Below are 57,671 nucleotides of genomic sequence, written 5' to 3'. Positions count from 1 at the left end.
GCCAAGCGCTCATCCCCAAATTCGACCGGCTCAATCCAATGACCGGGCTCTCCCGCCTATACGGCAGCGAAAGCCTGGTCGAACTGCTCAAGTCGCTGCTGCGCATGGGCTTCGTCGGTGGTGCCGCGTTCTTGTCCATTTGGAAAGGCTTGGACGGCCTGCGCGGCCTGCTACAGCAGCCGCTCGAACAAGCCATCGGCCATGGCCTGGGCTTCACCCTGAGCTTGCTGCTGTACACCGCCGGGGCGCTGGCGCTCCTGGCTGCGATCGATGCTCCTTATCAAAAGTGGCATTTCATCAAAAAATTGAAGATGACCCGCGAGGAAGTCCGTCGAGAAATGAAGGAAAGCGACGGCAATCCCGAGGTCAAGGGGCGCATCCGCCAGATGCAGATGCAAATGTCGCAGCGGCGCATGATGGAAGCCGTGCCCAAGGCCGACGTGGTCGTGGTCAACCCGACCCACTACGCAGTGGCGCTGAAATACGAAAGCGGGCGCATGCGCGCACCCACCGTGCTCGCCAAGGGCGTGGACGAGATCGCCTTCCGCATCCGCGAAGTCGGCGAGCAGCACCGCATCGCAGTGGTGTCTGCGCCACCATTGGCACGCGCCTTGTATAGGGAAGGCCAACTCGGCAAGGAAATTCCCGTGAGACTGTATTCGGCGGTCGCCCAGATCCTCTCCTACGTCTACCAGTTGCGCGCCTGGCGCAGCGGCCCAATGCCGCCGATGCCGCCGTTGAACGTAGATGAGTTCGCCCCGGAGAACACGCCATGAGCCAGCCCGCCGCGCAGATGAACACGCGCAAGATGATGGACATGATCAAGCACGGGCTCGGTGCCCCGCTGATCGTGTTGGTGATGCTGGCGATGGTCGTGGTACCGCTGGCCGCCCCGGTGTTGGACGCGATGTTCACCTTCAACATCGCGATTTCGCTGATGGTGCTGCTGGCCGTGGTGTACGTGAAACGGCCTTTGGAATTCAGCATCTTTCCCATCGTGCTGCTGATGACCACGATGCTGCGCCTGGCACTGAACGTGGCCTCGACCCGCGTCATCCTGATCAACGGCCAGAACGGACACAGCGCCGCCGGCAAGGTGATCGAAGCCTTCGGCGAGTTCGTGATCGGTGGCAACTACGCGGTCGGCATCGTGGTGTTCGCGATCCTGACCATCATCAACTTCGTGGTCATCACCAAAGGCGCCGGGCGTGTGTCGGAAGTGACCGCGCGCTTCATCCTCGACGCTATGCCCGGTAAACAGATGGCCATCGACGCCGATCTCAATGCCGGCCTGCTCACCCGCGAAGAAGCCAAAGCACGACGCGAGGAAGTCCGCGAGGAAGCGGATTTCTACGGCTCGATGGACGGTGCCAGCAAATTCATCCGCGGCGACGCAATCGCCGGCATCTTGATCCTGTTCATCAACTTGATCGGCGGCATGGCGGTTGGCGTCCTCCAGCACGGCATGCCGGTGGGTCAGGCCGCCTCCACCTATACCTTGCTGTCGATCGGCGACGGCCTGGTCGCGCAGTTGCCCGCGCTATTGGTGTCCTCGGCGGTGGCCATGCTGGTCACCCGCGCATCTCGCTCGCAGGACATGGGCGCTTCGATGATGGGCCAGGTGTTCGGCCAACACAAAGCGTTGGCGGTGGCTGCGGCGATCATGGGCCTGGTCGGCCTGATCCCGGGCATGCCCAACGTCGCTTTTCTGACACTGGCGCTGATCCTGGGCCTGTTGGCCTGGAAAATGTGGAAACGCAGCCTGCAACCGTCACCAGCGGCAGCCGATGCGGCGCAGCCGGCTGCCGCTGCCACAGCACAAGCCAATGCCGAATTGGGCTGGGACGAACTACGGCCGATCGATCCGCTAGGCCTGGAAGTCGGCTACCGGCTGATCCCCCTGGTGGACAAGACCCAGGGCGGCGAATTAATGGCGCGCATCAAAGGCGTGCGGCGCAAGCTGACCCAGGACATCGGCTTTCTGGTGCCGCCCGTGCACATCCGCGACAACCTCGAATTGCAAGCCAATGCCTATCGCCTGCTGGTCCACGGTGTGCCGGTGGCCACCGCAGACATCCACCCGGACCGCGAACTGGCATTGGACCCAGGCGGTGCGCTCGGCAAGATCGAGGGCATCCCTGGCAAGGACCCGGCATTCGGCCTGGATGCGGTATGGATCCAGCCGCATCAGCGCGCACAGGCCGAAACCATGGGCTATACCGTGGTCGACCCGGCCACAGTGATCGCAACCCATCTCTCGCACCTGATCCGCGAGCACGCCCCGGAACTGCTTGGGCATGAAGAAGTCCAGCAATTGCTGGCCACCCTGGCCAAGAGCGCGCCCAAGCTGGTCGAGGACCTCACCCCCAAGGCGTTGCCGTTGTCGGTGGTGGTACGCGTATTGCAAAACCTGTTGATCGAAAAAATCCCGGTACGGCAGCTACGCAAAATCGTCGAGGCCCTGGTGGAAAACGCCCCACAAAGCCAGGAACCGGCAGTGCTCACCGCCGCGGTACGCAACGCCCTGGGCCGTTTCATCGTCCAGGAGATCGCCGGGATGGCATCGGAACTGCCGGTATTCACCCTGGCACCGCAATTGGAACGTGTCTTGCAAGACTCCAGTCAGGGCAACGGTGCAGCGCTGGAACCCGGACTGGCCGAACGCTTGCACCAAAGCCTGGCCGATTGCGTGAGCAAGCAAGAAGCACGCAATGAGCCAGCGGTGGTGCTGGTGCCGGCGCAGGTCCGCGCGGCACTGGCACGGTTGGTCCGCCACAGCGTCCCCTCGCTATCGGTGCTGTCCTACAGCGAAGTGCCGGAAGACAAGCGGTTGAAGTTGGTGGGAACGATCAGTTGAAAGACCCGATCCGGGGACTTCGGACTCGGAAAAGTGTAAAGGCATGAATCGGACAGGACATATGAATATCTGCACACCCGCATACCACCGCTCGGAACGACAACAGCGTCTGTGCCGATTTTTCAGTCCCGCGCTCCCCCTCACGCGTCACGGCGCCAAGGTGTCCCCATGAAAATCAAACGCTTCGTCGCTCCAGACATGCGTACCGCGTTCCGTATGGTGCGCGATGAGCAGGGTCCGGATGCGGTGATCCTGTCCAACCGGCGAACCGACGAAGGTATCGAGATCGTCGCCGCCAGCAACTACGACGAGACACTGGTACAACGCGCTCTGGACGCAGTGCGTCCAGAGGAAACGCCACGTCCGGCCACCACAGCGGCAACGCCACGGCCCACACGTCAAAAAGCGACAGGGCCAAACTCGGCGATGGCGATGATGGCCGCGATCAGCGAGCGCCGCAGCAATGCCAGCGCCGCCACGTCGGCACGGCCGCTTGGCAAGCTCGGCACTGCGACATCGACGCTCACGCCAGCGGCGGCCGTCCAGGAACCGGCCACTGCCCAGAGCAGCATCCCCGACGATGTGTTCCGCAACGCGCCGATCAACGTCTCGCTGCCGACACCATTTCCCGCTGCCAGTACAACCCTCGCCGCTGCGCCCACCGCCGCAGATACAGCCTGGCACGAAGACATCCCCGCCGTGGCACTGGCGCCAGCGAGCACCCCCAAGCTCGTCGCCGAGGCCCCGATCAAGAGCGCCGAAATTCCGGCGGCCACCACGCTCACCGCAGTTCCCAACTTCCCGGCGCCGCAGAACGACGAACAATTGACGCAACTGCGCGACGAACTGGCGTTGATGCGGCAGATGATCGAGCGTGAAATGAATCGGCTCACCGACGAGCGCCTGCGCGGCTCGCCGGTACGCGCCCAGGCCCTGGAATTGATGGACGACTACGGCTTCGACGGCGGCATCACCCGCGACGTTGTCATGCAAATTCCCGCCGACCTGGAACTGCACCGCGGCCGCGGCATGATGCTGGGCCTGTTGTCCAAACGCCTGCCGATCGCGGCGTTGGATCCGCTCGAGCAAGGCGGCGTGATCGCCCTGATCGGCCCCACCGGCGCCGGCAAGACCACGACCATCGCCAAGCTGGCCTCTCTCTTCCTAGAGCGCAACGCCGCACGCGACGTGGCCCTGGTCACCACTGACACCGTCCGCGTCGGTGGCCGCGAACAACTCCATAGTTATGGCCGACAGCTCGGGATCGCCGTCCACGAGGCCGACAGCGATGCCTCGCTACAGCAGCTTCTACAGCGTCTGGCCGACTACAAACTGGTGCTGATCGACACCGCCGGCATGGGCCAGCGCGACCGCGCCCTGGCCGCGCAACTGCACTGGCTGCGCGCCTCACGCGTCGTCCGCTCTTTGCTCGTGCTTCCCACCAACGCCCATTTTTCCGACCTGGACGAAGTGGTGCGCCGCTTCGCCAGCGCCGATCCACAGGGCGTCATCCTGACCAAGCTGGACGAAACCGGACGGTTTGGCAGTGCCTTATCGGTGGTCGTTGACCATCGCCTTCCCATCACCTGGGTGACCGATGGACAGCGTGTGCCGGACGACCTACACCGCGCCAACGCCGCCAGCCTGGTATTGCGCCTTGAAGATTTGCGGCGCGCTGCCGATAAGCCCTGTACTCCGGAGCAGAACCATGCCGTCGCGTGATTACGCCAATCTGACCAACGCGTTTCCCCTATCGGCGACGCGCAACGAACCGCTGGGTCCAGTGCGCACGATCGCTGTGACCGGTGGTAAGGGTGGCGTCGGCAAGACCAACATTTCGGTCAATCTGTCGATGGCGCTGGCCGACATGGGCAAGCGCACGCTGCTTCTGGACGCCGACCTCGGCCTGGCCAACGTCGATGTATTACTGGGGTTGACGCCTAGATTCACCGTGGCCGATCTGGTCGCTGGGCGTTGCACGCTGGAAGAAGCCCTGATCGACATGCCCAACGGGCTGATGGTGGTACCCGCCGCCTCCGGCCGCCGTTACATGGCCGAACTGCCTCCCGCTCAACACGTCGGCCTGGTCAATGTGTTCTCCGAGTTGCAGCGCGACCTGGACATCATGGTGATCGACACGGCCGCTGGTATCACCGACAGCGTACTGACCTTCTGCCAGGCCGCGCAGGACGCCGTGGTGGTGGTCTGCGACGAGCCTGCCTCGATCACCGACGCCTACGCCCTGATCAAAGTCCTTGCACGCGAGCGCGGCATGGACCGACTGCAGATCGTCGCCAACATGGTTCGCGACGCCAACGAAGGCCGCCTGCTATACGAAAAGCTCAGCCGTGTCTGCGAGAAGTTCCTCGGTGACGTGTCACTGAACTATCTGGGTTGCGTACCGCAGGACGACTGGCTGCGACTGTCAGTGCAACGCCAGCAACCAGTGGTCAAAGCCTACCCCTCCAGCCCCTCGGCCCAAGCGATCTCCGATATTGCACGGCGCGCTTCACGCTGGCAGGCACCGACCGTTCCGAGCGGCAACGTCGAGTTCTTCGTCGAACGCATCATCCAGCGTGGAGTCGCCGCATGAACGCCGCCGCCCACTATCGCGCCGTGCAGCGCAATAGTTCCAATGACTACATCGCGCAACACTCGGACCTGGTGCGACGCATCGCCCATCACCTGGCAGCCAGGCTGCCGGCCAGCGTCGAGATCGACGACCTGATCCAGGCCGGGATGATCGGCCTGATCGAGGCTTCGCGCAGCTACGATGCCGACCAGGGCGCCTCATTCGAGACCTACGCCTCGATCCGTATCCGCGGCTCGATGATCGACGAGATCCGCCGTGGCGATTGGGTGCCCCGCTCGGTGCACCGACGCGCGCGTGACGCCGCCTCGGCGATCCGCAAGATTGAACAAAATACCGGTCGCGCCGCTGCCGCCAATGAAGTGGCCGCAGCGATGGAAATGCCGCTGCCCGAATACATGCGGTTGATGGAAGATGCCGCACGCGGACAAGTACTGAGCCTGGAATCGCGTATCGAGGATCATGGCGAACTGGACACCATCGCCAAGGGCGGCCCCAATCCGCAGCAGATGCTCGAACGCAGCGAATTCGGCCGCGAACTTGGCAAAGCGATCGGGCAATTGCCCGAACGCGAACAATTAGTGCTGTCCCTGTACTACGAGCAGGAATTGAATCTTAAGGAAATCGGCGCGGTCCTCGGAGTCAGCGAGTCGCGCGTGTGCCAGATCCACGGTCAGGCCACGGTACGGTTGCGCGGACGCCTGAAGGCATTCGAAGCCGCCGACGCAGGCCTGGAAGACGAAGAATAAGAACCTAGGGAGTTAGTGGTGAATAAAAATATGAGGATTTTGATCGTGGACGATTTTTCGACGATGCGACGCATCGTCAAGAACCTGCTCGGCGATCTTGGCTTCACCAACACCGCTGAAGCCGAAGACGGCAACAGCGCGCTGGCCGCATTGCGCTCGGCCCCGTTCGAGTTCGTGGTCACCGACTGGAACATGCCCGGCATGACCGGCATCGATTTGCTGCGCAACATCCGCGGCGACGACAAGCTCAAGCATTTACCGGTACTGATGGTCACAGCCGAGGCCAAGCGCGAGCAAATCATCGAAGCCGCGCAGTGCGGCGTGAACGGCTACATCATCAAACCGTTCACCGCGCAAACACTGCAAGAAAAACTGGGCAAGATCTTCGAACGCCTTGGAGCAACGGCCTGATGGAAGTGACAGCTGAACGCACTGCCCTGATCGAACGCCTCCAAGGTGCGCTGGATGCCCTGGAGAGCGGTGACGAAGCCGGCTGGCGCAGAGAGATCGACACCCTCGCTGCTTGGCGCACACGCCCCATGATGCAGGGCCTGAGCCGACTTGCACGCGATCTGGGCCAAGCACTGGGCGAACTGCCAGTGGTGCCCAGCGACGCCGGCGAACTGGATGACGCCTGTTCCCGACTGGACCATGTGGTGGCAATGACCGAACAGGCCAGTCACCGCACCTTGGATCTAGCAGAGCAATGCCGTGCACTTGCCGATCAATTGCGTGCCGGCGGCTTGAGCGACGACCAGAGCGAGATCCTGGACAAGATCCGCCACAACCTCACCGAAATGGCCCTGGCGCAGAGCTTCCAGGACCTGACCGGGCAGATCATCCGCCGCGTCGCCGGAATCGTGCGCCGTGTGCACGAAGGGTTCGGCGCGCTGGGATTACCGCCAAAGGAAGAAAAAAAGGCCGATGGCAGCCTGGCTGGCCCGGCATTGCCCGGCTTGGATCGCCACGGCGTGTCGCAAAACGACGCCGACGACCTGTTGTCCGGATTGGGGTTGTAATCGTATGAGCGCCGTATCAGACGACATCGCTGCCGACTTCATCATCGAGGCCCAGGAAATCCTGGACCGCCTAGGCGAACAGTTGGTGTCGCTGGAACAGGCGCCTGATGACAGCAGCCAGCTCAACGCCGTATTCCGAGGCTTCCACACCCTCAAGGGCGGCGCCGGTTTCTTGTCGATCAACGCCATGGTCGAGTTGTGCCATGCCGCCGAAGAGACCCTGGGCATGGCCCGCGCTGGCCAGGCCACACTGGAAGCGCGTCACTTCGACGCCGCACAACAATCGCTGGACTACCTGCAATCGATGCTCGATGCGTTCGGTAGCGGCAACGAGCCACCACGCGCCCCGGCACAATTGATCGCGCAATTCGCCGCAGGTGACGAGGGAGCCGCAACGCCCCCCCCCGCTGCAACAGCCAGCAAGAGCAGTATGCCGGTTGGAGGAAATGGTGCCGATTCGGACCTGATCAGCGACGACGAATTCGAAGCCCTACTCGACAATCTACACGGCGGTGCCGCGCCTGCGGCCAAGCCACAACTTGCGCCAGCACCAACTCCCAAGTCCAACGCGCCAGCAGCGGCAGCCAAGCCGGGCGTTGCGGCAAAGGCGAGCGAACCCGAACAAACCGTGCGCGTGGACACCAAACGCCTTGACGCCATCGTCAACATGATCGGCGAGCTGGTGTTATCGCGCAATCGACTCAAGACACTGCGTGCGCGCTTGCGCGACGAAGAGCTGGATCGTGCAGTGAGCACGTTGGATATCGCCACCGCGCGGCTGCAATCGGCAGTCATGCGCACACGCATGCAACCGGTGGGCAAGGTGTTCTCGCGCTTTCCGAAGGTCGCGCGCGACGTTGCCCGTTCTTTGCAGAAAGAAGTGGAATTGGAACTGATCGGTGCCGACACCGAACTGGACCGTAATCTGGTCGAGGCATTGGCCGATCCGCTGGTCCATTTGGTGCGCAACGCGATCGACCATGGCATCGAGGCGCCCGCGCTACGCGAAGCCACCGGCAAGCCGCGTGGCGGCCATGTGCGCCTGTCTGCACAACAAGAAGGCGACTACGTCACCATCGAGGTGCAAGACGACGGTGCCGGCATCGATCCGGAGCGGTTGCGTACCAAGGCGCGCGAAAAGGGCTTGATCGATCCGGAAGCCGCTGCACGACTGAGTACCGAGGAGTGCCTGCATCTGGTGTTCCTGCCTGGCTTCTCGACCAAATCCGAGGTCACCGACATTTCCGGCCGTGGTGTCGGCATGGATGTGGTGCAGTCGCGCATCCGCGAACTCAGCGGACAAATCCAGATCCAATCCGAGTTGGGCCGCGGCAGCCGCTTCCTGATCCGCGTGCCACTGACCCTGGCGATCTTGCCAACCCTGCTGGTGCAGGCCGGCGATAGTGTCTATGCACTGCCCTTGGCGCGCGTGGTCGAAGTACTGCATGCGCCACGCCGCTCGCTGGGCTGGTTCGACGGCCGCGCCGTACTCGACCGGCAATCGCATACGCTGCCGTTGGTGGATCTGCGCCAGTGGCTCAACGTCGATGCCCCACAACTGCCACTACTGACCATCGTGGTGCTGCAAGCTGGTGAATCGCGTATGGGTCTGGTGGTGGACCAGGTTCGCGGTCGCGAGGAGGTGGTCATCAAACCGCTACCGCGCGCCCTGCGCGGCCTGCAAGGGTATGCCGGTGCCACCCTGATCGGCGATGGCCGCCTGGCATTGATCCTGGATGTGGATGGCCTGAAAAGCTAAGGGTTCGGGACGGCAACAGTGCCGCCCTTATCCAAACCATTGTCAAACGCGTTGATGAAACAAACCGCAACACGTTGAAGAAGCCATCGCAACGTCCTGCCAAGGATATTTGCACTTTTTACCTCGAATACTTGTATTTGTGTGCTGTCACATTTCGTTTCGCGCACGTCTCCAATCCCGGCTGCCCATTAAGTCCCCCGCTCCCTTGCCGATACCTCCTGCATGGACAAACTCAGTCTCATCGGCCTGCTGCTGGCGATCATTTCGCTGATCGGCGGCAGCATCCTCAAAGGCGCCGGGATTTCGGCGTTGTGGTCGCCGGCTGCGTTCGTCATCGTGATCGTGGGGACCTTTGCGGCAATTCTTGTGCAAACACCACCGGCGGTGTTCCAGCGCGCGTTCAAAATTGCGAAGTGGATCCTGCTGCCGCCACCGAGCGACCGTCAGGCGGTACTGCAACAGATCGTGGAGTGGAGCAATATTGCACGACGCCAGGGCTTGCTCGGCCTGGAGCAGGAACTGCCGCAGCAACAGGATCCATTCGTCCGCAAGGGACTACAGATGCTGGTGGACGGCGTCGAACCCGACGCCATCCGACACATGCTGGAGATCGACCTGGAAGGTCAGGCCCACCGCGATCTAGCCGCCGCCAAGGTGTTCGAGGGCATGGGCATCTACGCTCCGACTCTGGGCATCATCGGCGCCGTGCTGGGGCTGATCGCTGTCATGAAAAATCTCGCTGACCCGAGCAAGCTCGGCCTGGGTATCGCCGCTGCCTTCACCGCCACCATCTACGGTATTGCTTCGGCCAACCTGCTGTTCCTGCCGATGGCCAGCAAACTCAAGAGCGTGATCAAGCACAGCAGCGGCGAGCAGGAAATGCTCATCGAAGGATTGATCGCCATTGCCAAGGGCGAGAATCCGCGCAACATCGAATCGAAACTGGCCGGATTCCTGCATTGAGTCCGACATGGCCCGCAAACATTCCCACGACGAGCACACCAATCACGAGGCATGGGCCATCCCATACGCCGACCTGATGACGTTGCTGCTCGCTTTCTTCGTGGTGATGTACGCGTTGTCCACGGTCAACGCGGCCAAATATCGGGTCATGGCAAGCGCGATGAACGCAGCCTTCGGTGGCACCGAGCAGACCATGCATCCGGTGCAGGTGGGCGAGCAGCCGATGCAAGGCCAGGGCAACACGCGACCGACACCCATCCGATCCAGCCCGGCGCTGTCCATTGCCGATCCGAACCGGCTGCTAGCAACGTCGCTGCCACGCCCAGCCGATGCGCTACGTGACGAACAGCAACTGCGACGCGCGCAACAACAGCTCGACCGCATTGCCGAGCGCCTTGACGCCGCACTGTCACCACTGATCCAGAAAAAACTGATCAACGTACACCGCTCCGGGCTGTGGATCGAAGTGGAGATCAACAGCGACATCCTGTTCGGCTCCGGCTCTGCAACGTTGGATCAGAGCGCACATGCGACCTTGGCACAGCTAGCGCAGGTATTGGCGAGCGTCCCTAACGGCGTGCGCGTGGAGGGCTATACCGACAACACACCGATCGCCACCGCACAGTTCCCATCCAACTGGGAACTCTCGGCGGCGCGCGCGGCCAGTGTGGTGCATCTGCTCGCCGACCAGGGCCTGCAACCCTCTCGACTATCGATGATCGGCTATGGCCAATTCCGCCCGCATACCAGCAACGATACCGCAAGCGGACGCAACGCCAACCGACGCGTGGTGCTGGTCATTTTGGCCGATTCCGGTGATAGCACGAATAACGCGCCATCGACACTAGAGCGTTTCAGCGCCGGTGCAGCGCCGACCACCTCGACAACCCCCGCCACGGCAGCGCCGACAGCCCCCGGGCAGTCCCTGCTGACATTGAAGGAGTGAACTGATGCGTATCTGGGCGATTGCCAACCAAAAAGGTGGCGTGGGTAAAACGACAAGCACGCTGGCACTGGGCCGTGGCCTGTCCATGCTCGGCCATCGCGTGTTGATGCTCGATCTCGATCCGCACGCATCGCTGACCAGAGCGTTCGATGTGCCCCAGGAACCGCAACCGGCTGGCGTGGTGGATCTGTTTTCCACCCCATCCAGTGAACTCTCCACGCTTGCCCACACCACCGCGATCGAACGCCTGAGCTTCGTCTGCGGGCAGACCGCGCTGGCCACGCTGGAGCGACGCAGCGCCAACCAGCCGGGATTAGGTCTGGCGTTACAGCAGGCCATGGCCCGACATGCCGGACAGCACGATTACATTTTGCTCGACTGCCCTCCGACCCTGGGCCTATTGATGATCAACGCACTGGCCGCTGCCGATCGCGTGATCATTCCCACGCAAGCCGAGCCGCTCGCACTGCACGGCTTGGCCAGCATGGTCCGCACCGTGGACATGGTCGAGCGTTCGCGTCGCCGCCCCCTACCCGCATCGATCCTGCCGACGCTGTTCGACAAGCGCACCCGCGCCGGCAACGAAACCCTGCGACAGATGCAAGACAGCTATGGCGAACGGGTGTGGGAAGACGCGATTCCGGTAGACACCAAGATCTGTAACGTCAAGGCACTGACCATCGCGAGCGGTGGCGGCGACTATCCCGGTCGCGGCCTGGCCGCTTATCGGCGCGCGCTGGAATGGCTGCTGCTCAACGACGCGACGCTGATGGAACAAGCCGCATGAGTACTCCAAACATCATCGACGACTATCTGGAAGGTCTGTTGCACGACACGACCAGCGAAGCGCAGAACGTCACATCACCGCTCTCAGCGGCTACTGCTAATACGACAACGCCCATGCCAGCCGGTCCGACCCCCGAACAAATCGCTGCCGCAGTCCTGGCCGAAGCCGATTCAGACCCCGCATTGGCCGGCATCATGTCGCAGCAGGCGCCGACGCCAGCACCGACCGGCCCAACCCCGGAGCAAATCGCCGCCGCCGTCCTGGCCGAAGCCGATTCAGACCCCGCACTGGCCGGCATCATGTCGCAGCAGGCGCTAACGCCAGCACCGACAGGTCCAACCCCAGAGCAAATCGCTGCCGCCGTCCTGGCCGAAGCCGATTCAGACCCCGCACTGGCCGGCATCATGTCGCAGCAGGCACCGACGCCTGCGCCGACCGGCCCAACCCCGGAGCAAATCGCCGCCGCCGTCCTGGCCGAAGCCGATTCAGACCCCGCACTGGCCGGCATCATGTCGCAGCAGGCACCCAACGCCGACCGTCAGGCCGATCTAGAAGCAGTGGCAGCGATGGAACGACAACGTTCCACTGTTGCGCGCGATCTTGCCGCCGAGGACGATGCCGCCAGCACACGCGCCGTCAAGCGCCCAGCGATGGCGGTGCCACCGGAGCGTCGCGCCGAAGCCGAACGCGCAAAAGCCGGCGCAACGCGGCTGACGCCCAACCTACAAGCGTTCATGGCACCGTCCCTGCCACAGGGCTCGGCCACCGTCCCCGAGCGCGCGACCGAACGTAGCACGCGTTGGCTACGTCTACGCTGCGGCGAACAGGCCTACGCACTGGAGCTACTGAAAGTGCAAGAAGTCGTACTACCGGTGCCGCTACTGGCACTGCGTGGTACGGCACCATCGATGCTAGGCATCATGAACCTGCGCGGCCAGGTGGTGCCGGTCCTGGATCTGGGACTGCACCTGGGATCGGCACCAATCGAAATGGACATGCAGACGCGGGTCGTGGTGCTGGAAGAAAGTGGCGAAACTCTGGGCCTGCGCGTATCGGCTGTCGAGGACGTCGCCAGCTTGACCGATCATGAGATCGAACCACCGGACAATGCCCGTATCTGCCGTATTTCCAACCATCTTTTCCGCGGCGTCGCGCGACTGACGCAGCACCCGATGATCTTGCTCGACGCTGAACAACTGTTGCATTGAGCGAAAAAATAAATAGAAACTGCAGACTACACCGCACTTTCCATATGCCGCCTAAAGCTTTTCAAGCCACGGCCGTTACCTTCGATAGAACCATTCGTGCGGAGTAATGATGAGCACAGTCCCACTTGGCGAGGATCTGGGCATCGAGATCAGCGCAGACCTGAAACAACGCCTCACCACGTTCCTGACGTCGGACGAGGTGTTGCGGCTGGATGCCAGCCAAGTCCGCCGCATCCACACTGCTTCCGTGCAGGTTCTGTGCGCGTTCGTGGATGCACGCCGCAAAGAAGGCAAACGCACTGAATTCGAGGCCTGCACCGCGACCTTCAGCGACGCGGCACGCCTATTAGGGGTCAGCGAATCGCTGGGCCTTCCTGCCACCTCTGAAAATTTGAAATCTGTGGAGAACGCTGCATGAGCGCACGTATCTTGGTAGTGGACGATTCGGCGTCAATGCGCCAAATGGTCTCGTTTGCCCTCACCTCGGCCGGCTACGCTGTCGAAGAAGCAGAGGACGGCCAGGTCGCCTTGGGTCGCGCCAAGGGCCAGCGCTTCAACGCGGTGGTCACCGACGTCAACATGCCGAACATGGACGGTATCAGCTTGATCCGCGAACTGCGCCAGTTACCGGACTACAAGTTCACCCCAATGCTGATGCTGACCACCGAATCGGCGGCAGAAAAAAAATCCGAAGGCAAAGCCGCCGGCGCCACTGGCTGGCTGGTCAAGCCGTTCAACCCCGAACAACTGATCGCCACCGTTCAGAAAGTTCTGGGCTGATTTTCTCTCTCTTTTCCGGATCCCCTCCCTATGAGCATGGACCTGCAACGCTTCCACGCCACCTTCTTCGAGGAAAGCCGCGAAGGGCTGGACGCGATGGAGGCCGGATTGCTGTCGTTAGAAGAAGGCAACCGCGACCCCGAAACCATCAATTCGGTGTTTCGCGCCGCGCACTCGATCAAGGGTGGTGCCGCCACGTTCGGCTTCGAAGCAATGGCCGGACTCACCCACGTCCTAGAAACGCTGCTCGATGAGCTGCGCGCCGGCAAGCGCGAAGTCGAAGCGAACGCAATCGACGCCATCCTTGGATCGGTAGACGTACTGCGTGCGCTGCTACGCGAAGCCGAACACGGGGTTGCTGCCGACCCGGCTGCCGTCAAGGCTGTCCACGACCGCCTACAGCGCGCACTGAACGGCAAAGACGTCGCACCGACCACCGCGACGCCGGCCGCAAATCAGGCCGCCGAACCGGAAGCCTGGCAGATCGGCTTTACCCCGTCGCCGTCGCTGTTCATGAGCGGCAACGATCCGTTACGTATCATCCGCGAACTCGAACATCTCGGCCCGCTACAGGTTGCATGCCGTGAAGGCCGCCTGCCCAGCTTCGCCGATCTCGATCCGCTGGAAGCCTACATGGCATGGGATCTTGGCCTGGTCGGCAAAATCCCGCGCAGCGCGATCGAAAACACCTTTGCCTGGGTGATCGACGATTGCGAACTGGATATCCGCGCCGTGCCACCGCCGAGTCTGGCCACCGCACCGGCGCCTGTGCTGACTCCGGCACCGGCTGCGGCCACCGCAACACCGGCGGCCACGGTTGCCGCCAATGCGCCCGCCGGCAACGCCGCCGCCGCGCAGGAAGCGGAAAGCTCGATCCGCGTCAGCGTCGATAAGGTCGATGCGTTGATCAATTTGGTCGGTGAACTGGTTATCACCCAAGCCATGCTCAAGCAGGTTTCCAGTGGCTTGGATCCCGCCGCCGCCGAGCGCTTGTTTGCCGGCCTGGATCTGCTCGAACGTAATACCCGCGACCTGCAAGAAGCGGTCATCGGCGTGCGCATGCTGCCGGTGGATGCGGTATTCCGCCGTTTCCCGCGTCTGGTCCGCGACCTCTCCTCGCGCCTGGGCAAACAGGTACGCCTGCGCACCATCGGCGAAGGCACCGAGCTGGACAAGGGCCTGATCGAAAAAATCGCCGATCCGCTGGTGCACTTGGTGCGCAACTCGATCGACCACGGCCTGGAAATGCCGGAAGCCCGTCGGGCCGCTGGCAAGGACGAGACCGGCACCATCACCCTGGCGGCGTCTCATCAGGGTGGACATATCGTCATCGAAGTCAGCGACGACGGCGCCGGCCTCAACCGCAATCGCATCCTGGCCAAGGCCACCGAACGTGGCTTGACCGTGCCGGATAATCCGAGCGACGCGCAGGTCTGGGATCTGATTTTCGCTCCTGGTTTCTCCACCGCCGATGCGGTCACCGACCTGTCCGGACGTGGCGTGGGCATGGACGTGGTCCGGCGTAATATCCAGGGCCTGGGCGGCGAAGTGCAATTGGAAAGCGAATTCGGTCGCGGCACCCGCGTGCTGATCCGCTTGCCGCTGACATTGGCGATTCTGGACGGCATGACCGTCTCGGTCGCCGGCGAAACCCTGATCCTGCCACTTGCCTACGTCATCGAAGCGCTACAACCGCAGGCCGACGATATTCGCAGCATGGCAGGCGAAGGCCGGGTGCTTCGGGTCCGCGGCGAATACCTGCCGATCCTATCGCTCAGCGACTCCTATGGCTTTGGTGGAAACCCGCAGAGCGAGCCACTGGTGGTGGTCGTGGAAGCCGATGGACAGAAGTTGGCACTGGAAGTGGACGAACTGGTCGGTCAACAGCAGGTGGTTGTCAAGAATATCGAGAACAACTACCGCCGCATCAGCGGAATCTCCGGTGCGACGATTCTCGGCGACGGCCGCGTGGCGTTGATCGTGGATATCGGCGGTCTGGTCCGCTCGCTGCGAGTGCAACAAGCGGCCTGAGTCAACGCTTTCCCAGGCCCAATCGCCTCCCGAGCGCCCCATGCACCACACCACACCACACGCCCCGGCAAAACTGCCGGGGCTTTTGCTTATATGGCCCTCCATCACCACTAACACCACCCCATCGAAGCGGCCAAGGTGCTCGAACGAACGCGGCACCGCGCTAGCGGGCTGCGACGACAAGAGCAACACTCAAGATTTCGCCGGAGCCGCCGATATTCGGTTCGCAGCGAATTTGTCTACCAAATGAACCACGCCATCGGCGCTTCAGATGGGATCGGCCTGCACGACAAACGCTCCATTCGCTGAAGCAAAGCGCTGTATCCCATCACCTACGCACACGTGGCGAGGGCCACTCGAACACAGTACGCAACCTTGCAAGGTGTCGTTCGATTCATGCTGCATTGAACGACCAGCACCCAGCCAGACTCCTGGCGAGCACGTAGAAACCTACGTCATTCGCCATCTATTTTTTCAAGAAGGCATCCAATGAATTCGTTTCTACAACGCTACAACGTCGGCCACCGGCTCGGGGGAGCTTTCGGTGTGCTGATCCTGCTCTCGTGCTTGCTGGTCGTCGGAGGGGTATTTTCCATCTCCAATGCACGCAAGCAGTTGGATAGCATCGTCAAGGTGAATGTGGAGAAAACCCGGATCAGCAATGGCATGGTCGATGCCAATTCCGGCATCCTCATCTCCATGGGCACCTTGGCGATGGTGACAAGGCCAGAACTCAATCCGCTGGCATTGGCCGATATCAAGAAAAATCGCCAGCGCTATAACGATCTGCGCAAAGAGCTGGATAGTTTCCCCGCAGACAGCCAACGCGTGGTGAAGCTGCGCGCGGACATCGATGCGGCACAAGATGCTGCGCGTGAGATAGACGAGAAGGTCATCGCGCTTGGCATGGCAGACCGCAATATGGAAGCACAAACCCTGCTGAGCGAACGCGCACGCCCCGCCATCCTGGTATGGCAGGCGAAGATCCGCGAAATTGCACAATTGCAGGAAGCGCAGATGAAAGTCGCCTACGCCAACGCGGGTCAGGCGATGGCCAACGGTCGCAACATGCTCATCGCCGGTGGCGTGGCGGTACTGGTCATCAGCAGCCTGCTGGCCTGGGCGATCACCCGCAGCCTCACTGAGCCGCTCAGCCGCGCCACCCGCGCCGCCGAGGCCATCGCCAACGGCCGCTTGGACAACCACGTCGCCACCGACGCGCGCGATGAACCCGGCCGCCTGTTGGTCGCCATGGACGCCATGCAGCAACAATTGCAGCGCTTCTCCAGCGAAACCGCGCGCATGATCGAACTGCATGCCGACAAGGACATGACGCATCGCATGCCTATCGATTTCCCCGGCGTCTACGGCGAGCTGAGCAAGGGCATCAACACCATGATGTTCGAGCATCTCGATGCCATCGTCGATGCCATCGCCGTGCTCAACGAATATGCCAACGGCGACCTGCGCCGCGACGCACGTCGCCTGCCCGGCAGCCGGGCCGTCCTGCACCAATCCATGGATGCAGCCAAGGCCAGCCTGCTGGCGATCAACACCGAAATCAAGCGACTGGCCGCCGCCGCCGCCGCTGGCGACTTCAGTGCACGTGGCAACGCCGAGCAGTTCCAGCACGATTTCCGGCTGATGGTGCAGGACCTCAATGCCATGATGCAGGTCAGTGACAGTAACCTGGGCAAACTCTCGGCACTGCTGCAGTCCATCGCCGCTGGCGATCTCACCGCACGCATGCACGGCGACTTCCAGGGCGTATTCGCTCAGATGCGCGACGACGCCAATACCACCGCCGACCAATTGACCAATATCGTCGGCCGCATCCAGACCGCCGCCACGAGTATCAATGCCGCCTCCAGCGAAATCGCCACCGGCAACGACGACCTATCGCGCCGCACCGAGCAGCAGGCCGCCAGCCTGGAGGAAACCGCTGCCTCGATGGAAGAACTGACCTCCACCGTCAAGCAGAATGCCGAAAACGCGCGTCAGGCCAACCAACTTGCCATCGGTGCCGCCTCGGTTGCCTCGCAAGGCGGTGCCGTGGTCGGTCAAGTGGTTCAGACCATGAACGGCATCGAGACCTCCTCGAAGAAAATCGCCGACATCATCAGCGTCATCGACGGCATCGCGTTCCAGACCAATATCCTGGCCTTGAATGCAGCCGTAGAAGCGGCCCGTGCCGGCGAACAAGGGCGCGGTTTCGCCGTGGTCGCCAGCGAAGTACGTACCCTCGCCCAGCGTTCGGCCAGTGCCGCCAAGGAGATCAAGGACCTGATCGACGACTCGGTCGGCCGCGTCGCCGAAGGCTCGGCGCTTGTCGATCAGGCCGGCAAGACCATGGAGGAGATCGTCGCCTCGGTGAAGCGCGTGACCGACATCATGAGCGAAATCTCCGCTGCCTCGCAGGAACAATCCGCTGGCATCGAGCAGGTCAACCAGACCGTGAACCAGATGGACGAAGCCACCCAGCAGAACGCCGCACTGGTCGAGGAAGCCACCGCCGCCGCACGCTCGATGGAAGAACAGGCAGGAGAACTCACCAATACCGTGGCCCTGTTCAAGATCGACAGCACCGGGTCGGCGACTGCCCCACGCCGACCGAGCAGCATCGCGTCCAAGGCGATAACGCAGGCAGCCAAGCCCCCGTACAAGACGCCTGCCCGTGTCGCACATCGGCCCACCAAGCAGGTTGCACCCGCAGGTGACGACAAGCAGTGGCAGGAGTTCTGATCCAGTTGGTCGTCATGCCGACGACGGCATGACGACCAACCCTGGCAATGCGGCGATTACGACAACAGCATCCTTCCACCAGGACAATCACCACAGTACCTCCCCGTACTGTGCTGGATGACACCAGCATCACATGTCGGTAGAACGTCGGTTTTACGCAACGCAGTAGCATCTCTGGGCTAGAAACTGCGGCGATGGGATTCTCGGCACTGTTAAACCACGCAAGGGCGCTTGCTCGCGCCGCCATACTTCCGAGCAACCATACGCCCTCGCATGCTCTGGCGACACATCCGTCGCCTACCGCGCGCATGCGCATCGACTGCGACAGGCCATCCCTAACGCGGAATAACTCCACCGCCGTCACAGGTTCAGAATTTGCCCAGTTTGCCGTTAGGGAAACTGCGGATAACGCTGACTGCGGCTGGAATGCCCTCGTAACCTGCTTGGATATGCCGATGAACCGGCCCCAGTCCTTGTCCGGTGCTTGTGATCTGAGGCTTATCGCATGTGTTTTTTCGTAAAAGCCAAGAGATCTCTTGCAATGACGACGTCACGCCTCACCACTAGTACGACATTGATCGCCTCGGACCGCAATCCGCTATTACGGACCTGGCAAGACCTTCCTATCGCCCGCAAACTGAGTCTGGTCGGCATTCTGGCGCTGATCGGCCTGGCGATTCCTTTGGTTCTCTACACCAGCACTCTCAACGAGAACGTACAGGTCAGCCGCGATGAACTGCGCAGCTATGCTCCGCTGCGGCAGATGCTGGGGTTGCTGGATGCACTACAAACCGAGCAGGCAAAGAACGGTGCCGATGCGAGCAAAGCCGCGCAAAGCACGGATGGATCCTTGCGCGAACTGCAGCATACCCTGACAGAGATGGAAGGATTCGAGCAAACGAGCAAGGAGCTGAAGCTGCTGGAGCAAACGTTGCAGACGCGACGCAACGATACCGTCGCGGAGTCTAAACAAGCAGCCGATGCATTGGATGCCCTGCGCGACGAAAGCAAATTGGTCTATACACCTTATGTGGAAAGCTATCACTTGGTGGTCGCCAGCTTGATCGATGCGCCCAACACCAGCGAGACACTCACACGCCTGGAGGCGCTAGAAGATCCTTCCAAGGCAAGCGGCGACGCCCCCTTGCTAAAGGCACAAATCGGCGAACTCGAGCACGACCACGCAAGGTTCCAACATGAACTGAAGAAAGCGATCGGCCTACTCGAACAGCCAAATCCGGCGCTAGCGCAGGCTGAGGCGAAAGAAGCGCAAGTGGCCGAGCAGGCCTTACCCAAACTCGAAGAAGCGCTCAACAGCAAGACAGCCGATGCCGACCAGCAGTGGAACCAAGCATTGCATGGGTGGGACGAAGCCCTGCGTGAATTAAGCATCACCTCCTTGCAAGCCTTACAAGAACAGTCGCAACGGCATCTGGATGCATCGCGTCAAGCGATGTGGGGGGCGATTGCCGGTTTGGGCCTGCTGACCCTGCTGATTGCAGCGGTGTGGATAAAAACCTTGAGTGCGCTAACGCGGAATGTACGACGTGCCGCAACTGTCGCCGCCGATATCGCCGAAGGTCGCATGGACGCCGAAATCACGGTTCCTAGCCGAGACGAAAGCGGACAACTGCTCGCCTACATGCAACGTATGCAACAGCAGTTGCGTGATGTTCTTGCCGCACAGGCAGAAATGGCCAAGCGCCACGATGCGGGGCAGATCAGCTACCGCATGGACGCACATGCCTTCCCAGGCGATTACGGCCGCATGGTCCACGACAGCAACATGCTGGTGGGCGCGCATGTCATGGTCAAAATGCGCATGGCGCAAATCATGGGCCGCTACGCTATCGGCGATCTGTCAGAAGACATGGACCGCCTCCCAGGTGAAAAAGCGGTACTCACCGATACCATGGATAAGGTCAAGCAGAACCTGACCGCCATGAATCATGAGATCAAGCATCTGGCTGGCGCCGCAGCCGCCGGCGATTTCAGCGTGCGTGGCGAAACAGAACGCTTCCAGTACGACTTCCGCGCCATGGTCGAGAGCCTCAACCAGTTGATGGGCACCGCCGACGGCAACCTACAGGCGCTGTCGAGATTACTAAAAGCAATCGCAGCCGGCGATCTCACCGCACGCATGCACGGCGATTTCAAGGGTGTGTTCGCCGCCATGCGCGACGATGCCAATGCCACCACCGCACAGTTGGCGGCCATGGTCGGCCGCATTCAGAACGCGGCGCTCAGCATCAACGCTGCCTCCACCGAAATCGCCACCGGTAACGATGACCTTTCCCACCGCACCGAGCAGCAGGCTGCAAGCCTGGAGGAAACCGCCGCTTCGATGGAAGAACTGACTTCCACCGTCAAACAGAACGCGGAAAACGCGCGGCAAGCCAATCAGTTGGCAGTCGGCGCCACCTCGGTCGCCTCGCAAGGTGGTGCGGTGGTCAGCAAGGTGGTACAGACCATGAGCGGTATCGAAGCCTCGTCCAAGAAAATCGCCGACATCATCAGTGTCATCGACGGCATCGCCTTCCAGACCAATATCCTGGCCTTGAATGCGGCGGTGGAAGCCGCGCGTGCCGGCGAACAAGGCCGCGGTTTCGCCGTTGTGGCCAGCGAAGTGCGTACCTTGGCCCAGCGCTCGGCCAATGCCGCCAAGGAGATCAAGGGATTGATCGACGACTCGGTCGGCCGCGTCGCCGAGGGCTCCACGCTAGTCGAGCAGGCCGGCAAGACCATGCAGGAGATCGTCGCCTCGGTACAACGCGTCACCGACATCATGGGCGAAATTGCCGCCGCCTCGCAGGAACAATCTGCCGGCATCGAACAGGTGAACCGGACCGTTGCACAGATGGACGAGAGCACGCAACAGAACGCCGCCCTAGTGGAGGAAGCAACAGCCGCCGCACGCTCCATGGAAGAACAGGCTGGCCAGTTGAGCCAGGCTGTGTCGCTGTTCAAGATTACGGTGACTCCGGCCAGGCCACAGATGCGTGCCACTGCCGAAGCAATGTGCTAACTCGGCTGAGGACAAGCGTAGCCAAGGCGGTGCGTACACCGTGCCGTGTGGGTGCTAGCACTGCCAATCACGCAGATAATCGACTACATAGACCGGGCCATCCCATCGGATGCCCGGCTCGTGGAGAGAGACAGCGCCATTACGCGCGATGGAAAACCAGACAACCAACGTAGCATCGGCCGCAATCTACCGAATGCTCACGCCCAGCCAGCACTGCCCAGATAACGCGCGCGATCTACAAAAACGCCATACTCAGCCGATAGCATACCTATGGCAGTCAAAAATGCGCCGTCCCACCCTACCAGAGCACGCACTTCCCACCATGGCCGAAGGTAATTCCAGCGATGCCCCCCTCCCATCTTCGCCGGAAGAGGAGGAGGCGGACGATCGCTTCATGCTCACCAACAAGCGGCAGATTCGCCAGTTGCTGCACTCCTTGATCAACCAACGATCACAGGTCAGCGCACACCTGAGCGGCCGCGACCAGTCTTTCTCGACCGCACTGCTGGCTCTGGACGAGGACAGCTTATTGCTGGATCTCAGCGTCAACGATGCCTGCAACCAAGCAGCCGAACAGGCGCAATACCTGTTGTGCTTCGCTCAGTTGGACAAAGTGCGCGTGCGTTTTCGCGTCCAGAACCAGGAACGGGTCGAGGTGGATGGCATCGGCGGATTCCGCGCCCCATTGCCCGACTCGCTCTATTACCTGCAACGCCGCGAGCATTTCCGCCTCGAAACGCCGGTGACCGAATCACCGATGTGCATCCTGCGCCTGGACGAAGCCAACCCGGAAACTGAACTGTTACTGCGCGTGCTGGACATCAGCAACGGCGGTCTTGCGGTCGCGCTCTCCATGACCATTGCACCGAATCAATCGCTACCGGAGTTGCAACAGAGCTACAAAGGCTGCGAGTTGCAGTTACCTGACACCCCTGCGATCCGACTGACCCTGGAGGTCTGCAATATGTACACCTCCAAGCTGGCCAACGGGCAGGAAACGCTACGGCTCGGGGTGCGCTTTGTCGACCTGCCGCGCGGCGCGGATGCGGCGATCCAACGGTACATTTTCCGCATCGAGCGCCAACGCAACGCCCGCAAGAGCGGCACGCTGCCCTGAATGGGCGGCACAGCATCGCTAAAGTTCTGGGGCAGCACGCCGATCTACGGATAAGTCACGATTCCATTTCCCCGCCCACCGCAATTCCGTGCGCACCAGGAGCACACGATGAACGAAAAAAATACCTCCAATTCCGGCGCCACAGGCGGCGAATTTCTCAGCTTCACGCTCGGTGAAGAGCACTACGGCGTGGATATTCTGAAAGTACAGGAAATCCGCGGTTACGATTCGGTCACCCGGGTCCCGGATGCGCCGGAGTACATCAAGGGCGTTATCAACCTGCGCGGCACCATCGTCCCGGTGATCGACCTGCGGCTGAAGCTGCGACTCAAGGAAGCGCGCTACGATGCCTTTACCGTCATGATCGTGCTCAACGTCGTGGACCGCGTGGTCGGTATCGTCGTGGATAGCGTCTCGGACGTGATTCCACTGAACGAAGAACAGATCCGTCCGACTCCAGAGTTCGGTGCAGCGGTAGACACCCGCTTCATCTCCGGCATCGGCACTCAAGACGACCGGATGTTGATCCTGCTGGACATCGAAACCCTACTAGACAGCGCCGAATTCGGCCAGCATATACAGCATATCGAGGAAGCTGCCTGATCCATCAAGCAGCCGTTCCAGCCTCCCCCACTCCGACCCGCCGCAATGGCGGGTTTTCATTTGAAGTGCGAACTGCATATCATTTGAGTGAATCAAGTTCATAGAAAAGTTGCCGATAGCTGAAGAGTGGCTGACTCATATCACCATTACTTCATCCATCGCCCTCAAGGAATCGTTCTATGAAATCGAACCTGCCGCTGCTTTTGGTCCTTCTACTCGCCGCCAGCCCCAGCGCCTTTGCCCAATCTCAGCAGATGATTCCGCCGGAAATGGCGACCAAGTTCGTCGGCAAGGACGGCATGGTCTGCGGCAAGGTCGAGAAGGCAAAATATGCGCAGAATTCCGAGGGCGAACCCACTTTTTTGTACATGGGCGGCATGTTTCCACGCCACACCTTTTCCGCACGGATCGCTGGCGCTGATCGCAGCAAGTTCAGCTTTCCGCCGGAAGCCTTGGAAGGCAAGGATGTGTGCGTGATCGGCAAGATCGAACGCGACAGCTCGCGCGCGGAAATTCAGGTCAGCGCTCCCTCTAGCTTGAAGTTGGCAACCATCAAATAACCACTGTGCATCACCGTGCTGGGGCCCTTGGCCATCCAGCACGGCGTGCTATCGCTGTCTTTACCTTCGCAGTGGCTGTCAACACAAGGGAAATGCGCTAATGCAGTGGATAAAAAATCTCAAGCTGATGCCAAAATTGATGCTGGCATTCGGCATCGTACTGGCCCTGATGCTGATTCAGGGACTGACAGCCTACAGTGGACTGAACTCGCTCAATCATCAGACCAAGAACCTTTCCAGTTCGGTAGTGCCCAGCGTGCGTATCGGCGGTGAAATGCGCGCAATCCTCGGCGATTACCGTAGCGCCGCGTATCAAAGCCTGATCCGCAGCAGCGATGCGGTAAAGAAAGAATCGCAGACGCGTAAGATCGCTCTGAAAAAGCAGATGGACGAGATCATCGCCCAGTATCCGAAAAAGATCAGCACAGCCCAGGAAAAAGTAGCCTACGAGCGCCTGGTGAAGGACTGGAAAAAGGCAATCGCGTCCTATGGTTCCGTGGACGAGATGTTGCAGCTCGACCTACGCGATGACGCAATCGACACCTTCACCAGCGAAACCAGCCTTCTGGACAATAAGGTGACCGATGACCTGATCGCGTTGATCGCCGAGAACGACCGCCAGTCCAAGGTCGCGGCAGACAACGCCGGCAGCACCTATGGCAAGGCGTCGGCGATGCTGCTGGTGTGCCTGCTGATCGGCATCGGCAGCGCGGTCTCCCTGGCGTTCCTGTTCGGAAAGCTACTGGCCAACAGCGTGCGTGGCGCGGTCAAGGTGGCCAACGAAGTCGCTGGCGGCAAGCTCGACGGACATATCGACGCCAGCAGTCAGGACGAAGTCGGCGAACTGATGCAAGCACTCCAGCGTATGCAGCATGACCTGCGCGCACGCATCGAACAAGATGCCGCGGCATCCGCCGAGAACCTGCGCATCCGCACCGCTCTGGACAACTCCTCTACTGGCGTGTTCATCGCCGACCTGGACTACCGCATCGTCTACGCCAACCCGTCGATGCAGAGCATCACCGACAAGTACGCTGACGAGATCCGCTCGGTCGCGCCGGCGTTCGACTCCAAACTGCCACTGGTTGGCTCCTCGGTCTCGGTGATCGAGTATGGCAACCAGGTCGATCCCAGAACCGCGGCGGAGATCGAACATAAAGGCGTGGTCGAACGCGAGATGGCCTATGGCGATGCACGCATTGCCCAGATCATCACCTCCATCCGCGATGGACACGGCAACCATATCGGCTATGTGTGCGAATCGCGTGATCGCACGCTTGAGGCGCAAGTCGAACGGGAAGTAGCGACGATCGTGCAGGCCGCCGGCGCCGGCGACCTGTCCGGGCGTATCACCATCGACGGCAAGCAGGGCTTCTTCTTGATGTTGGCCGAGCAACTCAACGGTCTACTGCAGGCCAACGGCGATAGCATCGGCGAAGTATCCAAGCTGCTGACTGCACTATCGCAGGGCGATCTGACCATCCGCATGCAAGGCGAGTTCCACGGGGTGTTCGCCACGATGCGCGACGACGCCAACGCCACCGCCGAACAGTTATCGAGCATCATCAGCGGCATCCAACATGTGGCGAACGCGATCAACGGCGCCGCCGGGGAAATCGCAACTGGCAACAACGACCTGTCGCGCCGCACCGAGCAACAGGCGTCGGACCTGGAAGAAACCGCCGCCTCCATGGAAGAGCTGACCTCTACCGTCAAGCAGAATGCCGAGCATGCACGCCAGGCCAACCAGTTGGCGGTCGGCGCTGCCTCGGTCGCGTCGCAGGGCGGCGAGGTGGTCGGACAGGTCGTGAGCACGATGAGCGGCATCGAGACGTCCTCGAAGAAGATCGCCGACATCATCGGCGTCATCGACAGCATCGCCTTCCAGACCAATATCCTGGCGCTCAACGCCGCAGTGGAAGCGGCCCGGGCCGGCGAACAGGGCCGCGGCTTCGCGGTCGTCGCTAGCGAAGTGCGCACCCTGGCGCAGCGCTCGGCCAGCGCCGCCAAGGAAATCAAAGGCTTGATCGATGCCTCGGTGAGCCAAGTCTCGAATGGTTCGGCGCTGGTGCGCCAAGCCGGTCAGACTATGAACGAAATCGTGGCCTCGGTGCAGCGGGTCACCGACATCATGAGCGAGATCGCCTCTGCCTCGCAGGAACAGTCTGCCGGGATCGATCAGGTCAGCCAGACTGTCAGCCAGATGGACGAAGCCACCCAGCAGAACGCGGCGCTGGTGGAAGAAGCCAAGGCTGCCGCGCACTCGATGGAAGAACAGGCAGGCCAATTGATCGAATCGGTCTCGATCTTCCGAGTGGCACGATCGACGCCAGACATGCATCACTCGTTCTCGCCACAACACGTGGCAAGGACACACACAAAAATGCAGTCCAAAAAGAAGCCTGGAGCAACCGCCCCAAGCAAACTCGCCAAGGTCGCGCGCTCCTCGATGCCTGAATAATTCACAAAATTCAGGCTGGGAAAAACGTTACTCCCGGCTCCATCATCACCGTCATCCCGATCCCCGGCCCCAGCGCCTGGGATCTTTGCCATTTGGCTTCACCGCATTCGCTCAGCGCGACCGGCATGTCACGCGCGAGGTGGACGAGCACTGATGGCTGAAGGATTACACCCAAAATCGTCTCATTTGGGACACAGCGTTCCTCATATCACCCACTACACTGCAATCGCCTCTGGGAGAACAGCAGTGGCAGCGCTAGGATCGATACGTACCGGGTGATGGGCAACACACTACCTGCGAGACGGGTCAATTTTTTCGACTCCTCGCCGATACCTCTGTAGACCGACTACCGCTGAGACCTATGGCCACTCCGATCTCTGCTCCGCCGCCCCCCGGTTTTGATAACCGCGACTTCGAATTCAGTGATCGGGATTTCAAGCGTGTCTGCGACTTGATCTACCAGAAGGCAGGCATTGCCTTGGCTCCAGCCAAGCGCGACATGGTGTATGGCCGGCTTTCGCGACGCCTGCGCACCCTGGGGCTGCGCTCGTTCCGCGACTACCTGGACTGGCTCGAACGCGAAGGCGGCGATGAATGGGAGGCATTCACCAATGCGCTGACCACCAATCTGACCTCGTTCTTCCGCGAACCGCACCATTTCGAACGGCTGAACGAGGAACTGAAAAAACATGCTGCTTCGGCACCGCTGAAGATTTGGTCCTGCGCCGCATCCACCGGCGAAGAGCCCTATTCGCTGGCGATCACCGCTTGCGAGGCATTCGGAACGCTGACCCCTCCGGTACGGATCCTGGCCACCGATGTAGACACCCAGGTGCTGGCGACCGCCTCGCGCGGCGTCTATGCGCTCGAGCGTATCGCGAGCCTGGACCCGGCGATCAAGCGCAAGTATTTCCAGCGTGGCAGCGGCGCCAACGAAGGCCAATGCCGGGTGATCCCAGCCCTGCGCGATCTGCTCGAATTCCGCCAATTGAACCTGCTGGAACCGCGCTACGACGTCGCAGGGCCGTATCTTGCTCTGTTCTGCCGCAACGTGATGATCTACTTCGACAAGCCGACTCAGCGCGGCATCTTGTCGCGGCTGACACCGCATCTGGACGCCGCCGGCATGCTCTACACCGGTCATTCAGAGAATTATCTGCACGCCGCAGACCTGATCCAACCCTGCGGTCGCACCCTGTATCGCGCGGGCAATAAGGCGCACACATGAGTACCGCCACCATGTCTATGGACCAGGTGATGCGGTATCACGATACCCGCTTCAAGACGACGGCAGCCAAACTGTTGCCGACGCAATATCTCGTCGTGGACGATGACACCGCGCTGACAACCATCCTGGGATCCTGCGTTGCGGCGTGCATCCGCGACCCCCTGCTCAAGATCGGCGGCATGAACCACTTCATGTTGCCGGACGGCCAGAGCGGCGATGGCGCTCCGGCACGTTACGGCAGCTACGCAATGGAAATGCTGATCAACGACCTGCTCAAGCGCGGTGCCGCCCGCAGCCGGCTGGAAGCCAAGGTGTTCGGCGGTGGCAATGTGCTCAAGGGCTTCACCAACAATCCGGTGGGTACCCGCAACTCGGATTTCGTGCTGAACTACCTCAAAGCCGAACACATCCCGGTGATCGCCGAGGATCTACGTGGCATCCATCCGCGTAAAATCTGGTTCTTTCCTGCCACCGGTCGCGTTGTCGTACAGCGTCTGCCACACGCACACGAAGAAGCAGAAGTCGCCGCCGCCGAATCGGCCGTGCGCGCCCGTCTCGCCAAAGCTCCTGTCACCGGAGCCGTGGAGTTGTTCGAATGAATTTAGAAGCCCCTTGCCGTGTGCTGATCGTCGACGACTCCGCCGTCGTGCGACAAATCCTCACGGAAATTCTCTCGCGCGCCCCTGGCATCGAAGTGGTCGGTTCCGCTGCCGATCCATTGTTGGCACGCGAAAAAATCAAACGCCTGAATCCGGACGTGATCACCCTGGACGTGGAAATGCCACGAATGGATGGGCTGGCGTTCCTGGAAAACCTGATGCGGTTGCGGCCCACACCCGTGGTGATGATCTCCTCGCTCACCGAGCACGGTGCCGACACCACATTGCAGGCGCTTTCCCTGGGTGCGGTAGACTTTGTCTCCAAGCCAAAACTCGACGTGGCACGCGGCCTGGAAGAGTACGCCGAGGAGATCATCGGTAAAGTCAAAGCCGCGTCCAAGGCCAAGGTGCGTGCGCTGGACCGCGCGAACATACCGAAACCAACCGGTACTGCGGCAGTGACGCCCACCGCCCCGTCGTCACTGAAGTTCCGTACCACCGACCGATTGATCGCCATCGGTGCGTCCGCCGGTGGCACCGAAGCGCTGCGCGTGGTTCTGGAAGGCATGCCCGCCGACGCACCGGCCGTGGTGATGACTCAACACTTGCCTGCCGGCTTCAGCACCGCCTTCGCCGATCGCCTCAACCGTCATTCGGCCATGGCGGTACGTGAAGCCAGCGAAGGCGAAGCGATTTTGCCCGGACATGCCTATTTGCCCCCCGGTGGCAAGCATCTGCAAGTGATCCGCGATGGTGCACGTTGGCGCTGCAAAATCGACGACGGCCCGCCAGTCAACCGGCATAAACCTGCAGTGGACGTGCTGTTCCAATCGGTGGCGCGCAACGCCGGCGCCAATGCGATTGGCGCGATCCTCACCGGCATGGGCGACGATGGCGCACGCGGACTGCTCGAAATGCTACAGGCAGGCGCCAGCACCCTTGTCCAAGACGAGGCGACCAGCGTCGTCTGGGGCATGCCCGGCGCCGCCTTCCGACTTGGCGCTGCGCAGGAAGTGCTGCCATTGCACAAGATCGCAGAGCGACTGATCGCGCTGTCCGTACAGGCGCGCTAGTACCATGCCGCACCGCCGCGTCACTAAACCGATCGCGTCCGACACCAGCGCGGATGCGACGATCCAGACGCATGTAGCGTCCAGCCACGAGCTGGCGCCGTTGCATTCCACGCAGCGCACGGGCGATGGCGTGGTGGTCATCGATGCGCAGTCGCGCATTGTCGCCTTCAACCACATTGCCGAAACTCTGTGGAATTTGTCTCAGGCACAGGTGCTGGGGCGCGAATTCGGGGAACTCATCGACGAGGAAATTCGTGCCGATTTCCTTACCAGTTGCTTGCGTGGCGGCAACGATTACACGCTGCCACTGCAAAGCGACAAAGGCGTGCAGCGTTGGATATCGATCAGCGCTTCGCCTGTGCCGCAGGAAGGTGCACCGCTGCAGGTCCTGCAAGTGCGCGACATCAGCACCGAAAACGAGCGCAACACCAAGATGCGCTTGCTCTCGCTGGCACTGGAACGTAGCGACAGCGCTATTATCCTGTGCGACAAAGACTTGCATATTCTTTATGTGAATGCAGGTTTCAGCCGCGTATTCGGCTATGACGCAAAAGAAATCCTTGGGAGACTTCCCAGCGAAGTACTGCCTGGCCCTAGCAGTGATATGCAGGTGGTGTCGCAGACCCGCGAACGCATGCGCGCGGGATTCGGCCACCAGGTCGATTTGTTGGTCTATCGCAAGGACAACACACCGTTGTGGACCACGATGGTGGCCAATCCGATCACCGAGGAAAACGGCACTGTCCAGCACTACATGGTGTCATTCACCGACATCACGCACAGCAAGATGCACGAGGTGCTGCACAAAAACGTGCTCGATGCGATGGTCCGCGAACAACCACTGGCCGATGTCGCAACGCTGATCTGCAGAGAGTTCGAGCGCATCGCTCCGCAGCTATTGACCTCGATCTTCAGCGTAGACAGCAACAGCAATCTGCATCTGCTGGTTTCACCGAGCATGCCAGAGCTATTGCAGAAAAAGGTAGGAAACGTCCCCATCGGCCCCAATGTCGGCGCTTCCGGCGCCGCGATGTGGCGCGGCAAACAGGTCATTGTGAAGGATGCACAGCAAGATGAGTTGTTCGCCGACTACCGCTCACTGACAAAAGAATTGCATCTTGGCACCTGCGTCGCCACCCCGATCAAATCCAGCGGCGGGCGTGTGCTGGGTAGCTTTGCACTGTACTACCGTGAGGTCTGCGAGCCACTGCCCTGGCACATGCGTTTGATCGAACTGTGCGTACATTTATGCGCGCTGGCAATGGAACGCGAACAGACTAAGGAACGCGTACATCAGTTGGCCTTCTACGATGCGCTGACCAACCTGCCCAATCGAGTAATGTTCAGCGCACGCGCCGAACAAGCACTGGCCGATGCCGAATACCACGGCTCCCCGGTCGCGATCCTGTTCGTGGATATCGACCGCTTCAAACGCGTCAACGAGACCCAGGGGCATCACGCTGGCGACGGACTGCTGCGCGATATCGCGCAACGGTTGTCCGAAGAAATGGGAGTCACCGACCTGCTCAGCCGTCAGTCCGGCGACGAATTCGTGCTGATGTTGCCGCAATGCGGAGCCGAACAAGCCGCTGGCACCGCAGAACGCCTATTGCTGGCACTGGCCGAGCCGGTGGTGGTCGGTCATGTCACCCTGCATCCGAGTGCCAGCATCGGCGTGGCGATGTTTCCCGAGGACGGCGACGACATCGAAACACTGCTGCGCCACGCCGATCTGGCCATGTACCGAGCCAAGGACGAGGGCGGCGGCAGTTTCCGCTACTTCAGCTCCGACATGAACCGCATGGCGCAAGAACGCGTGGCCCTGGAGACCGCGCTGCGCGATGCCTTACACCATAACGAACTGCAACTGCATTATCAGCCGCAGGTGTTCAGCCAGGCACCGCACGCGCTGTATGGGGTGGAAGCGCTGTTGCGCTGGGAACATCCCAATCTCGGCAATATCTCGCCGGCACGGTTCGTACCGATGGCCGAGGAATGCGGCCTGATCGAGGAGCTCGGCCAATGGGCGTTGCGCGAAGCCTGCCGTCAGATGGCCGACTGGCGTCTGCGCGGGATTGCGGTGCCACGCGTGGCGGTGAACCTGTCCGCCAATAATTTCGCCGATCCGCAATTACCTGCGCGAGTAGAACAAATGCTGAGCAGCTATGGCCTGGTCGCCGACGACCTGGCCTTGGAAATGACCGAAAGCGTCATGCTGTCCAATACCGCTGCAGTATTGGCTAATCTGCGCCAATTGCAGAGCAGCGGCGTATTGCTGTCGCTGGACGACTTCGGCACCGGTTATTCCAGCCTCAGCCATCTGCACCAATTACCGATTAACGAACTCAAGCTGGACATGAGCTTCGTGCGCGACCTGGAGCACAGCCCGACCTCCCGTGCCCTGACCACCTCGGTATTGCGCATCGGCGAAACCCTGGGCATGCACACCGTGGCCGAGGGCGTAGAGACCGACGCGCAGCGCAGCCTCCTAGCGGAACTGGGCTGTGGCGTGTTGCAAGGCTTTCTATTCTCGCGTGCGCTGCCCGCAAGCGCGCTGGAACAGTGGCTGCAGGCGCAAGCTGGCACACCGACGCAATAAGCACGCAGCGTCGAACCTGGCCATGAGCATGGCCGGATCCACGAATGGGGCCACGATCGATATCAGAACGCGCCAGCGGCGCATTTATGCAGATGACGACTTAAGAAAAAGCCCGGCATTGCCGGGCTTTTTCGTGACCGCATGACAGCACTTTATCTCAGGCGGTGACCGTATCGGCCACATCCTGGTAGTCCTGGATCTGATCGAAGTTCATGTAGCGATAGATCTGCTCGCCACTGGTTTTGATCACCCCAACATCGGCCATGTACTCCTGCTTGGTCGGGATACGGCCCAGGCGCGAGCAGATCGCCGCCAGTTCGGCCGACCCCAGGTACACGTTGGTATTGCGGCCAAGACGGTTGGGGAAATTGCGGGTGGAGGTGGAGAACACGGTCGCGCCCTCGCGGGCCTGCGCCTGGTTGCCCATGCACAACGAGCAACCCGGCATTTCCATGCGCGCACCGGCGGCGCCGAAGGTGCCGTAGTGGCCTTCCTTGGTCAGCTCGGAGGCATCCATCTTGGTCGGCGGTGCAACCCACAGACGCGTCGGGATATCACGCTTGCCTTCGAGCAACTTGGCCGCCGCGCGGAAATGGCCAATGTTGGTCATGCACGAGCCGATGAACACCTCATCGATGGTCGCACCAGCGACATCGGAGAGCGTCTTGACGTCGTCCGGATCGTTCGGGCATGCCACGATGGGCTCGTGGATGTCGGCCAGGTCGATCTCGATCACCGCCGCGTACTCGGCATCGGCATCGGGTTCGAGCAACTGCGGATCGGCCAACCATTCCTGCATCTTCTTGATCCGCCGCGCCAGCGAACGCGCATCGGCGTAGCCCTCGGCGATCATCCACTTCAACAGGGTGATGTTGCTGGTCAGGTACTCGATGATCGGGGCCTTGTTCAAGCGCACCGTGCAACCAGCGGCCGAACGCTCGGCGGAGGCGTCGGACAACTCGAACGCCTGCTCCACTTTCAGGTCGGGCAAACCCTCGATCTCCAGAATGCGACCGGAGAAAATGTTCTTCTTGCCCTGCTTGGCCACGGTCAGCAGGCCCTGCTTGATCGCGTACAGCGGGATCGCGTTGACCAGATCGCGCAGGGTCACGCCCGGCTGCATCTGCCCCTTGAAGCGCACCAGCACGCTCTCGGGCATATCCAGCGGCATCACCCCGGTGGCGGCGGCGAACGCCACCAGACCGGAGCCAGCCGGGAACGAGATGCCGATCGGGAAGCGGGTGTGCGAATCGCCGCCGGTGCCCACCGTGTCGGGCAGCAGCATGCGGTTGAGCCAGCTATGGATCACGCCGTCGCCCGGACGCAGCGACACACCGCCACGGGTGGAGATGAACTCCGGCAAGGTGTGGTGGGTTTTGACATCCACCGGCTTGGGATACGCGGCGGTGTGGCAGAACGACTGCATCACCAGGTCGGCGGAAAAGCCCAGGCAGGCCAGGTCCTTCAGTTCGTCGCGGGTCATCGGGCCGGTGGTGTCCTGCGAGCCCACCGAGGTCATCTTCGGTTCGCAATAGGTGCCCGGGCGCATGCCCTGTCCGTCGGCCAGGCCGCAGGCGCGGCCAACCATCTTCTGCGCCAGCGAGAAGCCCTTGCCGGTATCCGGCGGGTTCATCGGCAAGCGGAACAGCTCCGACGGCGGCAGGCCGAGGAATTCGCGCGCCTTGGCGGTCAGGCCACGACCGACGATCAACGGAATGCGGCCACCAGCGCGCACTTCGTCGAACAACACGTCCGACTTCATCGCGAACTCGGCGATCACCTGCCCGTTCTTCAGCGCTTTGCCATCGTAGGGACGCAGTTCGACCACGTCGCCGTGCTCCATCTGCGAGACGTCCAGTTCGATCGGCAGCGCGCCGGCGTCTTCCATGGTGTTGTAGAAGATCGGCGCGATCTTCGAACCCAGGCACACGCCACCGAAGCGCTTGTTGGGAATGTACGGGATATCCTCGCCGGTCCACCACAGCACCGAGTTGGTCGCCGACTTGCGCGAGGAACCGGTGCCGACCACGTCGCCGACATAGGCGACCAGATGGCCCTTGGCCTTGAGATCGGCGACGGCCTGGATCGGGCCACGCTTGCCGTCTTCTTCCGGCTCGAACGGTGCGCCATCGCGCTTGTTTTTCAGCATCGCCAGCGCGTGCAGCGGGATGTCCGGACGCGTGGTGGCGTCCGGCGCTGGCGACAGGTCATCGGTATTGGTCTCGCCGGGCACCTTGAACACGGTGATGGTGAGGCTATGCGGCACTTCCGGCTTGCTGGTGAACCACTCGCCCTGCGCCCAACTCTGCAGCACTGCCTTGGCGTGCGTGTTACCGGCCTCGGCTTTCTCCTGCACGTCGTGGAAGGCGTCGAAAATCAACAAGGTGTGCTTGAGACCCTCAGCCGCCGTCGCGCCCAGTTCCGGGTTGTCCAGCAGTTCGATCAACGGATGGACGTTGTAGCCGCCCAGCATGGTGCCCAGCAGTTCGGTCGCGCGGGTCGGCGAGATCAGCGGTGTCTTCTCGGTCCCGAAGGCGACCGCAGCCAGATATGAGGCCTTGACCTTGGCGGCATCGTCGACGCCAGCGGGTACGCGCTGGCTCAACAGTTCAACCAGGAACTGCTCCTCGCCCGCAGGCGGATGCTTCAACAATTCGATGACCTGCGCGGTCTGCGTCGCGCTCAGCGGCAGCGGCGGGATACCGAGCGCGGCGCGCTCTGCGACGTGGTGGCGATAGGCTTCCAACATGCGGGTTCTCCGGAAAAAGACGAAAGATGGGGCGGCGGCGCTACATCAGGCCGCAGGTTTGGGGACGATGATCTTCAGGCCCTTGAAATAATCGCGGAAAAAGCCATCGTCGCGGGTAATCAAGGCATCGCACTGGAGCATGGCATGGGCACCGATCAAGAAGTCGGCCACCACCCGTTCGCGCTGGCCACCGCGAGCACGGAACCGGCGTTGCATCTCGCCAGCGCGCAACGCCGACTTGGATTCCAGGGCATTGAAACGGATGCTCATTTCCTCCAGCACCGACAGCGCCTCGGCGCCATCGCGCAGCGCCGCGCAGACCTCGGCCAAGACGATACCGCAGACCACCACCGGGCCGGTACTCAAGCACTGGCGCAGACAGGCTTCGGCGGCATCAGCCTGCGGGCTGTCGGCCAGCAGGTCCACCAGCACCGAGGAGTCGATCGCGATCACGCCGTGGCGTCCGACTCGAATGGATCGCCCGGCGCACGGCCACGGATCGCCCGCATCGCCTCATCGGTGCTGGCGAAGCCGTCGAGCTTGAAGCGACCGCGCGCACGCGAGATCGCATCGTCCACGCTCTTGCGCAGGACGATGCGGCCGCCGTCTAGCTCCACTTTCAGCACCGTGCCCTTGCTCAAACCCAGAGCATCGCGCACGGCCTTGGGCAAGGTGATCTGTCCGCGCTCGGCGACGATGGCTTCCATGGCGGCTCCGTTTCAAGTACGTACAAATTTTACATACTAAATTGCACATACTCAAGCATGTAGGCGATCCCCGGCCGCAAGCCAACGTGTACACTGAATCAGTCAGACTGCGGTACGTCCCTACAGCCTCGATGCCATAGGAGTTCGATCATGCACGACACCTTTTCCAGCCGCGCCTCGTTGGAGGTTAACGGCAAGCGCTACACATACTTCAGTCTGTCGCGGCTAGGCCAGCGCTTCGACATCGCCCGCCTGCCCTACTCGCTGAAGATCCTGCTGGAGAACCTGCTGCGCCACGAGGACGGCGGCGCGACCGTGAGCAAGGAACACATCGAAGCGGTGGCACGCTGGAATCCCACCGCCGAGCCAGACACCGAGATTGCGTTCATGCCGGCCCGCGTGGTGTTGCAGGACTTCACCGGCGTGCCCTGCGTGGTGGATCTGGCGGCGATGCGCGACGCGGTGGTCAAACTCGGCGGGCGGCCCGAGCAGATCAATCCGCTGATCCCTTCGGAACTGGTGATCGACCACTCGGTGCAGGTCGATGTGTTCGGCAAACCCGACGCCCTCGACCTCAACGGCAAGATCGAGTTCCAGCGCAACAAAGAACGCTACGGCTTCCTGCGCTGGGGCCAGAAAGCGTTCGACAACTTCAAAGTGGTGCCACCCAATACCGGCATCGTGCATCAGGTCAATCTCGAACACCTGGCGCGGGTGGTGATGACCGGCGAACGCGACGGCGAGGCAATCGCCTATCCGGACACCGTGTTCGGCACCGACAGCCACACCACCATGATCAACGGCATCGGTGTCCTCGGCTGGGGCGTTGGCGGCATCGAAGCGGAAGCGGCGATGCTCGGCCAACCCTCCTCGATGCTGATTCCGCAGGTGGTGGGGTTCAAGCTCAGCGGCAAGCTGCCCGAAGGCGTCACCGCCACCGATCTGGTACTGACGGTCACGCAAATGCTGCGCGCACATGGCGTGGTCGGCAAGTTCGTCGAGTTCTTTGGCGATGGCTTGCAACACCTGCCGCTGGCCGACCGCGCCACCATCGGCAACATGGCCCCCGAATACGGCGCGACCTGCGGCATCTTCCCGATCGACGCCGAGTCGTTGACTTACCTGCGCCTGTCCGGACGCAATGCCGAGCAAATCGCCCTGGTCGAAGCCTACGCCAAAGCACAGGGCCTGTGGCACGACGCCGAGAGTCCGCACGCCCACTACAGCGCCACGCTGGAGCTGGACATGAGCCAGGTCAAACCGTCGCTGGCCGGCCCCAAGCGGCCGCAGGACCGCGTACTCCTGGAGGACATGCAGCGCAACTTCCGCGACAACCTGGTGCCATTCGCCCAGACGCGTGCCAAGCGCCGCGGCGACACCATGCAGGAAGACCGGCTCAAAAACGAAGGCGGCGGTGGCACTGCCGTCGGCACCCAAGCGGCGCAGGCGCAGCACGCCGACACCAGCGGCGCCGGCTGGCAGCTACGCGATGGTGCAGTGGTGATCGCCGCGATCACCTCCTGCACCAACACCTCCAACCCAGCGGTGATGCTCGGCGCCGGTCTGCTCGCACGCAATGCCGTGGCCAAAGGGCTGAAGGCGCAACCGTGGGTCAAGACCTCGCTCGGCCCAGGCTCGTTGGTGGTCACCGACTATCTGAAAAAAGCCGGCGTCATGCACGACCTGGAGACGCTCGGCTTCTACGTGGTCGGCTATGGCTGCACCACCTGCATCGGTAACTCCGGCCCGCTGCCGGAAGATGTGTCGGCAGCCATCGCCAAGGACGACTTGGTCGTGACCTCGGTGCTATCGGGCAACCGCAACTTCGAAGGCCGCGTGCATCCGGAAGTGAAAATGAACTACCTGGCCTCGCCGCCACTGGTGGTCGCCTATGCCATCGCCGGCACCACCGACATCGATCTCACCCGCGAGCCGCTGGGCACCGGTCGCGACGGCCAGCCGGTCTACCTGCGCGATATCTGGCCAAGCAACAAAGCCATCGGCGACACCATCGCCGCCACCGTCGGCCCGGAGATGTTCGAGCAGAACTATGCCGACGTGTTCAAGGGCGACAGCCGCTGGAACACCATCGCCTCGCCCGATGGCGAGCTGTACGCCTGGGACCAGGCATCGACCTACATCAAGAACCCACCCTACTTCGACGGCATGACCATGCAGGTCGGCCACATTGAGGACGTGCATGGCGCGCGCATCCTCGCGCTATTCGGCGACTCGATCACCACCGACCATATTTCCCCAGCCGGCAACATCAAGAAAGATTCACCGGCAGGCCGTTACCTGCAAGAACGCGGGGTGCAACCGGCGGACTTCAACAGCTACGGCAGCCGCCGAGGCAATGACGAAGTGATGGTCCGCGGCACTTTCGCCAACATCCGCATCAAGAACCTGATGTTCGGCGGCGAAGAAGGCGGCAATACGCTGTACCACCCAGCCGGCGGCGGACAACCGCAGAAGCAGTCGATCTACGACGCGGCGATGCAGTACAAAGCCGATGGCGTGCCGCTGGTGGTGATCGGCGGCAAAGAATACGGCACCGGCTCCTCGCGCGACTGGGCGGCCAAGGGCACCCACCTGCTCGGGGTCAAGGCGGTGATCGCCGAGAGCTTCGAGCGGATCCACCGCTCCAACCTGGTCGGCATGGGCGTCCTGCCACTGCAGTTCCTGGATGGACAGAACGCGCAGACACTGGGCCTGGACGGCTCCGAGATCCTGCACATCGCCGGCCTGCAGGACGGCAGCAGCAAGCGCGCCACCGTCACCGCGACCGCCTCCAACGGCAGCACGCAGACCTTCACGGTGGCGGTGATGCTACTGACACCGAAGGAAGTCGAATACTTCCGCCACGGCGGCCTCTTGCAATACGTGCTGCGACAACTGACCCGTCGCTGATCCTCGCTGGATCCAACACGCTCCATGAAAACAGGCAGAAGGGAGCGGACCCAAAGTTGGCTGTACCGAACTGCGGCGGTGAAATTAAGACACCTGCAGCCCTTATCGGGCTGCAGGTGTTGCGCTTGCGGCTTGAATCAGTCCCTGCTTGCCGCGCTTATGCAGACTGACTCTTCGGGGCGCCGCCTCTATACCACCAGACCGTCTTGACAAAAAGCCAACTACGCACAGGTGTCTTGATCACCAGCAATAAAAATCCAATCGAGAGCAAGCACCAGACCGCAGGAAATTCATTCGGGTTGTCCGTGGTGAGTCGGGATAGGAACGGCCCCATCACCAGGTGGAAAATCGTGAAGCGCCACGAGCCATACAACAGCGGAACGACGAAGGCGGCGACAATATACGGCGCCCACACGATCTTGATGTTGAAGATGGTGATGTTGAGAATATCGTTAACAGGCAGCTCCCAAGCGATGTGCCAGTTACCACTGACCGAGCATAGACGGTCGGCGCAAAGTGCAGCTCCCCTGGGGACGTGATGCGCCCATTCGAAGGGATATATCTTCATAATCATCAAGATGAGACAAACAAAACAGACGAAATACGCATAATTCTTCACCTTATTCCTTGCCGCCTCAGGAATAAAATAAAGAGATATTGCATTTATGAAAAACGGCTGTATCGCGATATGAAGAAAACCAAGTAACGTGGCGACCTGATTCATGGGGTTGCTACAGGAGTTAATCACCGTATAGGTGAACGCCTGAAGTATTTCCATAAGCGAAAAAAACGCCAGACATCCCCACAATGCGTACGGCTCTTTTTTATAAGCAGAATACGCGCAACCTAATAATCCACAAGCAGCTACGGCCGTGGAAGCTTGTCCATTCCAGCACATAAAAAATAAAACCTCATACGTTTAATTGGTTTATACTGCCCATTCATTGATCCGCAAAAAGCAAATCCAGGCAATACATAAAATATCGACATGCCAAACTGTGAGCTCTCAGATAATTCCGAAAAACCCCTCTAACGAATCAACACACATCAAAAGGAGCTGGATCATGGCACTCTGCAGTATAAATTACATATACCTTACAAATCAATAACCTACATCATGCGACCGACGGCCTGACCTGTCAAGCCGAGTGTGTCACCAGGCTTTTCATAGCGGACTCATCGACACGCGGTCTTAGCCGAACATCTTGACGCGGAGCTGGCGCGACTCCGACGCCCACCGCCTTAAGTCGTGATCGGGCTTAGAGTCCGGAGTTTGACTTCCTGCCGCAAGCGTCCGTTGAAGCCTTCCACCAAGGCGTTCTCGGTTGGCGTTCCGCGTCGGGAGAAGTCCGGCTGCCCCCGTTTTCATGTCCCCATCGATCCATCAGCTTGCCGGCAAACTCACTCCCTTTGTCCAGCTTGATCGCCGCAGGCTTGCCCGCTGCACCACCAGCCGTGTCATCGCATCGGCAACGTCCTCGCCTTTCAACGACTGGTCCACGACCATGTCCAGACACTCATGAGTGAAGTGATCCACCACCATCAGTGAAGTGCACACACGTCTGGGGGATCTCGCGCATCCGCAGACGGATGGCGCTGCAATCGCGCGCCTTGGCCTTGTAGGAAAACGCCGAGCGCGACATTGCAACGACACGCAGCGCATGCCGCTCACTCACCCAAAACGCTCCTTCAGCCGGCCTACCCAGTCGCGCTTCTGGGCAGGCCTCAGAGCTTTTTTATGACCACCTCCTGCAGCATCGCCTTGTCCAGGCTCAGGTCGGCAACCAACTGTTTGAGCTTGCGATTTTCCTCTTCCAGCAGCCGCAAGCGCCTCAGCTCTGTGGGTCAGTCAAACCGTTCTTAATAGCCTCTGAAAGAACCCGTGACAAAATTTCGACATTAGGTGACTCCATCATAGTTTGATGTGTGCCAGGCACTTCGATGACGCGAATTAAATTCTCAGGCAATACGCCTTGCCAACTCTGAGCTGGACTCCCCAGGAATGGATTATCCTCGGAAAATTGGGACGCCTCAAATAAGTGCACCCGCATCGGAATTGATTTTGCATAATATGCAATAGACGCATTGATGTGGTGACTGACGCGCATGGCGTAGTCCATCAACTCACCTTCCCTGATAAAATCCGAAGAAAAACCCATCTCTTGATACAACTTAACAAGATCACTTAATTCATTAATTTTTTCACTCGAATCAACTTTATGACCAAATCCTGTTTCAAACAACTTTCTAATTACATAATCGCAATCTATTTTGCGTGCAGAGTCCATTGAATTCTTAATTTTAGCGTCAGTCGACAGATGGCTAGTGTCGAGAAGACCTAAAAATTCGACTTGCAAATTTGCATCTACAAGTTGACTTGCCATTTCATAAGCCACTAGCCCACCAAAAGACCAGCCAGCCAGACGATATGGACCTGAACTCTGCAAATTGCGCATCTTCTTGATCGCATCAGCAGCCATGCCTTGTATGGTATCTATTGAAAAATCCACAGGACATTCGATCCCATAAATCGGCATTCCCGCGCGCAAGAATTTTTCAATATTTTTTGCATACAGGACACTTCCTGATGCCTCATATAGCATGAAAAGTGGATTCTCATCACCTTCTTCCCTAAAAGGAATCAATCCATTAAATTTCCCCCTATACACTTCATTTTGTAGATGTGCCGCCAACGACATCAGGATTGGATTGGAGAACAAATCACTAATTTTATTTTCAATCCCAGCGTGATTGAGGCGACTTACCATCTGCACCGCCAACAACGAATGTCCACCGAGCGCAAAGAAGTTGTCGTGCCGCCCGATGCTCTCTAGACCCAGCAGGTCACACCAGATCGCGGCAATGGTGTGTTCAACCTCACCCTGCGGTGCTTCATACGCAGGCGCGGCATAAGCTGTCGCATCCGGCGCGGGCAATGCCTTGCGATCCAGCTTGCCGTTCGGGGTCAGCGGCAGGCGATCCAACTGCACATAAGCCGCCGGCACCATGTAATCCGGCAACGTGTCCGAGAGCCAACTGCGCAAGTTTTCCACGCCAAGGGACTCGTGCGTCGCATCCTGCGTCGCAACCCAATACGCCACCAATCGCTTGTCGCTGCCCGTGGCATCTTCCAGCGCCACCACCACACATTCGCGCACATCCACATGCGCGCTCAGCCGCGCCTCGATCTCTCCCAACTCGATGCGGAAACCACGGATTTTGACCTGATGGTCGTTGCGCCCCACAAACTCAAGCGCGCCATCGGCACGCCAGCGCCCCAGATCACCAGTGCGATACATCCGCGCCGTCGGATCGGCACTGAATGGATCCATGAGGAAGCGTTCGGCAGTCAAATCACCGTGATTCAGATAACCACGCGCTACACCGGCACCACCGATATACAGTTCACCCGTCACACCCACCGGCACAGGCTGACGATGCGTATCCAGCACATAGAACTGTGTATTGTCCAACGGCGTGCCGATATGAGACACAAAACCGTCGCTGCGCTCCATCGATACCCAACTCGAATACGTCGTGGTTTCCGACGGGCCATATAGGTTGCACAGCCGTTCGACTTGCGTCTTGGCAAACAGATCCTCCACTACCTGACGCTTCAACACTTCACCACACACGTTGACCGTATGGACGCCCTCGCCTCGTCCGCCTGATTCCAACCACCCCTTCAATGCGGAAGGCGTGGTGTTAATCAACGTGACACCCTGCCCATCTGCCTGCATGGCAAGCAGATTGTCGACCACCTCAATTGCACCACCGCACACCAAAGGCACAAAGCATTCATAGACCGATAGGTCGAAGTTCAACGACGTGGAGAACAGGACTTTTTCCAGGACCGATGCTGCGAAAGAACGCTGCGCCCAAGCCAGCAGATTCACCGTATTGCGGTGTTCGATCATCACGCCCTTGGGCCGGCCCGTGGAGCCGGAAGTGTAGATCACGTAAGCCAGATGCGCCGAGGTCAGACCATCCATCGACAGATTCGACACGGACCGATCTTGCCAGTGCGACTCATCCAGATTGATGATCGGCACGGATGCGGTCAGTAGCAGGGTCAAGGTCGATGTCTGCGCCAGAACCGCAACCGGAGCGCTGTCTTCCAACATATAGGCAAGACGTTCGACAGGATAAGCCGGGTCCAGTGGTACATAGGCACCACCGGCCTTCAGCACCGCAAGCACCGCGACCACCATCTCCACACTGCGCTGCATGCAGATCGCCACGCGATCATCCGGGCATACACCCAACTCCCGCAGAGAATGCGCCAGACAGTTGGCACGTGCATTCAACTCGTCATACGTCAGCGACACTTCACCCTGCACCACCGCGATGGCGGATGGTGTCCGTGCCACCTGTGCCTCGAACAGTTCGTGTACACAGGCATCGCTTGGATAGTCCTTCGTCGTTGCATTCCACTGCATCAACACCTGATGACGCTCGGCATCGTCCAGCAACGGCAGACGGTCCACCGCCCGATCTTCAGCACCATCGGCCACCATCGCATCCAACAGATGCTGCCAATGGCCCATCCATCGCTGCACCGTCGCATGCTCGAACAGCGCGGTGGCATAGGTCAGACGACCGACGATCCCCTCCTCGCTCTCAACCAACGACAAGGACAGGTCGAACTGCGCGCTCGTCTGTGCAACACCCAATCCACTGACCTCGATTGCGCCAAGATCCAGCGCGCCCTGCGGTGTGTTCTGCCACGCGAACATCACCTGAAACAGTGGCGTATGCGCCAGACTGCGTGGCGGTTGAATCAGTTCGACCACCTGCTCGAACGGGATGTCCTGATGCGCCTGCGCCTGCAGTGCACGCTCCCTCACCAAGGCCAGCAATTGCGCAAGCGTCGGCGAGTTGGAGAACTCCACCCGCAGTGCCAGCATGTTCATGAAAAACCCGATCAGCCCTTCGGTCTCGGATCTACCACGATTAGCCACTGGACTACCGATCACCACATCGTCTTGCCCGGACAGGCGTGACAGCAGTAGCGCCCAACTCGCTAGGAGAGTCATGTATAGCGTCAGACCATGCCGCTGGCTCAGTGCTTTGAGTGCATGCGTCCGCTGCGGATCGACGACCACCTTCAGCATCGCACCGGCATGGTCCTGTCTCGCTGGACGTGGACGATCCGTTGGCAGTTCCAGCAACACCGGCGCACCAGACAGCGTCTCGCGCCAATATGTGGCCTGCTGCTCCAGTATCTCGCCCGCCAGCCATTGCCGCTGCCAGCTTGCATAATCGGCGTACTGGATTGGCAACGGTGCTAGCGGATCGGCTTCGCCATGTGCAAAGGCCCGATACAACACGCTCAGCTCATTGATCAAAACTCCCATCGACCAACCATCCGAGACGATGTGGTGCATCGTGACGAAGAGGACGGACTCGTCATCGGCAAGTTGTATCAGCCGACCACGGATGAGTGGGCCTTGCTCCAATACAAATGGCGCATGTGCCTCCTCGGTCAGCAGTTTTTCGAGCGCTTTCTCACGATCAGGCACACCGCGCAGATCGTGATCGATTAAATGGAAGCCGCTCTCCTCGGCAGCGATGTGCTGCAACGCCTGCCCATCGACCAGCGCGAAGGTCGTGCGCAGCGACGCATGTCGAGCCACGATGCGATCCAACGCACGCTGCAGCGCCTGCGTATCCAGCGCCCCGCGCAACCTTAGCCCGCCGCTGATGTGATACGCCTGACTGACACCCTCGAACTGCGACAGGAACCAGAGCCGTTGCTGTGCAAAGGACAGCACGCGCGGCGCATCCGGCTGCAAGGGCAGGATCGGCGGCAAGATCGCAGCGGACGAAGATGCCACGCAGGCGGCAAGGTCCTTCAGCGTTGCATGCGCGAACAACTCCGCCAAGCCGATCTCGACACCCAATTCCTGACGCAGGCGCGAAGCAACTCGCACTGCCAACAACGAATGTCCACCGAGCGCGAAGAAGTTATCGTGTCGCCCGATGCTCTCCAGACCCAGCAGATCACACCAAATCGCGGCAATGGTTTGTTCAATCGCGCCCTGCGGTGCTTCATACGCAGGCGCTGCATAGGCCGAGCCATCTGGCGCGGGTAATGCCTTGCGATCCAACTTGCCGTTCGGAGTCAGCGGCAAGCGATCCAACTGCACATAGGCTGCTGGGATCATGTAATCCGGCAAGGTATCCGACAGCCAACTGCGCAAGCTTTCCGCGCCAAGAGGCGTGTGCGTCGCATCCTGCCTACCAACCCAATACGCCACCAATCGCTTGTCGCTGCCCGTGGCATCTTCCAGCGCCACCACCACACACTCGCGCACATCCACATGCGCGCTCAACCGCGCCTCGATCTCGCCCAACTCGATTCGGAAACCACGGATCTTGACTTGGTGATCGTTGCGTCCGACAAACTCAATCGTGCCATCGGCACGCCAACGCCCCAGATCACCAGTGCGATACATCCGCGCCGTCGGATCGGTACTAAATGGATCGGTGAGGAAGCGTTCGGCGCTCAGGTCCTCGCGATTCAGATACCCACGCCCCACGCCATCGCCGCCAATGTACAACTCGCCCACCACTCCAATCGGAACCGGTGCACCTTGTACATCAAGGATATAGATCTGCGTGTTCGCGATTGGACGACCAATCGGGAGAATTGCGGCATTTTCCCATCCCGCACAATAGCGCCAGGCGGTGACATCCACTGCCGCTTCTGTCGGTCCATAAAGGTTGAAAATCTCAGATGATGGAAAAACCGCCTGGGCACGCTCTGCAAGCACTGCCGGCAAGGCTTCGCCACTACAAATAACTCGCTTGACCCCAGTACACGGATCATCATCGCCATGCTCGATCAACGCCCGAAGCATCGACGGTACGAAATGCAAGGTGGTGATCTGCGTATCGCGGATCAACGCCTTTAGATACACCGGATCTTTATGCCCTTCTGGTTGCGCCAACTGCACACGCGCACCGCTCAGCAGCGGCCAGAACAGTTCCCAGACCGAGACATCGAAGCTGATCGGTGTTTTTTGTAAAACAACCTCGGATCGATCCAGCGTGTAGGCTTCTTGCATCCACACCAGACGGTTGACGACGCCGCGATGCGCGTTCATCGCGCCCTTCGGCATCCCCGTCGATCCGGACGTATAGATCACATATGCAAGGTGATTTGCGGTCAGACCATTGGCATCGCGGTCGGGATTGCGGTCTGGCAAATGCTGCCAGCGCTCGTCCTCGGTTTGCAGATCGACGATCACACCTGATTTGGCATTGTCCTCGACAAGAGGACGGCTCGCGTCATCCGTCAGCACCGCCACCGCGCCGCAATCCGTGAGCATGTAGGACAAGCGCTCCGGCGGATAGGCCGTATCCAACGGCACATAGGCACCGCCGGCCTTCAGCACCGCAAGCACTGCCACCACCATCTCCACACTACGCTGCACACAGATCGCCACACGATCATCCGGGCGCACGCCCAACTCGCGCAGGTAATGCGCCAGACGGTTGGCACGCGCGTTCAACTCGCCATAGGTCAGCGATACCTCGCCCTGCACTACCGCGATGGCTGATGGATCAAGCGCCACCTGTGCCTCGAACAACTCGTGCACACAGGCATCGCGTGGATAATCTGCTGCCGTTGCATTCCACTGCGTCAGCACCTGATAGCGCTCGGCATCGTCCAGCAACGGCAGACGATCTACTGCCTGATCTTCGGCACCCTCGGCGACCATCGCGGCCAACAGATGCCGCCAATGGCCCATCCACCGCTCCAGCGTCGAACGCTCGAACAATGCCGTGGCATAGGCCAGACTGCCGACGATCCCCTCCTCACTCTCGACCAACGACAACGACAGGTCGAACTGCGCGCTCGTCTGCGCAACACCCAATCCGCTGGCATCGAGCTCGCCAAGATCCAACTCCCCCTGCGGCGTGTTCTGCCAAGCAAACATCACTTGGAACAGCGGCGCATGCGCCAGACTGCGTGGCGGTTGCAGCAGTTCGACCACCTGCTCGAACGGGATATCCTGATGTGCCTGCGCTTGCAGTGTGCGGTTCTTCACCGAGGCCAGCAGTTGCTCCAACGTCGGCGAACCGGACAACTCCACTCGCAACGCCAGCGTGTTGACGAAAAAGCCGATCAGTCCTTCTGTCTCCGATCTCCCACGATTAGCCACCGGACTGCCGATCACCACATCGTCCTGGCCGGATAGACGCGATAGCAGCAACGCCCAGCTCGCCAGGAGGGTCATATATAGCGTCAGACCATGGCGCTGGCTCAGCGCCTTCAACGCCTGTGCTTGGTGCGGCTCGACGACCACCTCCAACATCGCGCCGGCATGGTCCTGACGCGCTGGACGCGGACGATCCGTTGGCAGTTCCAGCAATACCGGTGCGCCGGACAGTGCCTCACGCCAATACGTGGCCTGTTGCTCCAGTACCTCGCCCGCCAGCCATTGCCGCTGCCAGCTTGCATAATCGGTGTACTGGATCGGCAACGGCGCCAGCGGATCGGCCTCGCCATGTGCAAAGGCCCGATACAACACGCTCAGCTCGTTGATCAAAACTCCCATCGACCAACCATCCGAGACGATGTGGTGCATCGTGACGAAGAGGACGGACTCGTCATCGGCAAGTCGTATCAGCCGGCCACGGATGAGTGGGCCTTGCTCCAATGCAAATGGCGCATGTGCCTCCTCGGTCAGCAGTTTTTCAAGCGCTTCCTCACGATCAGGTACACCGCACAGATCGTGGGTGAGCAAATGGAAGCCGCTTTCTTCATCAGCGATTTGCTGCAACGCCTGCCCATCGACCAGCGCGAAGGTCGTGCGCAGCGACGCATGTCGGGCCACGATGCGATCCAACGCACGTTGCAACGCCTGCGCATCCAACACACCACGCAACCTTAGCCCGCCACTGATGTGATACGCCTGACTGATACCCTCGAACTGCGACAGGAACCAGAGCCGTTGCTGTGCAAAGGACAGCACGTGCGGCGCATCCGGCTGCAAGGGCAGGATCGGCGGCAAGATCGCAGCGGACGAAGAGGCCACACACGCGGCAAGGTCCTTCAGCGTTGCATTGGCAAACAACTCCGCCACGCCGATCTCGACACCCAATTCCTGACGCAGGCGAGAGGCAACTCGCACCGCCAACAACGAATGTCCACCGAGCGCAAAGAAGTTGTCGTGCCGCCCGATGCTCTCTAGACCCAGCAGGTCACACCAGATCGCGGCAATGGTGTGTTCAACCTCACCCTGCGGTGCTTCATACGCAGGCGCGGCATAGGCTGTAGCATCCGGCGCGGGTAATGCCTTGTGATCCAACTTGCCGTTCGGGGTAAGCGGTAGGCGATCCAACTGCACATAAGCCGCCGGCACCATGTAATCCGGCAACGTATCCGACAGCCAACTGCGCAAGCTTTCCACGCCAAGCGGCGCGTGCGTCGCATCCTGCGTCGCAACCCAATACGCCACCAATCGCTTGTCGCTGCCCGCGGCATCTTCCAGCGCCACCACAACACACTCGCGCACATCCGCATGTGTGCCCAGCCGTGCCTCGATCTCGCCTAATTCAATACGGAAACCACGGATCTTGACCTGCTGATCGTTGCGTCCCACAAACTCAATCGTGCCATCGGTATGCCAGCGACCCAGATCGCCAGTGCGATACATCCGTGCCGTCGGATCGGCACTGAATGGATCCATGAGGAAGCGCGCGGCGGTCAAATCGTCGCGATTCAGATAACCACGTCCCACACCATCACCACCGATATACAACTCGCCAACCACTCCAACAGGAACTGGTGCGCCGTGCATATCCAGAATATAGATCCGCACATTGGCAATCGGACGACCAATCGGTGGTGCACCCGCCACATTCGCATCGCATTCATGCACACAGGCGCAGACCGTCGTCTCCGTGGGACCGTATGCATTGATCAAGCGTCTTCCTTCAGCCCAACGTTCCACGATGGCCACAGAGAGGGCTTCGCCGGCAACGACGAGTGTCTTCAGAGACGAAAGCCTTGGCTCTTCAGGCATTTGATGCAGTACCGAAGGAGGCAACGTGACGTGACTGATTTCATTTTCCGCCAATAGTTTCGTGAGCGTCTCACCTGCCAATACATCACCTTGGTCGGCGATATACAGCGAAGCTCCACAAAACAGCGTCACCAGCAACTCAGAAGCGAAGGCATCAAAACTCAACGAAGAAAACTGCAGGATGCGGCTGTCTTCTTCAACATGGAATGCACCTATTTGCGCCAACGCAAGATTCACGACGCTGCGATGCTCGTTCATCGACCCCTTCGGCTTACCAGTCGATCCGGACGTGTAGATCACATACGCCAGATGCCGCGCAGTCAGGCCAATCGCGTGGTGGTCGGGGTTGCTGTCGGGCAAATGCTGCCACTGCGCAGCGTCGGCTTGCAGATCAACGATCACCACCGAAGTGGCATTGTTCTCGATCAAATGACGGCTGGCCGAATCTGTCAGCACCGCGACCGCGTCGCAATCGACCTGCATATAAGCCACTCGATCCGGCGGATAAGCAGGGTCAAGCGGCACATACGCACCACCCGCCTTCAGCACCGCAAGCACCGCCACGACCATTTCCACGCTGCGCTGCACACAGATCGCCACACGATCATCCGGGCGCACACCCAATTCGCGTAGATAATGCGCCAGACGGTTAGCACGCGCGTTCAACTCGGCATAGGTCAGCGATACTTCACCCTGCACCACCGCGATGGCCAATGGTGCCCGCGCCACTTGCTCCTCGAACAACTCGTGCACACACTTATCGCGCGGATAATCTGTCGCGGTTGCATTCCACTGGGTCAGCAGCTGATGCCGTTCGGCCTCAGGCAGAACGTCGAGATCGCACACCGGCGTCTTTGGCGCATCGGCAAGCGCATTGGCAAGACTCTCCAGCGCCTTCAGCAGGAACGCACATATCCGTTCCGGAACCAGAGGTCGCTGCGCCTGCACCGTCAGCACGAAAGCAGATCCCACATCATCCACAGAAACGCCAAGCGGATAATTTGTCCGCTCGTGACTGGACAATGTCTCGATCCCCTCCCACGCCATCGTCTCGGCAACGCCTTCTGCCTGGCCGCTGTACCGATAATTGAACAGTGAGGTAAACAACGGCGCGGGCGCAGGAACACCACTACAACGCTGCACTAACGACAACGGCGCATGTTCGTGTCGCAACAGCCCGGCAAGGCGCTGCTGCATCAGACGCACGCTCTCTACTACGCTGGACCCATCAATCTCGATCCGCAATGGCAAGGTATTGATGAACATGCCCAGTGCACGATCAGCTCCCGCTCCGCCCTGCATACGGCCAAACAGCACCGTTCCGAACACAACACGCTCATGCCCCGTGGCGCGCGCCACCACTTGCGCCCAGGCCAGATGGAACAGGCTGGCCGTACTCACCCCAAGCGTGCGCGCATGGTTGCGCAACGACAACGACAGTCGATCCGGCAGATTGAGCCGCACCTCTTCCAGGTCGGATCCATCGCCCTGTGTGTCGATCAGACCGAATGGTGCACAGGGCTCATCCACATCGCCGAGCATCGTGCTGAAATATGCTTCGTGCTCCTCGTGGCTCACGCCCAGCAGTGCCTGCGCCACAAAATTGCGGAACGGCAGTGGGGGAAGCAAACTGTCGGCATCACCGCACAAGTGGCACCGGACTTCCTCCAATAGGATTTCCAGCGTGGTGTGATCCAGGGCCATGTGATGGCTGAGCAATTGCAGCAACCAGCGACCATTGACCGAGTCGTATGCAGTAAAACCACGCATCAGTGGCGCATGACGTACATCCAAACGCCAGTGCCGCGGATCGAAACGCGATTGCAGTTGCATGGCCACATCGCCATCGGCTTCGTCCAGGCACACCTCCTCAATCAGGAGTGGCGCATGCCGCCACACGACCTGCATCGGTGCAGCAAGTCCTTCCCAGGCCACCGCTGTGCGCAGGATATCGTGACGATCAATCACACATTGCAGTGCATCGACAAACACGTCCAGACGCGAACGGTTGTCGAACGCGATCAGGTTCGGTTGCAGATAGGCATCGCCTTCGCGCTGCAACAGATGATGGAAAAAGATGCCTTCCTGCAATGGAGCAAGCGGATAGATGTCCTGGATATTGGCAGAGCCGCCAGGGGTCATCGCGACGATACTATCGATCTGTTGCTGAGTGAGGACCGCCAACGGCAGCATCTCCGGTGTGATCAGCGTGGTATCGCGCATAATGCCGTTGGGCGGAACGCTGACCGACACGCCACCGCTCGCTGCGGCCAGTGCCACAAGCGTCGGGGTGGCAAACAGGGTGCGCAAATCGGCCTGCAACCCTTGCTGACGCATCCGCTCGGTCAGCGTCACTACCAGCAGCGAGTGGCCGCCGAGGGCGAAGAAGTTATCGTGCCGCCCGATGGCCTCCAGGCCAAGTAGGTCGCGCCAGATCGCCGCAATGGCTTGTTCGATGGCACCCTGAGGTGCTTCATACGCACGCACCGCGTAGGCTGCCTCATCCGGTGCGGGCAATGCGTTGCGATCCAACTTGCCGTTGGGAGTCAGCGGCAGGCGATCCAACTGCACATAGGCCGCTGGAACCATGTAATCGGGCAACGTGTCCGACAACCAACTACGCAAGCTTTCTGCGCCAAGATGCTCGGACATCACACCCTCGGCAGCGACTAAATACGCCACCAGTCGCTTGTCGTTGCCTGTGGCATCCTCCATGGGCACCACCACGCACTCGCGCACATCCGCATGTGCGCTCAATCTTGCCTCGATCTCGCCGAGTTCAATACGGAAACCACGAATCTTGACTTGGTGATCGTTGCGACCCACAAACTCAATCGTGCCATCGGTTCGCCAGCGCCCTAAATCGCCACTGCGATACATGCGCGCTGTCGGATCGGCACTGAATGGATCCGCGAGGAAGCGCGCGGCGGTCAAATCGTCACGATTCAAATATCCACGCCCCACACCATCGCCGCCGATATACAACTCGCCCACCGCCCCAATCGGAACCGGTGCACCGTGCATATCCAAGATGTAGATGCGCGTGTTAGCGATTGGACGGCCAATCGGCATCGACTCTGAAACATCCCCCCCCTTGATGACGCCATCGACCGCAACGTCGGTGATTTCAGTTGGCCCATAGCTATTTATAAATACATATTTCTCAGAACCTGAAATCCATTCAGAAATCAGATCAATTTTTATCTTCTCTCCCCCCAGTATGATATAGCGAAGTTTCGCTAGCGAGGCTACTCTTAGTTTCGATTCAAAATCATCTAAAACTCCATGCAATTGACTTGGCGCGCAATTTATCAATGCAGCGCCACTTGACTCAAGAAGATTCAGGATACGTGATCCGACCACCACACCCGCCGGTGCCAATTCGACAGCACAGCCCAAAAACAATGGGGAAATAATATTCTTAAGCGTCAAATCAAAGGAAAAAGAAGATAAGACCAATACCTTATCGCCACTCCTTAAATAGCAAATGGCATAGTGATGATATAAGTTGACACAACCCCGGTGCTCGATCATGACGCCTTTGGGCATACNATTTCTTTATTTTTTATTATTTCAAATAAATCACGACCAGCAACAATCTCATTTTTAAATGGAATTGATAACTCCCCACCCCAACAGAGTGACATCATAATTTCGAACGTACAAGCATCGAAACTAAATGAAGAAAACTGCAATATACGGCTATTTAAATCCAAGGATAATTTATTTTTCTGAGAAAAAGCCATGTTGACGACCCCGCGATGTTCATTCATCGCGCCCTTCGGCATACCGGTCGATCCGGACGTATAAATCACATACGCCAGATGACGCGAGGTCAGACCAACGGCGTTGCGATCCGGATTGCTGTCGGGCAGGTGTGCCCAGCGCTGGCCGTCGGCTTGCAGATCGACGACCACCGTTGAAGCAGTCGGATGCTCGACCAAGTGGCGGCTGGCGGTATCCGTCAACACCACCACCGCGCCGCAATCTGACTGCATATAGGCCAGTCGCTCCGGTGGATAAGCCGGATCTAACGGCACATACGCACCGCCCGCCTTCAGCACCGCAAGCAACGCCACCACCATTTCCACACTACGCTGCACGCAGATGGCCACACGATCATCTGGGCGTACGCCCAACTCACGCAGGCAATGCGCCAGACGGTTGGCACGTGCGTTCAACTCGCCATACGTCAGCGACACTTCGCCTTGCACCACCGCAATTGCAGATGGTGTCCGTGCTACCTGTGCCTCGAACAATTCATGTACACAGGCATCGCGCGGATAATCTGCTGCGGTTGCATTCCACTGCGTCAGCACCTGATAGCGCTCGGCATCGTCCAGCAACGGCAGACGATCTAATGCCTGATGTTCGGCGCCCTCGGCCGCCATCGCATCCAACAGATGCTGCCAATGGCCCATCCACCGCTCCAGCGTCGAACGCTCGAACAATGCCGTGGCATAAGCCAGACTGCCGATGATCCCCTCCTGACTCTCAACCAACGACAACGACAGGTCGAACTGCGCGCTCGTCTGTATTGCGCTCAGACCGCTCGCCTCAATTGCACCAAGATCCAGCTCACCCTGAGGCGCGTTCTGCCACGAGAACATCACCTGGAACAGCGGCGTATGCGCCAGACTGCGCGGCGGCTGTACTAACTCCACCACCTGTTCAAACGGGATGTCCTGATGTGCCTGCGCTTGCAGTGCGCGGTTCTTCACCGAGGCCAGCAATTGCGCCAGCGTCGGCGAGCCAGACAACTCCACTCGCAACGCCAGCGTGTTGACGAAGAACCCGATCAGCCCTTCGGTTTCCGAACGACCACGATTGGCCACTGGGCTGCCGATGACGACATCGTCCTGCCCGGAAAGACGCGATAGCAGCAACGCCCAACTCGCCAGGAGGGTCATATATAGCGTCAGGCCATGGCGCTGGCTCAGGGCCTTCAACGCTTGTGCTTGCTGCGGATCGACGATGACCTCCAACATCGCGCCAGCATGGTCCTGCTGAGCCGGACGCGGACGATCCGTGGGCAGTTCCAGCAACACCGGCGCATCCGATAGCGTCTTGCGCCAGTAGGTTGCTTGCTGCTCCAACACATCTCCTGTCAACCACTGCCGCTGCCAGCTTGCATAATCGGCGTACTGGATTGGCAACGGTGCTAGCGGATCGGCTTCGCCATGTGCGAACGCCCGATACAACACGCTCAGCTCGTTGATCAAAATCCCCATCGACCATCCATCCGAGACGATGTGATGCATCGTGACGAAGANGTGCCTCGAACAACTCGTGCACACAGGCATCGCTTGGATAATCTGCCGCAGTTGCATTCCACTGCGTCAGTACCTGATAGCGCTCAGCATCGTCCAGCAACGGTAGACGATCTACTGCCTGATGTTCGGCGCCCTCGGCCACCATCGCATCCAAAAGATGCCGCCAATGGCCCATCCACCGCTCCAGCGTCGAACGCTCGAACAATGCCGTGGCATAGGCCAGACTGCCGACGATCCCCTCCTCACTCTCGACCAACGACAACGACAGGTCGAACTGCGCGCTCGTCTGTGCAACACCCAGTCCACTGGCATCGAGCTCGCCAAGATCCAACTCACCCTGCGGCGTGTTCTGCCAAGCAAACATCACTTGGAACAGCGGCGCATGCGCCAGACTGCGTGGCGGTTGCAGCAGTTCGACCACCTGCTCGAACGGCATGTCCTGATGCGCCTGCGCTTGCAGTGCGCGCTCCTTCACTGACGCCAGCAGTTGCGCAAGCGTCGGCGAACTCGACAACTCCACTCGCAACGCCAGCGTGTTGACGAAGAAGCCGATCAATCCTTCTGTCTCCGATCTCCCACGATTAGCCACCGGACTGCCGATCACCACATCGTCCTGACCGGAAAGACGCGCTAGCAGCAACGCCCAACTCGCCAAGAGGGTCATATATAGCGTCAGGCCATGGCGCTGGCTCAGGGCCTTCAGCGCTTGTGTCTGTTGCGGATCGACGATCACCTCCAACATCGCGCCGGCATGATCCTGCTGAGCCGGACGTGGACGATCGGTGGGCAGCTCCAGCAACACCGGCGCATCCGATAGCGTCTTGCGCCAGTAGCTCGCCTGCTGCTCCAGCACATCTCCCATCAACCACTGCCGCTGCCAGCTTGCATAATCTGCGTACTGGATTGGCAACGGTGCTAGCGGATCGGCTTCGCCACGTGCGAACGCTCGATACAACACGCTCAGCTCGTTGATCAAAACTCCCATCGACCATCCATCCGAGACGATGTGATGCATCGTGACGAAGAGGACGGACTCGTCATCGGCAAGCCGAACCAGTCGACCACGGATCAACGGACCTTGTTCCAGCGCGAACGGTGTCTGCACCTCCTCCGCCAATAGCTGCTCCAGCACAGCCTCGCGATCAGGCACCTCACGCAGATCGTGATCGATCAGATGGAAACCACTGTCCTCGTCAGCGACATGCTGCAACGCCTGCCCATCGACCAGCGCGAAGCTCGTGCGCAGCGACGCATGCCGGGCCACGATGCGATCCAACGCACGTTGCAACGCCTGCGCATCCAACACACCACGCAAACGCAAGCCGCCGCTGATGTGATACGCCTCACTGACACCCTCGAACTGCGATAGGAACCAGAGCCGTTGTTGTGCAAACGACAGCACCCGCGGCGCATCCGGCTGCAAGGGCAGGATCGGCGGCAAGATCGCGCCAGACGAAGAGGCCACACACGCGGCAAGGTCCTTCAGCGTTGCATTGGCAAACAACTCCGCCACGCCGATCTCGACACCCAATTCCTGACGCAGGCGAGAGGCAACTCGCACCGCCAACAACGAATGTCCACCGAGCGCGAAGAAGTTATCGTGCCGCCCGATGCTCTCCAGACCCAGCAACTCACGCCAGATCGCGGCAATGGTGTGTTCAACCTCACCCTGCGGTGCTTCATATGCAGGCGCGGCATAGGCTGTAGCATCCGGCGCGGGTAATGCCTTGCGATCCAGCTTGCCGTTCGGGGTCAGCGGTAGGCGATCCAACTGCACATAAGCCGCCGGCACCATGTAATCCGGCAACGTGTCCGACAGCCAACTACGCAAGCTTTCCACGCCAAGGGACTCGTGCATCGCATCCTGCGTCGCAACCCAATACGCCACCAATCGCTTGTCGCTGCCCGTGGCATCTTCCAGCGCCACCACCACACACTCGCGCACATCCACATGCGCGCTCAGCCGCGCCTCGATCTCTCCCAACTCGATGCGGAAACCACGAATCTTGACCTGATGGTCGTTGCGTCCCACAAACTCAAGCGTGCCATCGGCACGCCAGCGCCCCAGATCGCCAGTGCGATACATCCGTGCCGTCGGATCGGCACTGAATGGATCCATAAGGAAGCGCTCGGCAGTCAAATCACCGCGATTCAGATAACCACGCGCTACACCGGCACCACCGATATACAGTTCACCCGTCACACCCACCGGCACAGGCTGACGATGCGTATCCAGCACATAGAACTGCGTATTGTCCAACGGCGTGCCGATATGAGACACAAAACCGTCGCTGCGCTCCATCGACACCCAACTCGAATACGTCGTGGTTTCCGACGGGCCATATAGGTTGCACAGCCGTTCGACTTGCGTCTTGGCAAAAAGATCCTCCACCACTTGGCGCTTCAACACTTCACCACACACGTTGACCGTATGGACACCCTCGCCTCGTCCGCCTGATTCCAACCACCCCTTCAATGCGGAAGGCGTGGTGTTAATCAACGTGACGCCCTGCCCATCCGCCTGCATGGCGAGCAGATTGTCGACCACCTCAATTGCACCACCGCACACCAAAGGCACAAAGCATTCATAGACCGATAGGTCGAAGTTCAACGACGTGGAGAACAGGACTTTTTCCAGGACCGATGCTGCGAAAGAACGCTGTGCCCAAGCCAGCAGATTCACCGTATTGCGGTGTTCGATCATCACGCCCTTGGGCCGGCCCGTGGAGCCGGAGGTGTAGATCACGTAAGCCAGATGCGCCGAGGTCAGACCATCCATCGACAGATTCGACACGGACCGATCTTGCCAGTGCGACTCATCCAGATTGATGATCGGCGCGGATGCGGTCAGTAGCAGATTCGAGGTCGATGTCTGCGCCAGAACCGCAACCGGAGCGCTGTCTTCCAGCATATAGGCGAGACGTTCGACAGGATAAGCCGGGTCTAGTGGTACATAGGCACCACCGGCCTTCAGCACCGCAAGCACCGCGACCACCATCTCCACACTGCGCTGCATGCAGATCGCCACGCGATCATCCGGGCATACACCCAACTCCCGCAGAGAATGCGCCAGACAGTTGGCACGTGCATTCAACTCGTCATACGTCAGCGACACTTCACCCTGCACCACCGCGATGGCGGATGGTGTCCGTGCCACCTGTGCCTCGAACAGTTCGTGTACACAGGCCTCGCGTGGATAGTCCTTCGTCGTTGCATTCCACTGCGTCAGTACCTGATAGCGCTCGGCATCGTCCAGCAACGGCAGACGATCTACTGCCTGATGCTCGGCACCCTCGGCCACCATCGCATCCAACAGATGCCGCCAATGGCCCATCCACCGCTCCAGCGTCGAACGCTCGAACAATGCCGTGGCATAAGCCAGACTACCGACGATCTCCTCCTGACTCTCGACCAACGACAACGACAGGTCGAACTGCGCGCTCGTCTGTGCAACACCCAATCCACTGACCTCGATTTCGCCAAGATCCAGCGCGCCCTGCGGTGTGTTCTGCCACGCGAACATCACCTGAAACAGTGGCGTATGCGCCAGACTGCGTGGCGGTTGAATCAGTTCGACCACCTGCTCGAACGGGATGTCCTGATGCGCCTGCGCCTGCAGTGCACGCTCCCTCACCAAGGCCAGCAATTGCGCAAGCGTCGGCGAGTTGGAGAACTCCACCCGCAGTGCCAGCATGTTCATGAAAAACCCGATCAGCCCTTCGGTCTCGGATCTACCACGATTAGCCACTGGACTGCCGATGACGACATCGTCCTGGCCGGAGAGGCGTGACAGCAGTAGCGCCCAACTCGCTAGGAGGGTCATGTATAGCGTCAGACCATGCCGCTGGCTCAGTGCTTTGAGTGCATGCGTCCGCTGCGGATCGNCGCGCTGGACGTGGACGATCCGTTGGCAGTTCCAGCAACACCGGCGCACCAGACAGCGTCTCGCGCCAATACGTGGCCTGCTGCTCCAGTACCTCGCCCGCTAGCCATTGCCGCTGCCAACTTGCATAGTCGGCATACTGGATTGGCAGCGGTGCTAGCGGATCGGCTTCGCCATGTGCAAAGGCCCGATACAACACGCTCAGCTCGTTGATCAAAACTCCCATCGACCAACCATCCGAGACGATGTGGTGCATCGTGACGAAGAGGACGGATTCGTCGTCAGCAAGCCGTATCAGCCGGCCACGGATGAGTGGGCCTTGCTCCAACGCAAATGGCGCATGCGCCTCCTCGGTCAGCAGTTTCTCAAGCGCTTTCTCACGATCAGGCACACCGCGCAGATCATGATCGATCAAA

General features: G+C 60.2%; 33 protein-coding genes and 2 pseudogenes (1 of these 35 running past the window's edge). 27 read left to right on the top strand and 8 right to left on the bottom strand.

From position 1 onward, the window contains the following. The 25 genes from flhB to XALGPE39_RS06020 form a co-directional block, all read left to right on the top strand. Positions 1-776 carry the 3' portion of a flagellar biosynthesis protein FlhB gene (flhB, locus tag XALGPE39_RS06140; RefSeq protein ID WP_045727419.1) on the top strand. Its footprint begins 355 nt before the window's first position, so 776 of the gene's 1,131 nt are visible here — the last part of the coding sequence; its start codon lies off the left edge, out of view; its stop codon occupies positions 774-776. A 17-nt stretch (positions 777-793) separates the two neighbouring features. Next, positions 794-2,857, top strand: coding sequence for a flagellar biosynthesis protein FlhA (gene flhA, locus XALGPE39_RS06135; RefSeq protein ID WP_200893905.1), 2,064 nt, complete (start codon positions 794-796; stop codon positions 2,855-2,857). Between the two features lie 168 nt (positions 2,858-3,025). Then, a complete protein-coding gene (flhF, locus tag XALGPE39_RS06130; RefSeq protein WP_045727417.1) occupies positions 3,026-4,579 on the top strand; it encodes a flagellar biosynthesis protein FlhF in 1,554 nt (517 codons plus the stop codon). Further along, entirely contained in the window at positions 4,566-5,450 is an 885-nt protein-coding gene (locus tag XALGPE39_RS06125; RefSeq protein WP_045727416.1) for a P-loop NTPase, read from the top strand. Before flhF ends, XALGPE39_RS06125 begins: the two co-directional genes overlap by 14 nt. Then, complete coding sequence (locus XALGPE39_RS06120; RefSeq protein WP_045727415.1) at positions 5,447-6,196, top strand: RNA polymerase sigma factor FliA; 750 nt, start codon at positions 5,447-5,449, stop codon at positions 6,194-6,196. Before XALGPE39_RS06125 ends, XALGPE39_RS06120 begins: the two co-directional genes overlap by 4 nt. Before the next feature lie 18 nt (positions 6,197-6,214). Further along, positions 6,215-6,607, top strand: a complete 393-nt coding sequence (cheY, locus tag XALGPE39_RS06115; RefSeq protein ID WP_045729011.1) for a chemotaxis response regulator CheY — start codon at positions 6,215-6,217, stop codon at positions 6,605-6,607. Next, positions 6,607-7,215, top strand: coding sequence for a protein phosphatase CheZ (locus XALGPE39_RS06110; RefSeq protein ID WP_045727414.1), 609 nt, complete (start codon positions 6,607-6,609; stop codon positions 7,213-7,215). The genes cheY and XALGPE39_RS06110 overlap by 1 nt, the downstream gene beginning before the upstream one ends. A gap of 4 nt (positions 7,216-7,219) precedes the next feature. Continuing rightward, the gene (locus XALGPE39_RS06105; protein ID WP_045727413.1) at positions 7,220-8,974 is read left to right on the top strand and encodes a chemotaxis protein CheA; all 1,755 of its coding nucleotides are present in this window, start codon (positions 7,220-7,222) and stop codon (positions 8,972-8,974) included. Positions 8,975-9,196: 222 nt separating this feature from the next. Continuing rightward, the gene (locus XALGPE39_RS06100; protein WP_045727412.1) at positions 9,197-9,937 is read left to right on the top strand and encodes a flagellar motor protein; all 741 of its coding nucleotides are present in this window, start codon (positions 9,197-9,199) and stop codon (positions 9,935-9,937) included. Positions 9,938-9,944: 7 nt separating this feature from the next. Then, on the top strand, positions 9,945-10,883 hold the full coding sequence (gene motD, locus XALGPE39_RS06095; protein ID WP_045727411.1) for a flagellar motor protein MotD: 939 nt from the start codon (positions 9,945-9,947) through the stop codon (positions 10,881-10,883). A 4-nt stretch (positions 10,884-10,887) separates the two neighbouring features. Next, positions 10,888-11,670 carry a ParA family protein gene (locus tag XALGPE39_RS06090; RefSeq protein ID WP_045727410.1) on the top strand — a complete coding sequence of 261 codons (783 nt, stop codon included), beginning with the start codon at positions 10,888-10,890 and terminating at the stop codon, positions 11,668-11,670. Beyond that, positions 11,667-12,878: a chemotaxis protein CheW gene (locus tag XALGPE39_RS06085; RefSeq protein WP_045727409.1), complete on the top strand. Its 1,212-nt coding sequence runs from the start codon at positions 11,667-11,669 to the stop codon at positions 12,876-12,878. The genes XALGPE39_RS06090 and XALGPE39_RS06085 overlap by 4 nt, the downstream gene beginning before the upstream one ends. Before the next feature lie 109 nt (positions 12,879-12,987). Then, positions 12,988-13,296 (top strand): STAS domain-containing protein, encoded by a 309-nt coding sequence (locus tag XALGPE39_RS06080; RefSeq protein ID WP_045727408.1) that lies wholly within the window; start codon positions 12,988-12,990, stop codon positions 13,294-13,296. Continuing rightward, entirely contained in the window at positions 13,293-13,658 is a 366-nt protein-coding gene (locus XALGPE39_RS06075) for a response regulator (RefSeq protein ID WP_012915881.1), read from the top strand. Before XALGPE39_RS06080 ends, XALGPE39_RS06075 begins: the two co-directional genes overlap by 4 nt. A gap of 30 nt (positions 13,659-13,688) precedes the next feature. After that, positions 13,689-15,689 (top strand): chemotaxis protein CheA, encoded by a 2,001-nt coding sequence (locus tag XALGPE39_RS06070; protein WP_045727407.1) that lies wholly within the window; start codon positions 13,689-13,691, stop codon positions 15,687-15,689. 489 nt (positions 15,690-16,178) lie between these two features. Next, positions 16,179-18,431: a methyl-accepting chemotaxis protein gene (locus XALGPE39_RS06065; protein WP_045727406.1), complete on the top strand. Its 2,253-nt coding sequence runs from the start codon at positions 16,179-16,181 to the stop codon at positions 18,429-18,431. A gap of 541 nt (positions 18,432-18,972) precedes the next feature. Then, on the top strand, positions 18,973-21,456 hold the full coding sequence (locus XALGPE39_RS06060; protein WP_045727405.1) for a methyl-accepting chemotaxis protein: 2,484 nt from the start codon (positions 18,973-18,975) through the stop codon (positions 21,454-21,456). A gap of 322 nt (positions 21,457-21,778) precedes the next feature. After that, the gene (locus XALGPE39_RS06055) at positions 21,779-22,573 is read left to right on the top strand and encodes a flagellar brake protein (RefSeq protein ID WP_045727404.1); all 795 of its coding nucleotides are present in this window, start codon (positions 21,779-21,781) and stop codon (positions 22,571-22,573) included. 108 nt (positions 22,574-22,681) lie between these two features. Further along, positions 22,682-23,176, top strand: coding sequence for a chemotaxis protein CheW (locus XALGPE39_RS06050; protein ID WP_045727403.1), 495 nt, complete (start codon positions 22,682-22,684; stop codon positions 23,174-23,176). A gap of 179 nt (positions 23,177-23,355) precedes the next feature. Then, positions 23,356-23,736 (top strand): hypothetical protein, encoded by a 381-nt coding sequence (locus tag XALGPE39_RS06045; RefSeq protein ID WP_045727402.1) that lies wholly within the window; start codon positions 23,356-23,358, stop codon positions 23,734-23,736. A gap of 100 nt (positions 23,737-23,836) precedes the next feature. Then, complete coding sequence (locus tag XALGPE39_RS06040; protein ID WP_045727401.1) at positions 23,837-26,197, top strand: methyl-accepting chemotaxis protein; 2,361 nt, start codon at positions 23,837-23,839, stop codon at positions 26,195-26,197. Positions 26,198-26,558: 361 nt separating this feature from the next. Continuing rightward, the gene (locus XALGPE39_RS06035; protein WP_045727400.1) at positions 26,559-27,425 is read left to right on the top strand and encodes a CheR family methyltransferase; all 867 of its coding nucleotides are present in this window, start codon (positions 26,559-26,561) and stop codon (positions 27,423-27,425) included. After that, the gene (gene cheD, locus XALGPE39_RS06030; RefSeq protein ID WP_045727399.1) at positions 27,422-28,024 is read left to right on the top strand and encodes a chemoreceptor glutamine deamidase CheD; all 603 of its coding nucleotides are present in this window, start codon (positions 27,422-27,424) and stop codon (positions 28,022-28,024) included. Before XALGPE39_RS06035 ends, cheD begins: the two co-directional genes overlap by 4 nt. After that, the gene (locus XALGPE39_RS06025; protein WP_045727398.1) at positions 28,021-29,097 is read left to right on the top strand and encodes a chemotaxis response regulator protein-glutamate methylesterase; all 1,077 of its coding nucleotides are present in this window, start codon (positions 28,021-28,023) and stop codon (positions 29,095-29,097) included. The genes cheD and XALGPE39_RS06025 overlap by 4 nt, the downstream gene beginning before the upstream one ends. A 4-nt stretch (positions 29,098-29,101) precedes the next feature. Continuing rightward, positions 29,102-31,696, top strand: a complete 2,595-nt coding sequence (locus XALGPE39_RS06020) for an EAL domain-containing protein (protein WP_082061840.1) — start codon at positions 29,102-29,104, stop codon at positions 31,694-31,696. Between the two features lie 157 nt (positions 31,697-31,853). On the opposite strand, the gene acnB is transcribed toward XALGPE39_RS06020, so the two are convergent. The 3 genes from acnB to XALGPE39_RS06005 are packed head-to-tail and all read right to left on the bottom strand — an operon-like array spanning position 31,854 to position 35,152. After that, a complete protein-coding gene (gene acnB, locus XALGPE39_RS06015; RefSeq protein ID WP_045727397.1) occupies positions 31,854-34,445 on the bottom strand; it encodes a bifunctional aconitate hydratase 2/2-methylisocitrate dehydratase in 2,592 nt (863 codons plus the stop codon). Between the two features lie 45 nt (positions 34,446-34,490). Next, positions 34,491-34,898: a type II toxin-antitoxin system VapC family toxin gene (locus tag XALGPE39_RS06010; protein WP_045727396.1), complete on the bottom strand. Its 408-nt coding sequence runs from the start codon at positions 34,896-34,898 to the stop codon at positions 34,491-34,493. Beyond that, entirely contained in the window at positions 34,895-35,152 is a 258-nt protein-coding gene (locus tag XALGPE39_RS06005; protein ID WP_045727395.1) for an AbrB/MazE/SpoVT family DNA-binding domain-containing protein, read from the bottom strand. The genes XALGPE39_RS06010 and XALGPE39_RS06005 overlap by 4 nt, the downstream gene beginning before the upstream one ends. Positions 35,153-35,302: 150 nt before the next feature. Between XALGPE39_RS06005 and acnA the strand changes: the two genes are divergently transcribed. Continuing rightward, on the top strand, positions 35,303-38,062 hold the full coding sequence (gene acnA / locus XALGPE39_RS06000) for an aconitate hydratase AcnA (protein ID WP_045727394.1): 2,760 nt from the start codon (positions 35,303-35,305) through the stop codon (positions 38,060-38,062). Positions 38,063-38,219: 157 nt separating this feature from the next. Here acnA and XALGPE39_RS05995 read toward each other — a convergent pair whose 3' ends face one another. The 5 genes and pseudogenes from XALGPE39_RS05995 to XALGPE39_RS16405 form a co-directional block, all read right to left on the bottom strand. Next, the gene (locus tag XALGPE39_RS05995; protein ID WP_045727393.1) at positions 38,220-38,960 is read right to left on the bottom strand and encodes a DUF5765 domain-containing protein; all 741 of its coding nucleotides are present in this window, start codon (positions 38,958-38,960) and stop codon (positions 38,220-38,222) included. Positions 38,961-39,761: 801 nt separating this feature from the next. Next, positions 39,762-39,904, bottom strand: a pseudogene (locus XALGPE39_RS15565) (IS3 family transposase); the annotation flags it as partial. Continuing rightward, positions 39,895-51,633 (bottom strand): non-ribosomal peptide synthetase, encoded by an 11,739-nt coding sequence (locus tag XALGPE39_RS05980; protein ID WP_235429871.1) that lies wholly within the window; start codon positions 51,631-51,633, stop codon positions 39,895-39,897. The gene XALGPE39_RS05980 and the pseudogene XALGPE39_RS15565, both read right to left, overlap by 10 nt. Beyond that, a complete protein-coding gene (locus tag XALGPE39_RS15560; RefSeq protein ID WP_235429758.1) occupies positions 51,630-53,330 on the bottom strand; it encodes a condensation domain-containing protein in 1,701 nt (566 codons plus the stop codon). Before XALGPE39_RS15560 ends, XALGPE39_RS05980 begins: the two co-directional genes overlap by 4 nt. Before the next feature lie 1,099 nt (positions 53,331-54,429). After that, positions 54,430-57,306: pseudogene (locus tag XALGPE39_RS16405) on the bottom strand (amino acid adenylation domain-containing protein); the annotation flags it as partial. Positions 57,307-57,430: 124 nt separating this feature from the next. On the opposite strand from XALGPE39_RS16405, the gene XALGPE39_RS16400 reads away from it, so the two are divergent. After that, positions 57,431-57,671, top strand: a 241-nt coding sequence (locus tag XALGPE39_RS16400; RefSeq protein WP_045727388.1) for a hypothetical protein, incomplete at its 3' end; no start/stop codon positions are given.

This window comes from Xanthomonas sp. GPE 39, from assembly GCF_000963005.1.
In the GTDB taxonomy this organism is placed as follows: domain Bacteria; phylum Pseudomonadota; class Gammaproteobacteria; order Xanthomonadales; family Xanthomonadaceae; genus Xanthomonas_A.
This window is presented reverse-complemented; position numbering and strand designations above follow the sequence as displayed.

Bases quoted from the DNA above. Each gene is read 5' to 3' on its own strand.
- XALGPE39_RS05995 (WP_045727393.1), bottom strand. From the start codon at position 38,960: ATGTGCTGGAATGGACAAGCTTCCACGGCCGTAGCTGCTTGTGGATTA.
- XALGPE39_RS06105 (WP_045727413.1), top strand. From the start codon at position 7,220: ATGAGCGCCGTATCAGACGACATCGCTGCCGACTTCATCATCGAGGCC.
- XALGPE39_RS06055 (WP_045727404.1), top strand. From the start codon at position 21,779: ATGGCCGAAGGTAATTCCAGCGATGCCCCCCTCCCATCTTCGCCGGAA.
- XALGPE39_RS06040 (WP_045727401.1), top strand. From the start codon at position 23,837: ATGCAGTGGATAAAAAATCTCAAGCTGATGCCAAAATTGATGCTGGCA.
- XALGPE39_RS06120 (WP_045727415.1), top strand. From the start codon at position 5,447: ATGAACGCCGCCGCCCACTATCGCGCCGTGCAGCGCAATAGTTCCAAT.
- flhA (WP_200893905.1), top strand. From the start codon at position 794: ATGAACACGCGCAAGATGATGGACATGATCAAGCACGGGCTCGGTGCC.
- XALGPE39_RS06125 (WP_045727416.1), top strand. From the start codon at position 4,566: ATGCCGTCGCGTGATTACGCCAATCTGACCAACGCGTTTCCCCTATCG.
- XALGPE39_RS06050 (WP_045727403.1), top strand. From the start codon at position 22,682: ATGAACGAAAAAAATACCTCCAATTCCGGCGCCACAGGCGGCGAATTT.
- flhF (WP_045727417.1), top strand. From the start codon at position 3,026: ATGAAAATCAAACGCTTCGTCGCTCCAGACATGCGTACCGCGTTCCGT.
- acnB (WP_045727397.1), bottom strand. From the start codon at position 34,445: ATGTTGGAAGCCTATCGCCACCACGTCGCAGAGCGCGCCGCGCTCGGT.
- XALGPE39_RS06065 (WP_045727406.1), top strand. From the start codon at position 16,179: ATGAATTCGTTTCTACAACGCTACAACGTCGGCCACCGGCTCGGGGGA.
- XALGPE39_RS06035 (WP_045727400.1), top strand. From the start codon at position 26,559: ATGGCCACTCCGATCTCTGCTCCGCCGCCCCCCGGTTTTGATAACCGC.
- XALGPE39_RS06075 (WP_012915881.1), top strand. From the start codon at position 13,293: ATGAGCGCACGTATCTTGGTAGTGGACGATTCGGCGTCAATGCGCCAA.
- XALGPE39_RS05980 (WP_235429871.1), bottom strand. From the start codon at position 51,633: ATGATCGAGCACCGGGGTTGTGTCAACTTATATCATCACTATGCCATT.
- motD (WP_045727411.1), top strand. From the start codon at position 9,945: ATGGCCCGCAAACATTCCCACGACGAGCACACCAATCACGAGGCATGG.
- XALGPE39_RS06020 (WP_082061840.1), top strand. From the start codon at position 29,102: ATGCCGCACCGCCGCGTCACTAAACCGATCGCGTCCGACACCAGCGCG.
- XALGPE39_RS06060 (WP_045727405.1), top strand. From the start codon at position 18,973: ATGACGACGTCACGCCTCACCACTAGTACGACATTGATCGCCTCGGAC.
- XALGPE39_RS06080 (WP_045727408.1), top strand. From the start codon at position 12,988: ATGAGCACAGTCCCACTTGGCGAGGATCTGGGCATCGAGATCAGCGCA.
- XALGPE39_RS06005 (WP_045727395.1), bottom strand. From the start codon at position 35,152: ATGGAAGCCATCGTCGCCGAGCGCGGACAGATCACCTTGCCCAAGGCC.
- XALGPE39_RS06090 (WP_045727410.1), top strand. From the start codon at position 10,888: ATGCGTATCTGGGCGATTGCCAACCAAAAAGGTGGCGTGGGTAAAACG.
- XALGPE39_RS06110 (WP_045727414.1), top strand. From the start codon at position 6,607: ATGGAAGTGACAGCTGAACGCACTGCCCTGATCGAACGCCTCCAAGGT.
- XALGPE39_RS06100 (WP_045727412.1), top strand. From the start codon at position 9,197: ATGGACAAACTCAGTCTCATCGGCCTGCTGCTGGCGATCATTTCGCTG.
- XALGPE39_RS06045 (WP_045727402.1), top strand. From the start codon at position 23,356: ATGAAATCGAACCTGCCGCTGCTTTTGGTCCTTCTACTCGCCGCCAGC.
- XALGPE39_RS06085 (WP_045727409.1), top strand. From the start codon at position 11,667: ATGAGTACTCCAAACATCATCGACGACTATCTGGAAGGTCTGTTGCAC.
- acnA (WP_045727394.1), top strand. From the start codon at position 35,303: ATGCACGACACCTTTTCCAGCCGCGCCTCGTTGGAGGTTAACGGCAAG.
- XALGPE39_RS06070 (WP_045727407.1), top strand. From the start codon at position 13,689: ATGAGCATGGACCTGCAACGCTTCCACGCCACCTTCTTCGAGGAAAGC.
- XALGPE39_RS06025 (WP_045727398.1), top strand. From the start codon at position 28,021: ATGAATTTAGAAGCCCCTTGCCGTGTGCTGATCGTCGACGACTCCGCC.
- cheD (WP_045727399.1), top strand. From the start codon at position 27,422: ATGAGTACCGCCACCATGTCTATGGACCAGGTGATGCGGTATCACGAT.